At 62.2% G+C, this 57233-nt stretch carries 53 protein-coding genes (1 of these 53 running past the window's edge); 25 read left to right on the forward strand and 28 right to left on the reverse strand.

What is annotated here, in order from left to right; genetic code table 11:
* Positions 1-123: 123 nt before the first annotated feature.
* Positions 124-1896: a DUF4153 domain-containing protein gene (locus EZI54_RS03260; protein ID WP_131478999.1), complete on the reverse strand. Its 1773-nt coding sequence runs from the start codon at positions 1894-1896 to the stop codon at positions 124-126.
* Positions 1897-2473: 577 nt separating this feature from the next.
* Between EZI54_RS03260 and EZI54_RS03265 the strand changes: the two genes are divergently transcribed.
* The 3 genes from EZI54_RS03265 (at position 2474) to EZI54_RS03275 (ending at position 5492) form a co-directional block, all read left to right on the forward strand.
* On the forward strand, positions 2474-3511 hold the full coding sequence (locus EZI54_RS03265) for a TRAP transporter substrate-binding protein (RefSeq protein WP_131479001.1): 1038 nt from the start codon (positions 2474-2476) through the stop codon (positions 3509-3511).
* 98 nt (positions 3512-3609) lie between these two features.
* A complete protein-coding gene (locus EZI54_RS03270) occupies positions 3610-4170 on the forward strand; it encodes a TRAP transporter small permease (protein ID WP_131479003.1) in 561 nt (186 codons plus the stop codon).
* Complete coding sequence (locus EZI54_RS03275; RefSeq protein ID WP_131479005.1) at positions 4167-5492, forward strand: TRAP transporter large permease; 1326 nt, start codon at positions 4167-4169, stop codon at positions 5490-5492. The genes EZI54_RS03270 and EZI54_RS03275 overlap by 4 nt, the downstream gene beginning before the upstream one ends.
* A 389-nt stretch (positions 5493-5881) precedes the next feature.
* Here EZI54_RS03275 and EZI54_RS03280 read toward each other — a convergent pair whose 3' ends face one another.
* From EZI54_RS03280 to EZI54_RS03290, 3 genes are all read right to left on the reverse strand, one after another.
* Complete coding sequence (locus EZI54_RS03280) at positions 5882-7165, reverse strand: porin (protein WP_131479007.1); 1284 nt, start codon at positions 7163-7165, stop codon at positions 5882-5884.
* 315 nt (positions 7166-7480) lie between these two features.
* Complete coding sequence (locus tag EZI54_RS03285) at positions 7481-7912, reverse strand: MarR family winged helix-turn-helix transcriptional regulator (protein WP_131479009.1); 432 nt, start codon at positions 7910-7912, stop codon at positions 7481-7483.
* 454 nt (positions 7913-8366) lie between these two features.
* Positions 8367-8894, reverse strand: coding sequence for a PEP-CTERM sorting domain-containing protein (locus tag EZI54_RS03290; protein ID WP_165495663.1), 528 nt, complete (start codon positions 8892-8894; stop codon positions 8367-8369).
* A 623-nt stretch (positions 8895-9517) separates the two neighbouring features.
* Between EZI54_RS03290 and katG the strand changes: the two genes are divergently transcribed.
* The gene (gene katG, locus EZI54_RS03295) at positions 9518-11692 is read left to right on the forward strand and encodes a catalase/peroxidase HPI (protein ID WP_242674332.1); all 2175 of its coding nucleotides are present in this window, start codon (positions 9518-9520) and stop codon (positions 11690-11692) included.
* A gap of 147 nt (positions 11693-11839) precedes the next feature.
* Positions 11840-12556 (forward strand): hypothetical protein, encoded by a 717-nt coding sequence (locus EZI54_RS03300; protein WP_131479015.1) that lies wholly within the window; start codon positions 11840-11842, stop codon positions 12554-12556.
* A 155-nt stretch (positions 12557-12711) separates the two neighbouring features.
* On the opposite strand, the gene EZI54_RS24350 is transcribed toward EZI54_RS03300, so the two are convergent.
* Complete coding sequence (locus tag EZI54_RS24350; protein ID WP_165495664.1) at positions 12712-12885, reverse strand: RSP_7527 family protein; 174 nt, start codon at positions 12883-12885, stop codon at positions 12712-12714.
* A 126-nt stretch (positions 12886-13011) separates the two neighbouring features.
* Between EZI54_RS24350 and gcvA the strand changes: the two genes are divergently transcribed.
* From gcvA to yghU, 3 genes are all read left to right on the forward strand, one after another.
* On the forward strand, positions 13012-13923 hold the full coding sequence (gene gcvA, locus EZI54_RS03305) for a transcriptional regulator GcvA (protein WP_131479016.1): 912 nt from the start codon (positions 13012-13014) through the stop codon (positions 13921-13923).
* A 433-nt stretch (positions 13924-14356) separates the two neighbouring features.
* Entirely contained in the window at positions 14357-14854 is a 498-nt protein-coding gene (locus EZI54_RS03310; RefSeq protein WP_131479018.1) for a DUF1993 family protein, read from the forward strand.
* 311 nt (positions 14855-15165) lie between these two features.
* Positions 15166-16038 carry a glutathione-dependent disulfide-bond oxidoreductase gene (gene yghU / locus EZI54_RS03315; RefSeq protein ID WP_131479020.1) on the forward strand — a complete coding sequence of 291 codons (873 nt, stop codon included), beginning with the start codon at positions 15166-15168 and terminating at the stop codon, positions 16036-16038.
* A 54-nt stretch (positions 16039-16092) separates the two neighbouring features.
* On the opposite strand, the gene EZI54_RS03320 is transcribed toward yghU, so the two are convergent.
* Together EZI54_RS03320 and EZI54_RS03325 are read right to left on the reverse strand one after the other, a co-directional pair.
* Positions 16093-16947 (reverse strand): hypothetical protein, encoded by an 855-nt coding sequence (locus tag EZI54_RS03320; protein ID WP_131479022.1) that lies wholly within the window; start codon positions 16945-16947, stop codon positions 16093-16095.
* 91 nt (positions 16948-17038) lie between these two features.
* Positions 17039-17866 carry a helix-turn-helix domain-containing protein gene (locus EZI54_RS03325; protein WP_131479024.1) on the reverse strand — a complete coding sequence of 276 codons (828 nt, stop codon included), beginning with the start codon at positions 17864-17866 and terminating at the stop codon, positions 17039-17041.
* Positions 17867-18036: 170 nt separating this feature from the next.
* Here EZI54_RS03325 and EZI54_RS03330 point away from each other — a divergent pair, with 170 nt between their 5' ends.
* The 5 genes from EZI54_RS03330 to EZI54_RS03350 all read left to right on the forward strand — a co-directional run bounded on the left by EZI54_RS03330 (position 18037) and on the right by EZI54_RS03350 (position 23929).
* The gene (locus tag EZI54_RS03330) at positions 18037-19512 is read left to right on the forward strand and encodes an alanine/glycine:cation symporter family protein (RefSeq protein WP_131479026.1); all 1476 of its coding nucleotides are present in this window, start codon (positions 18037-18039) and stop codon (positions 19510-19512) included.
* 71 nt (positions 19513-19583) lie between these two features.
* Positions 19584-20987: an aspartate ammonia-lyase gene (locus tag EZI54_RS03335; protein WP_131479028.1), complete on the forward strand. Its 1404-nt coding sequence runs from the start codon at positions 19584-19586 to the stop codon at positions 20985-20987.
* Complete coding sequence (locus EZI54_RS03340; protein ID WP_131479030.1) at positions 20984-22021, forward strand: asparaginase; 1038 nt, start codon at positions 20984-20986, stop codon at positions 22019-22021. Before EZI54_RS03335 ends, EZI54_RS03340 begins: the two co-directional genes overlap by 4 nt.
* A 261-nt stretch (positions 22022-22282) precedes the next feature.
* Positions 22283-23236 (forward strand): bile acid:sodium symporter family protein, encoded by a 954-nt coding sequence (locus tag EZI54_RS03345; RefSeq protein WP_131479032.1) that lies wholly within the window; start codon positions 22283-22285, stop codon positions 23234-23236.
* 9 nt (positions 23237-23245) lie between these two features.
* On the forward strand, positions 23246-23929 hold the full coding sequence (locus EZI54_RS03350) for a YoaK family protein (protein WP_131479034.1): 684 nt from the start codon (positions 23246-23248) through the stop codon (positions 23927-23929).
* 2 nt (positions 23930-23931) lie between these two features.
* On the opposite strand, the gene EZI54_RS03355 is transcribed toward EZI54_RS03350, so the two are convergent.
* Genes EZI54_RS03355 through EZI54_RS03365 form a run of 3 tightly spaced genes read right to left on the reverse strand, consistent with a single transcriptional unit; the run spans position 23932 to position 26879 of the window.
* Positions 23932-24840: a DMT family transporter gene (locus tag EZI54_RS03355; RefSeq protein ID WP_131479036.1), complete on the reverse strand. Its 909-nt coding sequence runs from the start codon at positions 24838-24840 to the stop codon at positions 23932-23934.
* 19 nt (positions 24841-24859) lie between these two features.
* Positions 24860-25636 carry a 2OG-Fe dioxygenase family protein gene (locus EZI54_RS03360; RefSeq protein ID WP_131479038.1) on the reverse strand — a complete coding sequence of 259 codons (777 nt, stop codon included), beginning with the start codon at positions 25634-25636 and terminating at the stop codon, positions 24860-24862.
* Position 25637: 1 nt separating this feature from the next.
* Positions 25638-26879, reverse strand: a complete 1242-nt coding sequence (locus tag EZI54_RS03365; protein WP_131479040.1) for an argininosuccinate synthase-related protein — start codon at positions 26877-26879, stop codon at positions 25638-25640.
* A 147-nt stretch (positions 26880-27026) separates the two neighbouring features.
* Between EZI54_RS03365 and EZI54_RS03370 the strand changes: the two genes are divergently transcribed.
* The 7 genes from EZI54_RS03370 to EZI54_RS03400 all read left to right on the forward strand — a co-directional run bounded on the left by EZI54_RS03370 (position 27027) and on the right by EZI54_RS03400 (position 33936).
* A complete protein-coding gene (locus EZI54_RS03370) occupies positions 27027-27971 on the forward strand; it encodes a LysR family transcriptional regulator (protein ID WP_131479042.1) in 945 nt (314 codons plus the stop codon).
* A 95-nt stretch (positions 27972-28066) separates the two neighbouring features.
* Positions 28067-29257: an AGE family epimerase/isomerase gene (locus EZI54_RS03375; protein WP_131479044.1), complete on the forward strand. Its 1191-nt coding sequence runs from the start codon at positions 28067-28069 to the stop codon at positions 29255-29257.
* Positions 29258-29329: 72 nt separating this feature from the next.
* Positions 29330-30118: a hypothetical protein gene (locus EZI54_RS03380; protein WP_131479046.1), complete on the forward strand. Its 789-nt coding sequence runs from the start codon at positions 29330-29332 to the stop codon at positions 30116-30118.
* Positions 30119-30210: 92 nt separating this feature from the next.
* A complete protein-coding gene (locus EZI54_RS03385; RefSeq protein WP_207389133.1) occupies positions 30211-30726 on the forward strand; it encodes a c-type cytochrome in 516 nt (171 codons plus the stop codon).
* A 198-nt stretch (positions 30727-30924) separates the two neighbouring features.
* Positions 30925-31902: an HlyD family secretion protein gene (locus EZI54_RS03390; RefSeq protein ID WP_207389134.1), complete on the forward strand. Its 978-nt coding sequence runs from the start codon at positions 30925-30927 to the stop codon at positions 31900-31902.
* On the forward strand, positions 31892-32824 hold the full coding sequence (locus tag EZI54_RS03395) for an ABC transporter ATP-binding protein (protein ID WP_207389135.1): 933 nt from the start codon (positions 31892-31894) through the stop codon (positions 32822-32824). The genes EZI54_RS03390 and EZI54_RS03395 overlap by 11 nt, the downstream gene beginning before the upstream one ends.
* The gene (locus EZI54_RS03400) at positions 32821-33936 is read left to right on the forward strand and encodes an ABC transporter permease (protein ID WP_131479048.1); all 1116 of its coding nucleotides are present in this window, start codon (positions 32821-32823) and stop codon (positions 33934-33936) included. The genes EZI54_RS03395 and EZI54_RS03400 overlap by 4 nt, the downstream gene beginning before the upstream one ends.
* A 7-nt stretch (positions 33937-33943) precedes the next feature.
* Here the strand turns inward: EZI54_RS03400 and choX are convergent, their stop codons facing one another.
* The 4 genes from choX to EZI54_RS03420 all read right to left on the reverse strand — a co-directional run bounded on the left by choX (position 33944) and on the right by EZI54_RS03420 (position 37632).
* On the reverse strand, positions 33944-34846 hold the full coding sequence (choX, locus tag EZI54_RS03405; RefSeq protein ID WP_131479050.1) for a choline ABC transporter substrate-binding protein: 903 nt from the start codon (positions 34844-34846) through the stop codon (positions 33944-33946).
* An 88-nt stretch (positions 34847-34934) separates the two neighbouring features.
* Positions 34935-35936, reverse strand: coding sequence for a Gfo/Idh/MocA family protein (locus EZI54_RS03410; RefSeq protein WP_131479052.1), 1002 nt, complete (start codon positions 35934-35936; stop codon positions 34935-34937).
* 87 nt (positions 35937-36023) lie between these two features.
* Positions 36024-36788, reverse strand: coding sequence for a molybdopterin-binding protein (locus EZI54_RS03415; protein WP_131479054.1), 765 nt, complete (start codon positions 36786-36788; stop codon positions 36024-36026).
* The gene (locus EZI54_RS03420; protein WP_131479056.1) at positions 36778-37632 is read right to left on the reverse strand and encodes a cytochrome b/b6 domain-containing protein; all 855 of its coding nucleotides are present in this window, start codon (positions 37630-37632) and stop codon (positions 36778-36780) included. Before EZI54_RS03420 ends, EZI54_RS03415 begins: the two co-directional genes overlap by 11 nt.
* A 207-nt stretch (positions 37633-37839) precedes the next feature.
* Here EZI54_RS03420 and EZI54_RS03425 point away from each other — a divergent pair, with 207 nt between their 5' ends.
* The 3 genes from EZI54_RS03425 to EZI54_RS03435 are packed head-to-tail and all read left to right on the forward strand — an operon-like array spanning position 37840 to position 41001.
* Complete coding sequence (locus EZI54_RS03425) at positions 37840-40422, forward strand: intermembrane phospholipid transport YdbH family protein (RefSeq protein WP_165495665.1); 2583 nt, start codon at positions 37840-37842, stop codon at positions 40420-40422.
* Positions 40423-40424: 2 nt separating this feature from the next.
* A complete protein-coding gene (locus tag EZI54_RS03430) occupies positions 40425-40628 on the forward strand; it encodes a YnbE family lipoprotein (protein ID WP_131479060.1) in 204 nt (67 codons plus the stop codon).
* 28 nt (positions 40629-40656) lie between these two features.
* Positions 40657-41001 (forward strand): YdbL family probable chaperone protein, encoded by a 345-nt coding sequence (locus EZI54_RS03435; RefSeq protein WP_131479062.1) that lies wholly within the window; start codon positions 40657-40659, stop codon positions 40999-41001.
* A 257-nt stretch (positions 41002-41258) separates the two neighbouring features.
* Here EZI54_RS03435 and EZI54_RS03440 read toward each other — a convergent pair whose 3' ends face one another.
* Genes EZI54_RS03440 through EZI54_RS03450 form a run of 3 tightly spaced genes read right to left on the reverse strand, consistent with a single transcriptional unit; the run spans position 41259 to position 43691 of the window.
* The gene (locus tag EZI54_RS03440) at positions 41259-41924 is read right to left on the reverse strand and encodes an ABC transporter ATP-binding protein (protein WP_131479064.1); all 666 of its coding nucleotides are present in this window, start codon (positions 41922-41924) and stop codon (positions 41259-41261) included.
* A complete protein-coding gene (locus EZI54_RS03445) occupies positions 41917-42711 on the reverse strand; it encodes an ABC transporter permease (RefSeq protein ID WP_131479065.1) in 795 nt (264 codons plus the stop codon). Before EZI54_RS03445 ends, EZI54_RS03440 begins: the two co-directional genes overlap by 8 nt.
* 11 nt (positions 42712-42722) lie before the next feature.
* Entirely contained in the window at positions 42723-43691 is a 969-nt protein-coding gene (locus EZI54_RS03450; protein ID WP_131479067.1) for an ABC transporter substrate-binding protein, read from the reverse strand.
* Between the two features lie 176 nt (positions 43692-43867).
* Between EZI54_RS03450 and EZI54_RS03455 the strand changes: the two genes are divergently transcribed.
* Positions 43868-44449 (forward strand): PQQ-dependent catabolism-associated CXXCW motif protein, encoded by a 582-nt coding sequence (locus EZI54_RS03455; protein ID WP_131479069.1) that lies wholly within the window; start codon positions 43868-43870, stop codon positions 44447-44449.
* 109 nt (positions 44450-44558) lie between these two features.
* On the forward strand, positions 44559-45233 hold the full coding sequence (locus EZI54_RS03460) for a response regulator (RefSeq protein ID WP_131479381.1): 675 nt from the start codon (positions 44559-44561) through the stop codon (positions 45231-45233).
* A 213-nt stretch (positions 45234-45446) separates the two neighbouring features.
* Here the strand turns inward: EZI54_RS03460 and EZI54_RS25030 are convergent, their stop codons facing one another.
* From EZI54_RS25030 to EZI54_RS03510, 11 genes are all read right to left on the reverse strand, one after another.
* Positions 45447-45764, reverse strand: a complete 318-nt coding sequence (locus tag EZI54_RS25030; protein ID WP_242674335.1) for a response regulator transcription factor — start codon at positions 45762-45764, stop codon at positions 45447-45449.
* Positions 45656-46093, reverse strand: a complete 438-nt coding sequence (locus tag EZI54_RS03465; RefSeq protein WP_207389136.1) for a response regulator — start codon at positions 46091-46093, stop codon at positions 45656-45658. The genes EZI54_RS25030 and EZI54_RS03465 overlap by 109 nt, the downstream gene beginning before the upstream one ends.
* A gap of 101 nt (positions 46094-46194) precedes the next feature.
* Positions 46195-46908 (reverse strand): sensor histidine kinase, encoded by a 714-nt coding sequence (locus tag EZI54_RS03470; RefSeq protein ID WP_165495666.1) that lies wholly within the window; start codon positions 46906-46908, stop codon positions 46195-46197.
* 147 nt (positions 46909-47055) lie between these two features.
* Positions 47056-49104, reverse strand: coding sequence for a PAS domain S-box protein (locus EZI54_RS03475; protein WP_131479073.1), 2049 nt, complete (start codon positions 49102-49104; stop codon positions 47056-47058).
* A gap of 247 nt (positions 49105-49351) precedes the next feature.
* Entirely contained in the window at positions 49352-51421 is a 2070-nt protein-coding gene (locus tag EZI54_RS03480) for a hypothetical protein (protein ID WP_131479075.1), read from the reverse strand.
* 29 nt (positions 51422-51450) lie between these two features.
* Complete coding sequence (locus EZI54_RS03485) at positions 51451-52152, reverse strand: PilW family protein (protein WP_131479077.1); 702 nt, start codon at positions 52150-52152, stop codon at positions 51451-51453.
* Positions 52149-52589 carry a type IV pilus modification PilV family protein gene (locus EZI54_RS03490; RefSeq protein WP_131479079.1) on the reverse strand — a complete coding sequence of 147 codons (441 nt, stop codon included), beginning with the start codon at positions 52587-52589 and terminating at the stop codon, positions 52149-52151. Before EZI54_RS03490 ends, EZI54_RS03485 begins: the two co-directional genes overlap by 4 nt.
* Positions 52567-53031 (reverse strand): pilus assembly FimT family protein, encoded by a 465-nt coding sequence (locus EZI54_RS03495; protein ID WP_131479081.1) that lies wholly within the window; start codon positions 53029-53031, stop codon positions 52567-52569. Before EZI54_RS03495 ends, EZI54_RS03490 begins: the two co-directional genes overlap by 23 nt.
* Positions 53025-53549 (reverse strand): type IV pilin protein, encoded by a 525-nt coding sequence (locus tag EZI54_RS03500; RefSeq protein ID WP_131479083.1) that lies wholly within the window; start codon positions 53547-53549, stop codon positions 53025-53027. Before EZI54_RS03500 ends, EZI54_RS03495 begins: the two co-directional genes overlap by 7 nt.
* Positions 53550-54271: 722 nt before the next feature.
* A complete protein-coding gene (locus EZI54_RS03505; protein WP_131479085.1) occupies positions 54272-55933 on the reverse strand; it encodes an RICIN domain-containing protein in 1662 nt (553 codons plus the stop codon).
* Between the two features lie 793 nt (positions 55934-56726).
* On the reverse strand, positions 56727-57233 hold the final stretch of the coding sequence (locus EZI54_RS03510; RefSeq protein WP_131479087.1) for a rhamnogalacturonan lyase B N-terminal domain-containing protein. It continues 1227 nt past the right edge of the window; the window shows 507 of its 1734 coding nt (coding positions 1228-1734); the start codon falls outside the window, past its right edge; its stop codon occupies positions 56727-56729.

The raw sequence follows: 57233 nt of genomic DNA on the forward strand, positions 1-57233 counted from the left end.
TCGCGTTCTTCGTCTGTAATAATCAAAGGGGTGACCGGTCGTCCCATTGCAGTAGCTCCCTCGATGTTTTCTGCAATTATAAACTTTAACCATAAAAATTCGACGAACTTTTGTTAAGGGACACTAGGGTGCGGCCAGCGATCGCAGATAGGCGTCGTCCGCATCGATCCGGTAAAAACACTCGCCATCGCCATAGACGAAGCGACTGCCCGGCACCCGCTTCAGCCGCTCGACATTCCGCAGGCGCACCGCGATGTCACCCGGGCAGGTCCGGCTTGATAACGTGCCCACCTGCAGCCAGTCCTCGCCGTTGGCCTGATACACCACGCCAGCCGGATAGCTGTGTTCCGTAAGGCCCCACCACTGCGGCCCGGGTACCGCATCCACGACGCGAACCAGTCGACAGTGCTGCTTCCGGGAAAGGCAGCGCGGGGCGTCGTCAATGAAGCGTTTCAACAGGCTGTCCGGCACACCGGCACCATCGGGAGTAACCTCAACGACGCTACGGATGGCCGACAGATTATCGGCTTTGATATCCGGCAGGTTCTGCCACCGATTGTCGTGCGTGAGAACCGTCTCGATGCGCAGGTTCACGATCGGGTGATTCTTTGCGAAGTCCGACTGTTTCAGGTCGTGCAGGGCGTCCTGACCGTACTGGCCCAGCTCGAAGCGCAGGTATCGGTAGTCGAATGCATCGGGCGCCACACGACCGCTGATCAGGCGATCCACCTGGCTCTGGGCGGACCAGTCGCGCAGGTCGGCGAGCGGCGTGTGAATCAGGATCAGTACCGCAGCGACCAGCAGGGCCAGCCATTGATTGGCCGTCCGGATGCCCTCGAGTGCCCGGCGGCGGTGCCACGGAATGACGACGGCGTAGGTCAGCGTAAATGCCGCAATCAGCAACTGCAGAACCGCGGCAATCAGACGGTCGACCGTCAGGCCATACTGATCGATCCGCAAACCAAGCGCCCAGGCGGCCAGCAGGGAATTGACGGGCAACAGCATGACTCCGAACAATACGAACCGGCGAAGCCAGGCCGGATAGGCGGGATGGTCCGGGTCATCGCTCAGCACCGCATTGAAGAAAAACAGCACCACCACCGTCAGGAGCATCATCAGGAGCGCGGCACGACCGGTGTCCCAGATCGCATCCAGTCCCGTGAAGGGCAGCGCCGCGAGGAACAGGACCGCGATCAGGACCGCCAGGGGTAACAAGGCCTTGATCAACGCTTCACACACGGCCCGGGTCGTGACAATCAAACGGATGCGCTCACGGGTCAGTACAAGCCCCCAACCACCGACCAGCGCCGTCACCGGGTAAATGAACACCGGTTCGCCAAACAGATCGGCGAAGAAACCGATGCCGATCACCTTGAACAACAACGCCCAGATCAGCAGAAGCAGCCAGAACACCAGGATGAAGAGCCCGACCATCGCCATCGTCAGGGCCTGCTGCCAGGAATACTCCAGCAACTGGCTGTAGCGGAACGTCAGCCGGTCATTGAACGACCAACTGCGAAAGTAGAGCGCCAGGATGAACAGAGCCACGCCAATACTGCCGCAGAAGAAAAAGCCGAACTCAACCGTACCGGAGCTTCGGCTCCCCGAGATCAGCCACCCCAGGTGCCATCCCAGTCCGAACAGAAGGGGTGTCAACAGCGCGGCGGCGATCAGGTTGCGAGTGTCCCGCAGTCTTTCGAGGCCCAGATAGAAGAAGGCCGGCACTCCGATGATCACCGCATACAGCGAGACCAGCCAGGTCACGTCGGTGGCCGGCCAGAATCGCTGGTCAATGGCAAGGTGGAGAAAATACAGCAGCCATCCCTGGGCCACGGCCATCACAATGAGCCCATAGCGGGTAGGCGTATCAATCAGCGTGCGGGTGCGTTCTTCCATGGCAACAGCGTCCTGTTGGAGATGCCCTTGATGCCCGTGGGCGGGGCGTGGTTTGATCCGGCTGATTCTAGCGCAGTTTCCCGCTGTCGGCCGGGCCCAACGGCCGGATTCTGTGACGGGTTTCCTGCGCCAGCTTTTTCACTCGGGCCCTTTCCGGCGCCGGGGTCCTCGAGGCTCGACCGGTCAGCTTTTGACCGCATTTGCCGCAACCTGACAACCCCTGGTCATTTACCGGCCACGATCCGTCAATCCAGCAGCTATCGGGCTCTGGGCCATTCATCCTGAGCTTACCCACGCAGTTATCCACAGATTCTGTGGATGACACTGGACGTCGCATTCCCCCCGCTCGTCCCCCTTTTCGGGCATCTCCGATAGGCACGTTTTCCGGCCACTCCGAACAGCGTGTCCTTTTTCATGGGACGACTTGCGCTCACCTGTCGACCGGTATACATTGCAAATATCAACAAAATTGATACTACATTGATAAACCCAGAGCCCGCAGAAAACCTGCCGGGCGCAAGGGGATGTCAGCGCACGACGATCCGAACGCACTACAAAAACAAGACGAGGTGACCCCATGTTCAAGTTGCTGGCCTCAAGGCTCCTGGTTGTGCTCTTCCTTGCAGGAAGTGCCGTATCCGCGAATGCCGCCGATGTCATCCTGCGCCTGCACCAGATGCTCCCGCCACAAGCGACGATCCCGTCCAAGGTCCTCGAGCCCTGGGCCAAGAAGATCGAAGCGCAGTCCGGGGGACGTATTGAAGTCCAGTTGTATCCCTCCATGCAGTTGGGTGGCCGGCCCGCCGACCTGGTCGACCAGGTGCGGGACGGCGTCGTGGACCTAACCTGGACGCTGTTCGGCTACACCCCGGGCCGCTTCCCCAAGACCGAAGTGTTCGAGCTGCCGTTCATGGCGACCTCCGCCACCGGCTCGTCCATGGCGTTCCAGGCGTACTACGAGAAATACATGAAGGGTGACCTGCCGGGCATCCATGTGCTCGCGGTCCACACCCACGGCCCCGGCCTGCTCCACACCCGGAACCAGGCCATCCGCTCCCTCGAGGACCTGGAAGGCCTGAAAATCCGGGGCACGTCACGTGTGGTCAACGCCATGCTGACCTCCCTGGGCGCCAGCGCCATTGGCATGCCGGTGTCAGCCACCCCCGAGGCCCTCTCCAAGGGTGTCATCGACGGTACCGTGATGCCTTTCGAAGTCACCACCGCCCTCAAGATTGCGGAACTGGCTCCCTATCACACCGAATTCTCCGGCAAGCGCGGCCTGTATACCGCCACCTTCCTGTTCGCCATGAACGAGGACCGCTACCAGAGTCTGCCGGCCGACCTGCAGAAGGTGATCGATGACAATTCGGGAATGGAACTCGCCAAGTGGTTCGGCCAGGCCATGGACGCAGGCGATCGCAATGGCCGGGCGGCGGCGGATAAGGCCGGCAACACGACGGTCACCCTAGACCCTGAAGAAACCGCGCGCTGGCACAAGGCCAGTGAAGCCGTAACGGCCGACTGGATCGAGGAGATGAACGGCAAGGGCCTGCACGGCCAGGAGCTCTACGACACGGCCAGATCCCTGATCGACAAGTATGATGCCGAGATGTGAGGGGCCCCAGGCAAACCACCCTCCCCGTTCCTGCATGACAATGACCCGGCCGGAAACGGTCGGGCCCGGGCCAACGCCGTTTCTGTTCAAGGTTACCCATGACTTCTACCACCGTCGGTCTCTATAGCCGTGTCGAGGCGCTGGTCACCGGAGCCGCCCGGATACTGATCGTATTCAGCGGGCTGCTGCTCATCAGCGCCATCCTCATCACCTGCTCCAGCATCGCCGGGCGCTCATTGACGCCGATCGGGCTGTCCGCCATTCCCGGTGACTATGAATTGGTCGAAATTCTGTGCGGTCTCGCCGTGTTTTCCTTCATGCCTTATTGCCAGTTGTTCCGGGGCCATATCAGCGTGGACCTGTTCATCGAGAGGCTGGGGCCCAGGGCGATGGCCTGGACCCAACTGCTGGGCGATGTGGTGATGTCTGGGCTGGTGACCGTCATGGCCTGGCGCCACTTTGCCGGGACGCTCGACAAGCACGCCTACGGTGAAACGTCATTCATCCTGCAGATTCCCGTCTGGTGGTCCTATGCCGCTGCCATGGTCCTGCTGGTCCTGTTCTGGATCACCAGCCTGTTTACCGTGTGGCGGGACATCGTGGCGCTGCACACGGGCTCGTTTGATGTTCACCCGGCCCCGGAGGACGAGCACGCATGAGCAGTATCGACATCGCCCTGTGGTCCTTCCCGATCCTGATCCTGCTGATCTTCATCCGCATCCCCATTGGTGCGGCCATGCTGCTGACCGGTCTGGTGGGCACCTGGCTGGTAACCGGCAGCTGGACGCCCATCCTGGCCCAGATGAAGAACCTGAGCTGGTCCAACTTTGCCAACTATTCCCTGTCGATCATCCCGCTGTTCCTGCTGATGGGCCAGTTTGCTGCGCACGGCGGAATGTCCCGGTCGCTGTTCAAGGCCGCCGAGGCCTTCCTGGGTCATCGCCGGGGCGGCGTCGCCATGTCCGCCGTGGGCGCCTGCGCCGGGTTCGGGGCCATCTGCGGCTCATCCCTGGCCACCGCCGCCACCATGGCCCAGGTCACCCTGCCGGAACTGCGGCGCTATGGGTATTCGGGCGGGCTGGCCACGGCGGCGCTGGCTGCCGGCGGCACCCTGGGTATCCTGATCCCGCCGTCGGTGGTACTGGTGATCTACGCGATACTGACCGAGCAGAACATCGCGAAGCTGTTCGTCGCTGCGTTCGTGCCTGGCATCCTCGCCGCGGTGTTCTACCTGGTGGCCATTTCGGTGATCGTACGGGTCTCGAAGGACGCCGAAAACACCTGTGATCCCGTTCCCTGGGGCGTGAGGCTATCCGCCGTCATCGAGATCTGGCCGGTCCTGGTGATCTTCTTCCTGGTGGTTGGCGGCATCTACCTGGGCTGGTTCACGCCTACGGAGGCGGCCGCCATTGGTGCGGCAGGCACCGGACTGGTGGCCTGGATCAAGGGCGGCCTGGACCGCAGCCGGTTGATGGACTGCCTGAAGAAGACGGCGGTGTCGTCTGGCATGATCTTCTTCATCGTGCTGGGGGCCGGGGTCTACAACACCTTCCTGGCCTTTTCACAGCTTCCACAGAGCGGCGCAGCCTGGGTGGTCGATCAGGGCTTTTCGCCCTGGCTGATCCTGACGATCATCCTGGCGCTGTACATCATCCTCGGTTGCATCATGGATTCCATGTCCATGATCCTGCTGACCGTTCCCATCTTCTTCCCGATCGTCAGCGCCATGGATTTCGGACTGTCTCCCGAGGAATTCGCCCTCTGGTTCGGCATCCTCATCCTGGTGGTCGCCGAAGTCGGGCTGATCACCCCACCCGTCGGCCTGAACCTGTTCATCATCAACTCGATGGCCCCCGGCGTCCCCATTCGCGACACCTACCGCGGCATCCTGCCGTTCATCACGGCAGACATCCTGCGCACCCTGGTACTGGTGCTGTTTCCGCCGATCAGTCTGTGGCTGGTCCGGATCCTCTATTCCTGAATGCCCGTACTCCGGTTCGAGTGCCTCTCGGTACTCGAATCGGCCCCCCCATGGTCGACCGACCATGGGCTTCATGACGGGCTCGGGTGACATTGAACTGGCCAGCAGATTTGGGTGCCGCGATCCCTAGCCGTACGAAACGGATGTAAGTGCAACGACGCGCCAGATGGCGCTATGGCATGACGCCCGGAACCCTGCCGGGCTCATCGCGGTAACGCCATTTTCCGCTTGGGAACAGGACACCACGCCGCCGCCCATCAATCCTGGATGGAATGACGTCGACGGCTACAGCCAGCGCGATACCGTATCCCGACACTCACCGGAAAGCGGCAGACAAAAAAGGGGCCGACCTTCGTCAGCCCCTTTCCAGTGTCGAAACAACCACAGGGTCAGAACTTGTAACGCAATCCCACCATGTAGCCTTCCTGGCTCTCACCCGCGGCCGGGGCGGTGTTGGGCCCGGCGCCGGATACGGCATAGGCCGCATTGTCACTGTTGGTGATGTAGCCCATCTGGGCATAGGTATCCAGGCCCGTGGCCAGGTTATAGATGCCCCGGATCACAGCCAGCGTGGCGTCGGCGTCCTGATCATCGTTCGTGATGTCGTAGACGCCGCCATCCAGCGTGAATTTCGGCGTGAACCTGTAATTGGCGGTAACGTAGTAGGCGTCGGACTGGATGTTGGTGGCCGCAGTGTCCAGTTCACGCCCCAGCCAACCCACGCCGACTTTGCCATCCCCCAGTTTTACGTAGCCACCGAGGCTGGTCCGGCGATCCGTATCACCGGAGTCGCTCATGTCTACGGGAGGCTGGCCGTTGAAGAAAAACGCCCCCGCGCCATCACCACCGTTGAGCGTGTCGATCGCCGCCGCTACGCCAAACGTGCCGGTATCGTATTTCAGCATCGCCGACCAGGCCTGGCAGGCTGAGGAGTCCCCCACCTGCAGGGATTCACCGCCGCAGGTGCCGGAAGCCGGCACACCGCCGCTGGTGTCACGGCCGAAGGAATAGCTGGCGCCGGCGGAAATCCGGTCGGTGAACCGGTGCATCCAGGACAGGGAATTATCATAGCGGGCATTGGGCAGGTAGGCGTCCAGGGAGCCCAGCGCATAGATGTTGGGCCCGATGAGATCGGATGTCCCCAGGGCAAACAGGAAGACCGAATACTGACGCCCGACGGTCAGGCGGCCATAGGGGGTCTGCACCCCGACGTAGACCTGTCGACCGAAGAGGCGGCCGCCCTGGCCCTGGGTGCCGTCATCGGCATTGAACCCCATCTCCAGCTTGGCAAGCCCCCGGTAACCTTCAGCAAAGTCAATGTGCGCATCAATGCCCAACCGCGACGCCATGGTGCCGGTAATCGCGGGAATACGGGTCAAGCCATCGCTGTCCTCACCGATGTTGGTGATGTGCTCAACGCCGGTATCCAGAACGCCGTAGAGCGAGACATCCGAGCGGTCCGCAAGCGACCCTTGCTCCTGTTCCTGCTTCTGCTTCTCCTGCAGCGCCTCAATCTGTTTGCGCTGGGCGTCCAGTTGTTGTTGCAGGTCCTCCAGGCTCGTCGCCGCAACGGCAGGCAGGGCCGGCAGCGAGAGAGCCGCCATCAGGGCCAGGTTCAGCCCTCTTTTCGCAGGTTGGCTCGTTCGTTGTTGTGTTGTTGTTTTTGTTCTCATTCATCAACCTCCTATCAGGCTATAACGGACGTCGCAGCGCCCGGTCCGGAACGGTTCGATGATCGCCGTGAGTGACGCGTTAGCGGATCGCCGCACACGCAATCAATACCATGTCAACTAACTTGATACAAAATTGATGCTATTCCTATTAGTGAACAAAAGCAAGACAACGCCGATGGCGCTCCGTCAGGGATCTCGACACGGTCGGAGGGTCACGATGATGAGGGGTGTTGGGGGGGGTAACGAGCCGAACAAAATCAGCGCTGGATAGTGCGTCCTGTTCGGGAACCGGTTCGCAGGCAACCGGGGCGGAAACTAGAGTTCCGCCAGCATTCTCACCAGGCTGCGCAACTGGTTTTTCAGCGCCAGGCTGTCGTCGACAGTCAGCTCAGCCAGCATGCGACGCTCAAGGTTTGCAATGACCCTGTCCCCCTGGGCGAGGATATCCTTGCCGGCATCCGTCAGGCTGATCTGGATGATGCGTTTATGGGTGGGATCCGGTTTACGCTCGATCCACGCATTCTTTTCCATGGTCTTGATCAGTTCGTTGGCCGCCTGCGGCGACACCATCGTGCGTTCTGCCAACTGGGCATTGGACTGCTGCCCGCGGGTATTGACAACGGATAAAGCGGTGTACTGCCCTACCGTCAGCCCCAGTGGCGACAGGGCATGCCGTATGTGGCGATTCAGGGAGCGGTCCAGACGACCAATAATGTAGGCCACCCCCAGAGGCTTCTCCGTCGGCATGCGTTCTGAGCCACCGAGTTTATCTTCTGGCTGTGTCTTCCGGGTCGACAAATCTGAATCCTCCATTGTGTCCTTGAACCAACCGATTCATGATCGAAGCCGATTATAGAGTATCAACATCAAATCAATCTACTTAATACAATTTGGCTTCAGTCTGGCAACGGACATTCAGGAGGGTCCCAACACTGCATACCTGGTCACTTAACCGTCATAAACCGCCACTCCCCTGTTCATAAGGCCTTCGGACATTCTTCCTGAGCTTACCCACGCAGTTATCCACAGATTCTGTGGATGATCCCGCCCCGGATCCAACCGCAAGCGGCAATCCCGGACATGGCCCAACCCTTCCAGATCGGAAGAAGCGTGCCCAGTCACTTTTCAGTCGGGCACATCCTCTTTGTAAAACGCGTGATTGACCGGCGATACGATGGGGGGGCGGTTGAACAATACCGGCTCAGCAGCGCTTGCGCCGACTGGCCACCAGCCCCAACAGACCGAGACCGAACAGCGCCGTGCTGGCGGGCTCGGGCACGTCGACCGTGCTGACCTTGTTCAGACCGGCAATGAAGAAGTAGCCGGTATGGGTACTGACCACTTCAACAGACGCGCCTTCAAACGGGGCCGTTTTATCGAGGTTGTGGAAGATATCCTCACCGGCATCGAGGAAGAAAAGATCCAGATACAGGAAGCAGGAGGCATCCCCCACCGTGAAAGGCTCAAATCCATTTTCGTAAAGTTGTCCGACATCCGATACCGGCTGATCGTACATCAGCGGCACAAAGCCCTCCCACTCGAAGTTCACCGGTATGCTGGTAAAAGTGGCCGACACCAGGCCCCGGCGCTGGTCATCAACAGTAAACAGTCCGACCGCATCGTAGGACTCGTGTTGGTTTTCGATCTTGTTGGTATAGGCATAGGTAATCAGTGCGGCATGGGCGGGGGACATAAAGCACAACGCCAGCAGCAGGGGCAGGACTTTCATAGTGATCTCCGGGTTCTTGCTCGGATGACGCAATAACGGGCCTGGGGAAATTGTCATTGTTGAAGTCAGAAGCCGGACATGTGGCAGGCTGGACGGCAGGCCTCAAGGCAGGCGGCCAAAGAGTCTTTCAATCTCACCAAGTCCCTGTCGTCTTCCGACCGGTTACATTGGCGAAAAATACGCGCAATAACCGGGCCAGCTAACGGTATGTCAATCATTTACAGGAACGGCGGAGGGATTGATGTAAAATTTTTTGACACTTTAATGCCCACGAGATCAAGCGCCTTTACGGTGCGGTCCACTTGATGGTCGTCGGTTCAAGTGGGCCCCGATCAGCCGGAGCCTTACCGGCCCGTTTTCCCACCACGCCCTGTGTCGCCGGGACGATGACGCATAACCACAATGAATTGAACCAATTACCGAGCATCAACATCACAGCCAAAAACTATTGCTCCGGTTGAAAAAAGCAAATTTGTGGAATCGCCCCCCGTTGCTACGTTTAGTAAATCGACAGACGCGACATCCGAGGTGTCGTTCAACCTCGATCGCTGTTCCAACAACGCAGGAATAACGGAGAGAGCAAAATGGCCGAGAACACAGGAAAGTCAGGTGGGTGCCCGGTAATGCATGGGGCCCATACCCGGCTGGAAGACAAAGGGACCTACAATCAGGACTGGTGGCCCAACCAGTTGAACCTCAGCATCCTTCGTCAACACACCAGCAAATCCAATCCGCTGGGCGAGGATTTCAACTACGCCGAAGAATTCAAGAAGCTGGACCTGGCCGCGGTCAAGCAGGACCTGACCATGCTGATGACCGACTCCCAGGACTGGTGGCCGGCCGACTTCGGTCACTATGGCGGCCTGATGATCCGCATGGCCTGGCACAGCGCCGGCACCTACCGGATCGGCGACGGCCGCGGCGGCGCCGGTGGTGGTCAACAGCGCTTTGCCCCGCTCAACAGCTGGCCGGACAACGTCAACCTGGACAAAGCCCGTCGCCTGCTCTGGCCGATCAAGAGGAAGTACGGCAACAAGCTGTCCTGGGCAGACCTCTATGTGCTGGCCGGCAACGTGGCCCTGGAATCCATGGGCTTCAAGACCTTCGGTTTTGCCGGTGGCCGTGAAGACACCTGGGAACCGGAGGAGGACGTCTACTGGGGCGCCGAAAAAGAATGGCTCGGCAGCGATGACCGCATCATTGACAAGGAAAAGCGCGAGCTGGAGAACCCGCTGGGGGCAACCCACATGGGGCTTATCTATGTGAACCCGGAGGGTCCCGAAGGCGAACCGGATCCGGTCAAGGCTGCCCACGATATCCGTGAGACCTTCAAGCGCATGGCGATGAACGACGAGGAAACCGTCGCGCTGATCGCCGGCGGCCACACCTTCGGCAAGACCCACGGTGCCGGCAGCGAAGACCAGATGGGACCGGACCCGGAATCCGCCCCGATCGAAATGATGGGTATGGGCTGGAAGAGCAGCTACGGCAAGGGCAAAGGCGAAGACACCATGGGCGGTGGCCCCGAAGTCATCTGGTCCCAGACGCCGACCCAGTGGAGCAATCACTTCTTCGAGAACCTGTTCGGCTATGAGTGGGAGCTGACCACCAGCCCCGCCGGTGCGAAGCAGTTCGTGGCAAAGGGAGCCAAGGGCGACGAGATGCCGGGGCCGGAAAAGAACTCGCCACGTCGGGCACCGACCATGCTGGTCACCGACCTGTCGCTGCGTTACGACCCGGCCTACGAGAAGATTTCCCGCCGGTTCCATCAGGATCCGGAAGCCTTTGCGAACGCGTTCGCCCGCGCCTGGTTCAAGCTGACGCACCGGGACATGGGTCCGAAATCCCGCTACCTCGGCCCGGATGTGCCGGCCGAAGACCTGCTCTGGCAGGATCCGGTACCGCCGGTGGACCACGACCTGGTGAACGTCCAGGATGTGGCCGACCTGAAGAGCAAGTTGCTGGACTCCGGACTGTCGGTTTCGGACCTGGTCGCAACCGCCTGGGCTTCCGCCTCGACCTTCCGCGGTTCCGACATGCGCGGTGGCGCCAACGGTGCCCGTCTACGCCTGGCCCCGCAGAAAGACTGGGCGGTGAACGAGCCGGCCAAACTCGGCAAGATCCTGCAGACGCTTGAGGGTATCCAGACGTCCTTTAACGATGCCCAGTCCGGCAACAAGAGGATCTCTCTCGCCGACCTGATCGTGCTGGGCGGCAGTGCCGGCATCGAGAAGGCCGCGAAGGACGCCGGTCAAAGCATCGAGGTGCCGTTCGCGCCGGGCCGTACCGACGCCAGCCAGGACCAGACGGATGTCGAGGCATTCGAGCCACTGGAGCCGCAGGCGGACGGCTTCCGCAACTACCGTCGCACCAAGTTCGCGGTGCCGGACGAAGACATGCTGATCGATCGCGCCCAACTGTTGCAGCTGACCGCTCCGGAAATGACGGTCCTGGTCGGTGGTCTGCGGGTGCTCGGCGCCAACACGGGCGATTCCAGCCACGGCGTGTTTACGGACAGGGTCGGTGCACTGACCAACGACTTCTTCGTGAACATCACGGACATGGGTCTGGAGTGGAAACCGTCCCCCAGCGACAGTGATGTGTTCGAAGGCCGTGACGTGAAGACCAACAACGTCAAATGGACCGGCACCCGTGTGGACCTGATCTTTGGTTCCAACTCGCAGCTGCGCGCCATCAGCGAGGTCTACGCCCAGGACGACGCGAAGGAGAAATTCGTGAAGGACTTCGTGAAGGCCTGGACCAAGGTGATGAACGCGGACCGTTTCGACCTGGCCTGACCAGGCCTCCAGCAACCCGGGGCGCCACCTGACGTGGCGCCCTCTTTAGTCTCCGGCCGGACAGCGGCGTCGCAGACACGTCCGCCATCCTGCGCTAACCTGTTGCTCCTGAAACCGTCAAGCCGCCCGTCGATAACAGGTTTTCCCTTGCGCACCTACATCAAGCAGTCCTTCTACTTCCTGGCGTCCAACTTTCGCCCGATCTTCAGCCTGTTCCTGGTGTACCTGGTGTTCCTGGCGGCCTCCGACTGGGTCCACAGCCAACTCTACGCGGCCCTGGCGCATAAGCAGGTGCTGAGCTGGGGGTTCATGATCGTCGAGTGCGCGATCACCGCGCTGGCCTTCTCATCCATGCTGCAGCTGTTCGAAGACCTCCGCGGCGATGGCGCGCAACCTGTACTGCGTTACCTGAACCGGGCCCCGCGTTTCTTTGCGCCCCTGTTCACATTGCTGCTGGCGCTGAAACTGGCGGCCCTGCCGCTGCTGTTCTGGCCATCCTGGGTGTTGATGGTGCTGATCTTCCTGGCGGGCGTGAAGCTGTCTTTTGCGGCCTTCGAGGTGGTCCGGATGAAGCGGGATGTGCTCGGCGCCCTCTCAGCCAGTTGGGCCCGCACGCAGGGCTTCATGATCGCGCTGGTCGTGTCGTCACTGCTGGCCGGCATCGGATCGGCACTGTTTACGTGGCTGGTGCAACTGGCCTATGTGAAGGTGGTACTGGCCGGTGGGCAGGCCGCGTCATACGATCCGGGCGTGGCGCTACTGGTGCGCTCTGTCGCATCCCTGTCCCTGTTCTTTTACGTCATTGCCGGCGTCTTTGCCTATCGGCTCTATTGCGCGGCGGTCGATGCACGGCCGGTGGGGTGAGTCAGGTATTCCTTCGGTACGATGTCTGTTGCGACGCTCAGATGTGGATAACCCGTTAAGCGGCCCATGGGCGGAAGCAGGAGGCCCCGGTGCAACCGTGAGGCAGACGGGCCGGCCGCGAGGGCCAGCCAACCTCCATACGAGGAACGCAGCGCTTAGTGGCTGGTGGACAGCTTTGCGGGCTGGGCGCGGAAGAATCCCTTGATCCTGGCTTTCAGTGCAGAACCCAGTTCGGCAACGTATTCGCTGCGCTGTTGATGGGCGATCTGGATGTAGTAGTCAATGTCGATGTTGCCGAGAGTGTCGGTTTTCAGTGTTTGCTTGGCCATGATGTGTGTCCTCGTCTGGCTGGATTCGATCTCTACATGGCTCATGGTAAGGACACCACTACTGTTGAAAAAGCGATCATTTCTAAGCAGAATGCTGAATATATCTCAACATTAGTGATAACCCGTATGCGCCGTCTCCCGCCCCTGAACGCACTCCGCGTTTTTGAGTCATCTGCCCGCAACAGGAGCTTTGCAGCCGCAGCGACGGAGCTTTTTGTCACTGCATCGGCGGTCAGCCATCAGGTGAAGACGCTTGAGGAATATTTGGGTCTTTCACTGTTCAGCCGAAGCAAGCGCAAGGTGGAGCTGACGCCCGCCGGCGAGCAGTACCTGACGTCCGTCAGGCACGCACTGGACGAGATCGAGATGGCCACCCGCCGACTGACGGCCGCGCAGGAAACCAACGTGGTCCGGATCAGCGTGGCGCCCAACTTCCTGACACGCTGGCTGATGCCGCGAATGGCCCGGTTCCAGGCGCTCTACCCGGATGTGGAGTTGCAGATCAATGCATCCATGGGCCTGCTGGACTTCAACCGGACCAGCACCGACATGGCGGTCTATTTCGGCAGCGGCGAGTGGGACGACATCGAGGTGCACTTCCTGCGCAAGGTGATGCTGGTGCCGGTGTGCAGCCCGGAACGGCTGAAGGACCCGTACCCCCTGGAAAAGCCGGAAGACCTGCGCCACCACACGCTGATCTCCGTCAGTAAACGCACGTGGGAGTGGGAAGACTGGATGCAGCAGGCGGGTGTGGAATTCATCACTCCCAAGGGCAGCCTGCAGCTGTCCAGCGGACAGCTCGCCACAGCCGCCGCCCAGGAAAACCTCGGCGTGGCACTGGCAGACAGCACACTCACCTCACGGGAAATCAGGTCCGGTCGCCTGGTGGTACCGTTCGACATCAAGCTCGATACCCACAAGGCGTTCTACCTCGTCTATCGCAAGCATCGTCCGCTGACCACCGGCATGCAGGCCTTCAAGGAATGGTTGATGAATGAGATGCAGAGCCACGATGAGGAAGACTCGGCGGGCACCTGAATTGATCGCCATTCGATCGGTTTGATCACCAGATAAACCACCCGCCCGGGCCCTGGCCAATTGCCCGCCAATCCGCTGAAGGCCCCGTTGCAGCAGGCCTGCGACCACTTCTCCTGCCACTGCTCACAGCGTTATCCACAGATTTTGTGGACAAGGGAACCGGTCCTTCCCGATCCGCCAGCGACATGGAACGAACCGTAAAGAAAGGGCCGGAAATTCATCCATTCACATGACCAGGGGTTAGGCCGTGTCCAGCCTCACCTCGGCCGATCATTTACGCACCAGATGGCTGAAACGCAGGGAATGAACGGCTCCGCGACGGTTCTCCTGACGTTACCCACAACGTTATCCACGGTTTCTGTGGACAATAGGTGTTTGTTTTTCGGACAAAAAACAGGGCATTCTATGACCAACCCCCGACGCTGAAGGCACCATGACAGCAGGACCCAAACACTGGCTGATGCGCCCAGTCGCCCAACTGGACCACATGCTGACCGGCATTCCGGACAAGCTGTTCGGAGAATCGCTGGCACCGGACATGTTCCCACTGGGGATGAACGCAAAGATCGCCGCCAACTTCAGCCTGCGCGGCTATTGCCCTTTGCTGGGGCGGGACGTGGTGTCCTTCGACAATGGAAAAGACGACAAGGCGGCGGTGATACAGCAGGTGCGGCGCACCCTGCACTACCTGGAGCGATTGCCCGATGTCAGCGCCCTCGATCCGGACAGGACGGAATGTGACAGCGCCGGTTTCAATGACGTGCGCCTGCCGCAACCCGCGTTTATCCACCAGTACATCCTGCCCAACCTGTTATTCCACAGCAGCATGGTGTATGCGATAGCCCGTCTGCATGGGGTCGGGCTCGGCAAGGCGGATTTCGACGGTTTCCACAGCTACCCGTCCGACTTCCGTTTTGTGGGCGGGAAATGAGCATTCTGATCGCCGGGTAAGCACTGCCACGGCCCCTGGTCATTTGCCCGCCATATCGCTGGAACGGAGGTACCGTGTCGCTTACAGGGACTTCTCCCGGAGTTGCTCACAGCGTTATCCACGGATTGTGTGGACAAGCCAGTGGCATTGAACGATATTGCCGGCTTCGCCGTACTGTCTTGTCCCCGGTAACTCAATGACTTGTCTCGCCATGGGGGCTGTGTGCACTATGGGGCATCCGAGGATGCCTCCGATGACGTCCCGGCACCCAGCGCCTGGCCAGAGGCCACCAACCGACACAGAGGGCAGTGATGAGCGAATCAACCTATACCCCACCCAAAGTCTGGAAATGGGATAACCAGAGCGGCGGCAAGTTCACCAGCATCAACCGTCCGATCGCGGGCCCGACCCATGACAAGGCGTTGCCGGTCGGCAAACACCCGCTGCAGCTCTACTCCCTGGCCACTCCGAACGGCGTGAAGGTCACGGTCATGCTGGAGGAGCTGCTGGAGCGCGGCATCCGCGATGCCGAATACGACGCCTGGCCCATCCGGATCCTGGAGGGCGACCAGTTCGGCAGCGGCTTCGTCGACGCCAACCCCAATTCCAAGATCCCGGCCATGGTCGATCACAGTATGGACCCGCCGCAGCGGATCTTCGAATCCGGCAGCATCCTGCTGTACCTGGCGGAAAAATTCGGGGCGTTTATCCCGCAGGATGTGGCGGCGCGGACCGAGTGCCTGTCGTGGCTGTTCTGGCAGATGGGCAGCGCGCCACTGCTGGGCGGCGGCTTCGGGCACTTCTACGCCTATGCGCCGGAGAGCTACGAATACCCGATCAACCGCTACACCATGGAAGTCAAACGCCAGCTCGACGTGCTCAATCGTCAGCTCGCCGAACACACCTACGTTGCCGGCGAGGAGTACACCATCGCCGACATGGCGATCTGGCCCTGGTACGGGGCGCTGGTGAAGAACAAGGTGTACGACGCGGCGGAATTCCTGGAAGCCCACACCTACACCCATGTGGTGCGCTGGGCGGAGAAGATTGCCCAGCGGCCCGCGGTGCGCCGGGGCCGGATGGTCAACCGCACCTGGGGCGAGCCCGAGCAGCAGCTGCACGAACGGCATGACGCCAGCGATTTCGAGCTGCGCACCCAGGACAAGCTGGAAACGGCGGAGTAAACCGGTGATCGGCGCCTTGCATACGGGCGCCGGCCATTAACGGACCGGCGGGGCTCAGGATCCCCGGGTGAGGCGGGTCATCTCCTGTTCGACCTGCTTCACCTGTTCGCTCCACGCTTTCTGGTACGCCGCAAAACGGTCCCCAAGCCGGTTGAGTGACAACTGCACCTGGGCCAGTGTCCGGCTGCTGTCGGCAACGGACTGGACCGTCGGATCGTCCAGTTCCTCACGGTTTTCATCGAGGCGAATGACCGCCTGCTGCAGGGTCTGACGATCCTGTGGTGACGCCTGGGGATTGTCCTCCAGGGCGTTGCTGATGGACTCCGACAAGGCCTCCAGGGCCTGGTCGAGCTTCTCGGCGAAGGCGTCCATCTGCCTGGAGAAATCCTCATTCGCAGCGGCCATGCGATCCTGCAGTTGCGCCGACATGCGCTCGATGTCCCTGGCAGCCTGGTCGGACGAATCCGAGAAGCTGCTGCGCATCTGCTCACCGAAATCCTCCAGCTTGCGCATCATCTGGTCGAACAGCGGCCGGTTGGTGAACGCCTCCTTGGTGTGGGCGTAGTCCACCTGCCAATCACCATCTTCCTTGACCAGGTAAGTGGTGGTTTCCAGAGGCTTGTCGCCGTGATCCTTGAGCCCGTCGAGACGGGTTGTGATCCGGGCCGTCGGCCCCTCGATCACGATCCGGCCGATGGTCGCGGTGACGCCCTTCCAATCCTGCTGGCCGAACCCATCAAAACGGCTTACGTCATCCAGCGTCGACAGGTCGGCCACCGCATCGGCATCGCCGTCGATGACCGATTGCCAGAAGGCGGTGGAGACGTCCTGCGGCGTCTCCGGGCCACCACAGGCGGACAGCATCAAGGTACCGAGCAGCACCAGGGAAAAACATTTGATCGCGCGCATAATCCTGAAGTCTTCGATGAACGGAAAAGCGCAGTTTATCGGGCGTCTCTCTCCCGACCAAATACCGATTGTTAAGGATTCAACGCAAGGCTCAGTGCCTGGCCCGGAACAGCACTTCCCCCGGTGCCATGTCATTGCTCACCGCGTCCAGGATGGACTGGTCCACACCGGGATCGTCGGTGCGATACAGGCCGCAGAGCCGGAGCGCCTTGCGCAGCTGCACGCTGGGCCCGAGGTACTCGTAGAGCACCCGGGCGCAGCAGGGCATCCGCTGGCTGTTGTCGGACACACCGATCTTGATACCCGTCAGCCGGGTGACCCGGTTGCGGAAGCTGGGAAACAGGATGGTCTGGGTGATCTCGTGGCGGTTCAGCGTCTCGTAATCGACCAGGAACAGACGGTCCGTCAGCAGATAGGCGATGCCCTGGTAACGATTATGGCAGGGCGGCTCACCCGCCACCGACTCCATCCGTTCGGTGCGCTGGAACACCACCTGGCCGTCGCGCTGCTCCAGGCACACCAGGTTCCGCAGCAGCCGGCCCGGCGCCGACATGGACAGGTAGTACTCGAAGTAATAGCCGAGGTAACGATCCATCGAGCCACCGGCGTGTCGTAACCGGTCCAGGTGGTCGCTGACCGATCCGGCCTGTTCGTCGTCAGCCGGCCGCAGTCGGGGCCGGACCTGCACCAGGCGTTCGAACTCCTGGTACGGCCGCTCGATGTCCTGCACATCCACCCCGAAGAATTCGCACAACCGGCGCAGGGTATTGGCCGACGGACGGTGCTGGCCACTGAGGTAGCGATTGAACTGGGGCCGGTTGATGTTGAGCCGCCGGCAGACTTCGGCGATGGATTTGTAGTAGCTGCACAGCAGCCGGAGGTTCAGCGCCAGGTCTTCGTGAACACCTGCCTCGCTCATGGTCGATTGTCCCCGCTTGGATGGAAGGCACCAGAATGCGCTGGCGCGAATTGATGCGCATTGAGCGTCAAGTCACACCACTGTGCCGCCAATGCGCAAAATTCTATCAGCCGCCGGCGGTTGTTTAAATGAGTTGCCTATGTACAAAAACAACTTCCGGAGAGGCCCTTATGTTGGAATTCCTCAATGATCTGCTTTGGGGCAAGGTACTCATTGCCCTGCTGATCACCGTCGGCGTCGGTTTCACCGTCGCATCCCGCTTTGTCCAGTTCCGCTATTTCGGGCGGATGTTCCGAATCCTCAGTGCCAGCCAGGCCTTCCAGCGCGACCAGCACGGCCACCTGAGCTCCTTCCAGGCGCTGCTGCTGTCCATCGCCGGTCGCGTCGGCGGCGGCAACATCGCCGGTGTGGCGGTCGCCATCACCCTGGGCGGCCCCGGCGCGGTGTTCTGGATGTGGGTGGTCGGCCTGATGGGCATGGCCACCAGCTTCCTGGAGTGCACCCTGGCCCAGACCTACAAGCAATCGGAAGCCGACGGCACCTACCGTGGCGGCCCCGCCTACTACATCGCCCGGGGCCTGGGATCAAAGTGGCGCTGGATGGCGGCCGTCTATTCCCTGCTCCTGCTGGTGACGTTCGGTTTCGGCTTTACCACCCTGCAGTCCTATGCGGTGGCCACGTCGGTGGGTGATGCCTTCGGCGTCCCCGTCCTGTATACCGGTATCGCCCTGGCTGCGATCGTGGCGGCCATCATATTCGGCGGCGTCAAGCGGATTGCCCGGGTCTCGGAAGTGCTGGTGCCGATCATGGCCGCCGGCTACCTGATCATCACCGCGATCGTGCTGGTCATGAACATCGAGCGTATCCCGGACGCCATCACCCTGATCGTGAAGAGCGCCTTCGGCCTGGAACCGATGATCGGCGGCGGCATCGGCGCGGCGATCCTGATGGGCGTCAAGCGCGGCCTGTTCTCCAACGAAGCAGGCCTGGGCAGCGCACCCAACGTGGCTGCGGTGGCCTATGTACCGCACCCGGCCAACCAGGGGGTGGTGCAGGCGTTCTCGGTGTTTATCGACACCATCATCATCTGCTCCTCCACCGCGTTCATCATCCTGCTGAGCGGCATCTACGATCCGTCCAACATGGCCGATGTGGGCGGTGTGGCCCTGACCCAGTCGGCGCTGGCGGACCACGTCGGCGACTGGGGCCGCAGCTTCGTGAGCATCGCGCTGCTGCTGTTCGGCTTCAGCACGATCCTCTACAACTACTACCTGGGTGAGAACAGCGTCGACTTCCTGAGCACGGCGAACCGCCCGCTGGCCCACGCCTTCCGCATCGCCGTGATCGGCCTGGTGTGCTGGGGCGCGACCACCGACCTGGGCACCGTGTTCGGCTTTGCCGACGTCACCATGGGCCTGCTGGCGCTGGTGAACCTGATTGCGCTGATCGGTCTGTTCAAGCCGGGCCTGCGCATCCTGAAGGACTTCGACCGCCAGATCGCCGAAGGCAACGAGCAGCCGATTTTCGAGGCCCGGAAGTTCAAGGATATGAACATCGACCTGAAAGCCTGGGATCTGGAACCGGAGGATGTCGAACGCCTGCGCGCGCGCAACGAGGCCGCCGGCACCCTGCAGAGCCAGACCTGATGCCATCCGGGCGGCACCGTCCCGGTGCCGCCCTCTCTCCAACCCCGAGAACACCAAGGTGCAACGACACCATGAACACCCGCATTGAGCACGATCTCCTGGGCGACCTGGCGGTTCCCGCCGACGCCTGGTACGGCATCCAGACCCAGCGGGCGCTGGATAACTTCGCCATCACCGGCGTACCGATCAGTCACTTCCCCCCGTTTATCCGCGCACTGGCGATGGTCAAGAAAGCCGCCGCCCTGGCCAACCGCGACCTGGGCAGCCTGGCGCCACACAAGGCGGACGCCATCACCGCCGCCTGCGACGACATCATCGCCGGCCAACTGCACGACCAGTTCGTGGTGGACCTGATCCAGGGCGGCGCCGGCACCTCCACCAACATGAACGCCAACGAGGTCATCGCCAACCTGGCGCTGGAGAAACTGGGCCATCCCAAGGGAGCCTACCAGCGCCTGCACCCCAACGACGATGTCAACCGCTCCCAGTCCACCAACGACGCCTACCCCACGGCCGTGTGCCTGGCGGTCCAGTTTTCCGCCGAGCCGCTGGAAACCGCGATCGTGAACCTGAAAGCGTCGCTGGAGGCCAAGGGCCGCGAGTTCGCCCACATCGTCAAGATGGGCCGCACCCAGTTGCAGGACGCCGTGCCCATGACCCTGGGCCAGGAGTTCGAGGCGTTCGCCGTCAACCTGGGCGAGGACATCGACCGGCTGCACGAAGCCAGCCAGTTGCTGTGCGAAGTGAACCTGGGCGGCACCGCCATCGGCACCGGCATCAACACCCACCCGCGCTACCAGGCGCTGGCGGTGAACTATCTCGCAGAGATCAGCGGCAAACCGATCGTCTCCGCCAGCAACCTGGTGGAAGCCTCCTCCGACATGGGCGCGTTCGTGCTGTTCTCCGGCATCCTCAAGCGCTTTGCGGTGAAGCTGGGCAAGATGTGCAACGACCTGCGCCTGCTCTCCAGCGGTCCGCGCACCGGCCTGGGCGAGATCCTGCTGCCGCCGCGCCAGCCCGGCTCCTCGATCATGCCCGGCAAGGTGAACCCGGTGATCCCGGAGGCGGTGAACCAGACCGCCTACCAGGTGATCGCCAGCGACCTGGCGGTGACCCTGGCGGCGGAAGCGGGCCAGCTCCAGCTCAACGCCATGGAACCGATGATCGTCTACAACCTGCTCAACGCCATGAAGATGCTGGGCGCCGCCTGCTCCATGCTGGAGGAGCGCTGCATCCGCGATATCCGCGCCAACGTCGAGCAGTGCGCCCGGCATGTGGACAACAGCATCGGCATCATCACGGCGCTGGTGCCGCACATCGGCTATGCCAACGCCACCCGGATTGCCTCCCAGGCGCTGCACAGCGGCTCGACCGTGCGCGAGCTCGTGCTGGCCGAGGGCCTGCTCGCACCGGCAACCCTGGACCGGCTGCTCAGCCCGCAGGCGATGCTGGCGCCGGCCGCGGTGGACGCATGACGGCTCGGGTGCTGGTGGTCTACACCGGCGGCACCCTGGGCATGGTGCCGTCGGCCCAGGGCTACGTTCCGGCGACCGGTCTGGAAGACCGCATCCGCAGCCAGCTGGCCGGCATCGCGGCCGTGCTGCCGGCGTACGACCTGCTGGAACTGGACCGGCTGATCGACAGTGCCAACCTGCTGCCGGCGGACTGGCAGCAGGTTGGCTGCGTCCTGCAACGGCACTGGGCCGACTACGACGGTTTCGTGGTCCTGCACGGCACCGACACCATGGCGTACACGGCGTCGGCCCTGTCCTACCAGCTGCGTGGCTGCAACAAGCCGGTGATCCTGACCGGCGCCCAGGTTCCCCTGGGCCAGCCGCGCAACGACGCGGTCGATAACCTGACCAGCGCGCTGATCCTCGCCGCCGACCGGCGCATCAGTGAGGTCTGTATCGGCTTCCGTGGACGGCTCCTGCGGGGCAACCGCAGCCGCAAGGTCAACAGCATGGCCTTCGAGGCGTTCGATTCGCCCAACGCACCGCCGCTGGGTCGCATCGGTATCGGCATCGATCTGTACGAGGATCGGCTACTGCCCCCGGGCCAACCGGACTTCTGCACGCCCGACTGCGATCCGGAGGCCGTCGCCCTGATCACGCTGTTCCCGGGCATCCCGGCACGGCTGATCGACGCCGCCCTGGACTCGGAGCAGACCCGGGGCCTGATCCTGCAGAGTTACGGGGTCGGGAATCCACCCAATGCGGATGTGGCGGTGATGGATGCCCTGGGCAACGCGATCGACCGCGGGGTGACCGTGGTCAACATCAGCCAGTGTCATCAGGGACCGGTCTACCAGGGGGCGTATGCGACGGGGGCGGAACTGAACAGCCTGGGGGTGGTACCCGGCCACGACCTGACACCGGAGGCAGCCTTTACCAAGCTGCATGTCCTGCTGGGACTGGATTGCCCGGTGGATGTCATCCGCGAAACCATGAGCCACCCGCTGGCCGGGGACTGCACCCCGATCCAGGCACCCGGCGCCCAATCCTCGTAGATCACCTTGCAGGTCATGCCGTTGGCCCCGGATCAAGCCACGGGACCATGCGGCAGGAATGAGGCCATTCCGACGATGGCGGCATGGACCGCCCGTCGGCGCCTGGGCGTCGCGCCATAAACCGGTATCGCCCCGGCAGGGCGCAACATGAGACGGGCGATGGCGTTGACGGGACGGCGCCGCACACATATTGTACGCTTGCGAACTATTATCCGAACCCGCCTCCGGGACCCGTCTTCCAGCCAACCTGCAGGATTCGTCATGTCGGCATTCGAACGCATCAATCGACTGTTTCCCGTCTGGGCCATCCTTTTCGCCGCCATCGCCGCGTGGCAGCCGGCCTGGTTCACCGATTTCGCCTTCCTCATCAAGTTGCTGCTGGGCGTTATCATGTTCGCCATGGGCCTGACCCTGTCCCGGCACGATTTCATGGGTGTGGTCCGGGCGCCGCTGCCGGTCGGAGTCGGTGTGCTGCTGCAGTTCACCGTGATGCCGCTGGCCGCCCTGTTCGTGTCCTGGTTCCTGCAACTGTCACCGGAGCTGACCATCGGCATGGTGCTGGTCGGCGCGACGGCCGGCGGCACCGCATCCAACGTCATCACCTGGCTGGCCAACGGCCATGTGGCCCTGTCCGTGTCCATGACGCTGACCAGTACGATCATTTCGGTGGTGGCGACGCCGCTGTTGACGGCACTACTGGTCGGCCAGACCGTGGATGTGCCGGTGGCCAGCATGTTCCTGAGCATTGCCCAACTGGTCATCGGCCCGATTGCCGCCGGGGTGATCATCCACCACGTCCTGGGGCGCCGGATCAAGCAGGTGGAACCGGCCCTGGCGACGCTGGCCATGGCCGCCATCGTGTTCATCATTGCCATCGTGGTGGCGCTCAATGCCGGCAGGCTGTCCACGTTGGGACCGCTGGTCATCGTGGCGGTGGTGCTGCACAACATGATCGGGCTGGCCGGCGGTTACGCCGCGGGCCGGGCACTGGGGTTCAGCCAGCGGGTCGCGCGGACCATGGCAATCGAGGTCGGCATGCAGAACTCGGGGCTTGCCGTGGCGCTGGCCAACCAGTTCTTCACGGCCACCGCGGCACTGCCGGGTGCCCTGTTCTCGATCTGGCACAACGTCTCGGGTTCGCTGCTGGCCGGTTACTGGAAGCGCCGCCCGACGGAAGATGCGGGTCGATCCATAGCGGCCGATACCTCGGCCTGAGGCGGTCACATGGTCTCGCGATTACCCCGATGGGTGGAATACGGCGCGTTCGTGCTGGCCCTGACCGCCGGGTGCATCAACGCCATCGGGCTGCTCGGCGTGTCCCATCAGGCGCTGTCCCACCTGTCGGGGACGGCGACGTCCGTCGGTACCTCGCTGGCTGCCTTTGACCTGACCGGCGCCCTGCTCCTGGTGGGCGTTCTGGTGAGCTTCCTGCTGGGGGCGGCCCTTTCCGGATTCATGCTCTCGGGCCAGTCCCTGGAGCTGGGACGCCACTACGATTCGCTGCTGGTGATTGAAGGCCTCCTGCTCATGGCCGCGATCTACCTGCTTGAGAACGGCCACTTCCTCGGCGCCTGCCTGGCCTCCGCCGCTTGCGGCACCCAGAACGCGCTGGTCACCACCTACAGCGGTGCGGTCGTGCGCACCACACACGTCACGGGCATTTTCACGGACCTGGGGCTGATGCTGGGCAGCGCCCTGCGTGGCGAGGGTTTCGACCGCCGCAAGGCGATCCTGTTCCTGCTGATCATTTCCGGCTTTATCGTCGGTGGCGGCGCCGGTGCGCGGCTGTACCAGTCACTGCATTTCTTCGCCCTCGCCGCGCCGGCGGCCACGTGCCTGGTGCTGGCGGTCAGCTACCGCATCTACAGCCGCCGCACTCGCACACAGGCCCGCAATCACAGTACCTGAGATCAGTTCAGGCTGGTGGCCACGACACCCCGGTGCGTACGCGGCACCATGGAATACAACGCCGCGAAGATGATCAGGCAACCACCGACCCAGCCGGACAGCGCGATCTGCTCGCCCAGCCACCAGACCGCGAACAGGGCGCCAAATGCCGGCTCGGTGCCCATCAACAGCGACACCCGGGTCGGCGCGATGTTGCGGGCGCCGAAATTCTGCGCGAAAAAGGCGAACACGGTGCAGAACAGCACCAGATACACCACGATCAGCCAGAAACCCGGATCCGTCGGCAGCTGACCCAGGGCGGCGGGGTCCGACAGCGCCAGCACCGCCAGCGCCCCCACCCCGACCACGCCGGACTGGATCCCGGTCAGGCTGAGGGTGGAGATCCGCTTCCCGGTCGTCACCTTGCGGGTGACGGTCACCATCAGGGCCCGCAGGACCGCGGCGCACAGGATCAGCAGATCGCCGATGTTCAGCGTGACCTCGCTGCCCGACGTCAGCAACCCGACGCCGACAAACGACACACCGGCCAGCAGGAAATTCTCGAACGAGGGCCGCTGGTGCAGGAGCAGCCACTCCGTGAACGGGGTGAACAGCACACACAGGCTGATCAGGAAAGCGGCATTGGCCGCCGTGGTGTGCAGCACCCCGAACGTCTCGCAGATGAAGACCGACAGCAGGATCAGCCCGGTCGGCAGCCCGACCCGCCAGTCCCGCGCGCCGCCGGCCCGGTACTCGCGTACCAGCACCGGCAGCAGCGTGAAGAAGGTGGCCAGGAAGCGGATGGCGATGAACCCCATCACCGGATAGAACACCAGCGCCTGTTTCGACAGGCCATAGCTGGTCCCCCAGAAGGCCGCAACCAGCAACAGCAGGCACTCGGCCACCGGGAAACCGCGTCGTGTGTATGTCATGGCAGAATCCTTTCTTGTGCTACATGAGCGCTTCCATACGCTCAAAGGCGATCACCAGGACATCCCGGTATGCGGGACCCTGGGGATCCAGGGAATGGATCTCCGAGACTTCATGCATGGTGGTTTCATCATCGGACAGGAGCAGATCCATCGGCTCGGCAAGGGTGACTGACGACAGGTTGCCACCCTCGTTATCGGTGACGCGCGTCACGCCACCGGTCAGGTTATGACGGTTCACCAGCATCGACGCGATGTAGGTGACGCCGTCCCGGTGCAGGCCCTCCGGCGTGGGACGTCCCGGCGCCGCCGGCATCGCCAGTATCCGGTAGGGATGCAGGCGAATCCGCCAGTTCGAGGGATAGCCATCGGCGGCGGTATAGATCCGGGCCATGGTCCGCAACAGGCGATGCAGCACGGGGCTGGCGATGAAGACATCCTCCAGCGGATCGAAATAACGCTGGATTCCGCCGTTGAGCGGATTCACCGACAGCGGCTGGGAATAGGGCTGATGGGGCAGCAACCGCAGCGAATCCCGATCCATGCGGTATTCGAAGCGACCGTATCGACGGTAGCGATAGCGCCCCTGGTCGCCCATGTAGTTGTCCCGGGTCAACCGGTTCCAGCAGTGGGCAAACGCCCGCCATTCGAGGTCCGTGGCGCCCGGCTCCAGGTCCAGCATGCCGGCCAGGGTCTCGCCCGGGATGAAGGAGAAGTCCTGGATGATCAGGTCGGCTGCGGCCGCCTCCGCTGCCGGCGCCAGCGTCTGGCGGGGCAGCGGTACTTCCTGCGCACTCATATCAAGCTCCCATCGCAAGGCGGGTTGCCAACGGCAGAATGTCCTCTTCGGGCTCCATGTCCGCGAGCGTACGCGCGCTGGCCGTGACGGCCGTGCGGGATTCCCACTCGTCGCGGTTGCGCAGGTAACGTGGGCAGACGCCCTGGATGGACTCCAGGCACAGGGCACCGGCCGACAGGTCGTAAGTGATCTTGCCGGAAACATCCTGCGACGCCCGCAGCAGGAACTCATCGATTGCGGCCCGCAGGGTGCCGTACCAGCGGCCTTCGACGGCTTCCCGGACCCAGAGTTGCTCCAGCGCCTGCTTCTCCCGCAGCAGCTCGTAGTCCTGCACCGCGGTTTCCAGGTGGCGGTAGGCGTCCATCAGCGCCAGCGCCGCGGGCGCTTCGCGCACTTCCAGGACCTTCTCGCCGCCGACCAGGTGCTCCAGTCCGGCAAAACGGCCGATGCCGTAGGCGCCCACCACATCGTTGAGGTAGTTGATCAGCGGCAGCGGTTCCATGGCACCGTCGTTGACGGCCACCGGCTCGCCCGCCCGGAAAGTGATGGACAGCTTGTGGCCCGTCGACTCCGACTGGCGGGCGGCGTCCACCCGGGTCCAGGCATAGAGGTTTTCGGGCACGCTGAACCCCTCCGGATTATCCAGCACGCCGGATTCGAATTCCCGGCACCAGAGATTGCTGTCACCACTGACGATGCGCTGCTCGAACGACATCAGCCCGATCGATTTGAGCGCGCGGATCTTGTCGCTGCGACTGATCGAGGTGTATTCATAGGGTGAGCCGTAATAGCCGTTGAAGCCGAGCTGCTCGATCGCGCCGTTGAGTCGGCGCAGGCTGTTCTGCGACTGGGTCGCGGTGTGAAAAATGGCGCTACAACCCAGCGACTCGGCAATATCCACCGCCGCCCGTGCTATAAAGGGACGTGACAGCGAGGAGCTGATGGGAAAGGTATTGAGGTAGCGGGCCTGGGCGCGGATCGCCGGCAGGGCCGCTTCCCGTGTGAACAGTTGCTTGAGGTCGACGATGCGCAGTCGCGCACCGAATCTCGCAGCGACATGGTGCAATGTCGCAACATCCGGATCGTCGCCAAGGTCCACCGCTACGGCGGTCACGGCCACGTTTCGGTCGTAGAGTAATTTCAGGAGGTAAGTGCTGTCGAGACCGCCACTGAATAGGGCCACCACGTGGTCAACCCGATCACACACAAAATCCAGATCCGTCACACTGCGCAGCTTTTTCATCGTCACGCCTTCCCGTTCGAATTTCATGGTGTTATTGGATGGGAGAACCGCAGAAAGCCGGGGGAGGTTTCCTGATAGGTCCACTGGTATGCTAACTAACTGACCCGAATCGGATTAGCCCGGGTTACGGAAAAGGAGTTGTGCACAGTGAGTGCAAATCGCGTGATGTCGATCATGCAGGACGTGGCAGTGTTCGTGACGGTGGTGGAAACCGGCTCGTTCACCTCAGCGGCCCAGAAGCTGGGCTCCACGCCGTCTGCGGTCAGTCGCCAGGTCTCCCGGCTGGAGGACGCCCTCAAGGTGCGCCTGCTGGAGCGGTCCACCCGCAGCCTGCGCCTGAATGCCACCGGGGAAAAGGTCTTTGCCCACTGCAAGTCGGTGCTGGATTCGGCCCAGGATGTGCTGGATATCGCCGACGAGGCCCATGGCGAACCCCACGGCCGGCTCAAGATCGGGGTACCCAAGGCCTATTGCGCGCAGGTGTTGCGCCATGCGGTTCCCCCCTTCCTGAACCGCTATCCGGACGTGGAGGTGCAACTGGTGGTGACGGACCGGACCCTCGATCCTCACTACGACGACGTCGATGCGGTGGTCACCATCACCGACACCCCGATCGAGGGCCTGGTGGCGGCGAAGCTGGGCGTGGTCAAGGCGGTGCTGTGTGCCTCGCCGACCTACATCGCCCGCAACGGCAAGCCGCGGCATCCCAGCGAGCTGGCCCACTTCGACTGCCTGTCCCTGGGCGAGACCGTCACCGACAACATCTGGACCTTCCACCGCGGCGACGAGACCGTCACCGTGGAAACCAACGGCCGCTACATCGTCAACCACACGGAGATCCGCATGGATGCCGTGTGCAACCACTTCGGCATCGGCATCTTTCCCGACTTCACCGTGAACACCCAGTTGCGCAAGGGCACGGTGGTGACGGTCCTCGACGACTGGGCGATCGAGGGCCGCTACCAAGGGCGCGTCAATCTCCAGTATCCCCGGTCGCGGCATGTCTCGCCGAAGTTGCGGGCCTTCGTGGACTTTGCCAGCAATTTCCTGGATGGCGATCTCCAGGGCTCCGGTTATGGCTACGGCGGTTGATGGCCCCCGGTCATCCCAACGGCGAACAGACGCCGGGTGTCCGCTAGGATAGGGTGACGCAGACAACAACAATCCACCCAGCAACGGACGGCCCCATGAACGAGTCCCCGAACTTCCGCGATCCCGCGTTCCTGAGCGATCACATCCGCCGCATCCGGGCGTTCTACGAGGAGCGCTGCAGGGACCCTGACGGCGGTTTTTTCCAGTACTTCCGCAACGACGGCAGCGTCTACAACACGCACCACCGCCACCTGGTCAGCTCCACGCGGTTCATCTTCAACTACGCCAGGGCCGGCCACTTCTTCCAGCGGCCGGACTACCTGGAGCTGGCCCGCCACGGGCTGGCCTACCTCGAGCAGGTGCATTGGGAGCCGGCACAGCGGGGTTATGCCTGGACCCTCGACCATCACCGGCCCGAAGACAGCACCCGCCACTGCTACGGCATGGCGTTTGTCCTGCTGGCCTACGCCACCGCCTATGAATGCGGCGTCGGCGAAGCCCGTAACGGTATCGGGCAGGCCTTCGACCTGATGGAGGAACATTTCTGGCTGCCGGAGGCCGGACTCTACGCCGACGAGGCCAGCGCCGACTGGTCGGTGCTGTCGCCCTATCGCGGCCAGAACGCCAACATGCACAGCTGCGAAGCCCTGCTGGCCGCTTTCGAGGCGACCGGCGAAACCCGCTACCTGGACCGCGCCCACACCCTGGCCCGCAACATCTGCGAACGCCAGGCCGCCCAGGGCGATGGCCTGATCTGGGAGCACTACGACGCCAACTGGCGGATCGACTGGGACTACAACCGTGACGATCCACGCCACCTGTTCCGCCCCTGGGGCTTCCAGCCCGGCCACCAGACCGAGTGGACCAAACTGCTGCTGATCCTGCATCGCCACCGCCCCGAGCCCTGGATGATCGAGCGCGCCCGGGACCTGTTCGACCGCGCCCTGGCCACCGCCTGGGACGACGTCCACGGCGGCATCTACTACGGTTTTGCGCCGGACGGCTCGATCTGCGACGACGACAAGTATTTCTGGGTCCAGGCCGAGACCTTTGCCGCCGCGGCGCTGCTGGCCGAGGCCACCGGCGATGCCCGGTACTGGGACTGGTACGACCGCATCTGGGCCTACGCCTGGGCGCATTTCATCGACCACGAGTACGGTGCCTGGTACCGCATCCTGACCCGGGACAACCGCCAGTACTCGGACGAGAAGAGCCCCGCCGGCAAGACCGACTACCACACCATGGGTGCCTGCTATGAGGTGATCCGGACGCTCAGGAGAAGTTAACCGCCGCTTGCCGGGCATCCCCGGGTCCCACCTGCTACGCTTAAAGGCAGGAAGGGCCACCCCGGAGATGCCATGGCGTTACCGTCGACAGGCGCACAGCACTACACCCTCCTCCTGCTCCCCGGTCTCCTCAGCGAGATCGAGCGGCTGGGCCTGCGCCAAGTCATTGCCCGCTCCAGCCTCACCGCCTCCGACATCAGCGGCCTCTACTTCGAAGCCAAGACCATCACCCGGCTGCTGCCGGACGATCTCGAGTCGATCGATCCGGAACTGTGGCCGGACCTGGTGGAGTGCGTCCGCATCCTGGCCATGCTGGTACGGGAGGTGACCCGGGAGGACCTGGCCCGGACCAAGCGCCAGGCCATCAACCAGTTCCTGCCGCGGGCCCGGCATCAGGTACGCGATGAAGTCCGCCGCCAGCTCGGCGAGGGCAACGTGGATTTCCGGCTCGCCGGCATGACGCGCCCCCGGGCCGGCGGCGAACAGGCCGAGGAAACCTGTATCGAAGCCATCCGCCTGGAGCGGCAACGGCGTTACCGGACCATGATGACCCTCGATCCCGACCTGCTGGGCCATCACCAGGCGGCCATCGTGGAAGAGGCCCGAACCTACGTGGCCCATCAGATGGGCAACCCGCCCGAAGACTTCGGCGCCCTGGACCTGCTGATCCATCTCGGCGATGTCCTCCGGGTCCTGCTGACAGCGGAACAAGACGGCATCACCGACGAAGACACGGCCCCGCCCGGCCATATCTCCGTCAGCAACGTGGTGATGGGCATCGGCAACCTGCTCTATGCCGACGAGTTGGGCCTGCGCGGGGCAACCGCCCCGGCGGATCCGGGCCGGGAAGCCTGCCCCTGAGCAGGCCCTTCGAAGGCGATTGACACCACCGGCAAAGGGGCTAATTTAGAGTGTGCGGTCAAACGTGATCGCGTCCCGTGTCGGAGGCCAATATGGTCACGCGCACTGTTCCCACATCAACGAGGTTCCACCGTTTCCCCTTCCTCCTGGCACTGACCATTGGGCTGTTGTCCGCCACCAGCGGCGGCGTCGCTGCCGATGACCAGGCCGAACTGATTCGCCACGGCCGTTACCTGACCCAGATTGCCGGCTGTAACGATTGCCATACCCCGGGTTATGCCATGTCCGGCGGCAATGTCCCGGACAGCGCCTGGCTGACGGGCGACAGCCTTGGCTGGCGCGGTCCCTGGGGCACCACCTACCCCAGCAACCTGCGGCTGACCATGCAGTCACTGACTGAAGAACAATGGCTCACCCTGGCCCGCACCACGCAGTTCCGTCCACCCATGCCCTGGTTTTCCCTGCGGGACATGTCGGACCAGGACCTGCGGGCGATCTATCAGTTCATTCGCCACCAGGGGCCCGCCGGCCAGCCGGCTCCTGCCTATGTCCCGCCGGACCAGGAGCCCCGGGGCCCGTACGTCCAGTTCCCGGCTCCGACGCAATAACCCCGCGGGCCGGAGATTCATGGGGTCCCGCAATGGGGCCCCGTGAACGCCTTCGATCTTGATCCAGCGCAGTGCGCTGTTCCGGGCAGGCACTACACTGGCCCCGGATGCCCTGACCTGGCGTGCGTCTATACTCACCAGTAAGTCACGGAAGAGTCGCGGTTTTCCTCCAACCTGCAGAAGGACGCTGATGCCGCTATGGCTGCACTGAAATCTCTCCTGGTTGCCGGCCTTGCCCTGGGACTGCTCAGCAGTTGCGACACCGGGCCGGAACCGTTGCTGGGTACGGTGGAATGGGATCGCATCGTCGTTCTGGCGGAAGCGTCGGAACCCATCACCGAGATCGCGGTGGCCGAGGGACAGTCGGTCGTCAAGGGCGACCTGATCCTGCGTCAGGATGCCCGTCGTCTCCAGGCACAACTGGACGAAGCCCGCGCCACCCTGCAACAGCAGACCGCCCGGCTGGAGGAACTGCGCCATGGCGCCCGGCCGGAAACCATCGCCGCGGCCCGGGCGGACCTGGCCGGCGCCATCAGCCAGGCCCGCAACGCGGAGTTGGCCCTGCAACGAACCCAAACGCTCTACCAGCGCGGTACGGTGCCCAAGGCACAACTCGATGATCGTGAAAGCGCCCTGGACAGCGCCAACGCCGCCGTGGAATCCCGCCAGGCCCAGCTCAATGAACTGCTGCAGGGCACCCGGACCGAACAGCTGGACCAGGCCCGGGCGGCCATGCAGAGTGCGGATGCGAAAGTCCGTCAACTGACCGTCAGCCGCGAGCGACTGGACGTGCATGCACCCCGGAGCGGCCGTGTGGACAGCCTGCCCCATAAACTGGGCGACCAGCCCCGGGCGAGGGATCCGCTGGTGACGCTGCTCAGTGGCGACGCCCCTTATGTGCGGATCTTCGTCCCGGAAGCCCGCCGGACCGGCATCCAGGCCGGCGACCGTTTCCGGGTCAGGGTGGACGGCGTCGGCGAGGCGTTCGACGCCGTGGTCCGCAGTATCCGCAGCGATCCGGCCTTCACGCCCTACTATGCCCTGAGTGGTGATGACGCCAGCCGCCTGGTCTACCGGGCGGAACTGGTCCTGCAGGGAGAGCGGGCACAGTCGCTACCGGCCGGTGTGCCCGCCCAGGCCTGGCCCGCGTCAACGGAGCCACACAATGGCGACTGAACCAGCCGCCATCGTCACCCACGGACTGACCCGCCGCTTCGGCAGCCTGACCGCCGTGGACCATCTCGACCTGGAGGTTCCCCGCAGCCGCGTCTATGGTTTCCTCGGCCCCAATGGCTGTGGCAAGTCCACCACCATCCGCATGCTGTGCGGCCTGCTGCTGCCCACGGAAGGCGACATCCGGGTGCTGGACCTGGAGATTCCCAGGCAGGCGGAAACCCTCAAACGCCGCATCGGCTACATGACCCAGAGCTTTTCCCTGTACCGGGACCTCAGCGTGACCGAGAACCTGCAGTTCGTCGCCAACCTGTTCGGACTCGACCGCGCCCGGACCCGCCGGCGCCTGGACGAGCTGGTCCAGACCTATCGCCTGGAATCCCTGACAGCGCAGTTGGCCGGCACTCTCAGCGGCGGCCAGAAGCAGCGGCTGGCGCTGGCCGCCGCGGTGCTCAACGAGCCGGAGCTGCTGTTCCTGGACGAACCCACCAGTGCGGTCGACCCGCAATCACGGCGGGATTTCTGGGCGGAGCTGTTCAGGCTGACCGAGGCGGGCACCACCCTGCTCGTCTCCACCCACTACATGGACGAGGCCGAACGCTGCCACCAACTGGCCATCCTGCAGGAGGGACGGCTGATGCGGGAAGGCTCACCGGAGCAGCTCAAGGCGGATCTGGGTGCTCTGCCCCTGTTGGTGGAAACGGACCGCCCCCATGCAGCCGAACTGGCACTGGCCGATCTGCCCGGGGTCCTGTCCAGCGCCCAGATCGGCGCGACGCTGCGGGTGTTGGTTGACGCTGAAGATACGCGGGAGCCGGTGACCGATCGCCTGCGGACCCAGGGGATCGAGGCGCGCGTATCCACCACCGATCCCAACCTGGAGGATGTCTTCGTGGCCGCCACTCAGGGGGGCCACAGGACATGAACGGCTTCAGCCTGCGCCGCCTGCTGGCGGTGATCCGCAAGGAACTGCGCCAGTTGCGCCGGGACCGGCTGACCTACGCCATGATTGTCGGCATTCCACTGATGCAACTGCTGCTGTTCGGCTACGCCATCAACATGGACGTGCGCCACCTGCCCGCCGCCGTGGTGGACCAGGCCCGCTCCAGCGCCAGCCGGGAGCTGGCGGAGCAACTGCTGCAATCCCGGGTGTTCGAGTTTGACGAGGTGCTGGCGTCGCCGGCCGCCGCCGACCGGTTGCTGCAGCAGGGCACGATCAAGGCCGCCGCGATCATTCCGCCGGACCTGGAGGAACGGCTTCCGGACCCGGATCGCAAGGTGTTCCAACTGGTGGTGGACGGCTCGGACCAGGTGGTCCAGCAGGCCGCACGGCAAATTGGCCAGTTCCCGGTGCGCAGCCTGATGCGGGGCGATGCGTCGGCCAGCTCCGACGACGCTTCGGCGGTGGAGATCGTCAGCTACTACAACCCCCAGCGGGAAGCGCCGCTGAACACGGTACCGGGGCTGATCGGGGTGATCCTGACCATGACCATGGTGATGTTCACGGCCATCGCGCTGGTGCGGGAACGGGAACAGGGCAACCTGGAATTCCTGATCACCACGCCGCTGTCGTCGGCGGAACTGACCATTGGCAAGGTGCTGCCCTTTATCGGCATCGGGCTGGTGCAGACCACGCTGGTACTGATCCTCGGCGCCTGGGTGTTCCAGGTGCCGGTGCGCGGCAGCCTGCTTGAGCTCTATGCCGCCGCCCTGGTCTTCATCATCGCCAGCCTGGCCCTGGGCATCTTTATCTCGACGCTGGTCACTACCCAGTTCCAGGCCATGCAGGCGGCGATTTTCACCTTCCTGCCGCAGATACTGCTGTCCGGGTTTATCTTCCCGTTCGAAGGCATGCCCACGCCGGCGCAGTGGCTGGCCGAGGTCCTGCCGCTGACCCATTTCGTCCGCCTAGTGCGGGGCATCATGTTGCGCGGTGCCGGCCTGGTCGACCTGTGGCCGGAGCTCCTCGCGCTGGTGGTGTTCGCCACGCTGGCGATGCTGGTCGCCACCCTGCGGGTGCACAAGCGGTTGGACTGAGCGCCGTCTACAGCCCGAGATTCGACTTCACGGCCGCCAGTCCGGGTTGACCATCGACGGTGGTGACGCCGTCCAGCCAGCCGGCAAACACCTCAGGATGGGCTTTCAGGTAGGCACGCGCCGCGGTGTTGGCCTCTTCGCCGTCGTTGAGGATGGATCCCATGATCTGGCTTTCCATATCCAGCTTGAACTGCAGGTTGTCCAACAGGGTGCCGACGTTGCGGCACTCGTCGCTGTAGCCGTTGCGGGTCAGCGTGTAGATGGTGGCGCCGCCGTAGTTGGGACCGAAATAGTCGTCGCCGCCGGACAGGTACGCCAGGTCATGCTGCAGGTTCATCGGGTGCGGCTCCCAGGCCAGGAACACCACGAACCGGTCGCGCCGTTCGGCGCGGCTGACCTGGCTGAGCATGCCCTGTTCGCTGGATTCCACCAGGGTCCAGTCGCCCAGGCCGAAGTCGTCGTTGTCGATCATCTTCTGGATCAGGTTGTTGGCCGGCGCACCCGGTTCGATGCCGTAGATCTTGTGATCGAACTGGTCGGCGTGTTTGTCGAGATCGGCAAAGCTCGTCACACCCGCCTTTTCCTTGACGAACTCCGGCACCGCCAGGGTGAACTTGGCGCCTTTCAGGTTGGCCCGCAGGCGCTCGTAGCCGCCCTCGTACTGGTCGGCGAACTTCTGCTGGGCCGGCATCCAGTTGCCCAGGAACACGTCAATGTCGTTGTTCTGCATCGACTTGAAGCCGATCGGCACCGACAGCAGGTCGATGTGGGTGTCGTAGCCCAACCCTTCCAGTACCGTCGTGGTCAGGCGGATGTGGATATCGCCCTGAACTTCGGCGACGGCTACAGCACGGCGGCGCCCACCCGGCGGCTGTTCGGGGGAATCGGTGGTACCGGTCTGCAGCCACAGCCTGCCGGCCTGCTACGGCGACCTTACCCGGCATCGCCGAACCGCCGCTGCTGCAACTGGAAGCGGAGCGCCATCCTGACGCCACTCGCTAGAGAAAGGGATAGATCACGCCGGCATCCGACAGGATATGATCGATGACCCTGGCCGTCGTCAGCGTGTCCGCCCAGGGGATGCGGGCGTTTTGCAGGCGCCCGGCGCGGATGTCGGCCATGGCGGCTGCGATCTGGTACTCGAAACCATTGACCCGGCGGGGGCGGTCCGCGACTTCGGGCTCGCCGTCGTGGCGCGTCAGGGTGGCCCGGTCCGAGCCCCAGAAAGGCCCATCGATCACGATGCGGCCGGCGTCGCCCTCGATACTCATGATGTTGTCGCGCCGGGCGACAAAGCTGCTGGTGAAAACGCTCACGGCGTTGCCATAGCTCAGGAGGGCGGCGGTACGGATATCGACGCCGGTCTCCCCCTTCAGCACGGACGCCTGGACCTGATCCGGACCCCGACCGAAAAGATAGTTGGACAGGGAGATCGCATAAATCCCCATATCCAGGGTTACGCCGCCCGCCTGGTGGATATCCCAGTGCCTGCCGTTGGGTTTGAACGGCAGCCGGAAGCAGAAGTCGGATTGCACCGTATGGACCTCGCCCACAGCGTCCTGCCCGACCCAATCGAGCACCTGGTCCCAGACGGGCAGGAAACGCGACCACACCGCCTCCATCAGGAAAACGCCCCGACGCTCCGCCAGCTCGAACAGGGACGCCGCTCCGGCAGCGCTGACCGTCAGCGGCTTTTCACAGAGCACCGGCTTGCCCGCCTCCAGGCAGCGTCGTACGCAGTCGGCATGGAACCGGTGGGGATTGGCGATGTAGACGCCGTCGATGTCCGGTTCGGCGATCAGGCTGTCGTAGTCGGGGCAGACCCGGACCGAGTGCGCGTCCGTTGAATAGGTGCGTGCGAACGCGGCGCCCCGCACAGGATCGCGGCTGGCCACGGCGGTCAGCACGGCATCGTCGACACCGGTCAGGGCTTCGGCAAAGGTGCGGGCAATGCGGCCGGGCGCGATGATGCCCCAGCGGAAGCTCTCGGTTGCGGGCATGACGCTCCCCGGGATAAAAACCTGCGAATGGACGCGTTCCAGCTTGGCCCATGTTTCCGGCAGCGACAAGTCGTCGCCCGATCCAGATCAAATTCCCGCGTACCAGGCGTAGCCCCGGTCTTCCCAGAAGCCACCCTTGCCACCGGCGATGTGATCAAAGCTCTCGACCACCTCAATCGCCATCACGTACTTGGCCATCTTGTAGCCCAACTGGCGTTCCACCCGAAGCCGCAGTGGTGCGCCATTGGCAATCGGCAGCGGCTCGCCGTTGAGTTCGTAGGCCAGCAGCGTCTGCGGGTGATGGGCGTCTTCCATATCGATGCTTTCGTAATAGGGGCTGTGGCTGCGGCCGTAACGGTCGGCGCAGTGGAACACCAGGTAGCGCGCGTCCGGATGGGGGCGGGCCTGCTCCACCAGGGTGCTGAGCCGGGCGCCGGTCCACTGGCCGATGGCGCTCCAGCCTTCGACGCAGTCGTGGCGGGTGATCTGCGTACGTGACGGCAGCGCGCGGATGGCGGCCAGGTCGAGGGTCATGGGATTCTCCACCATTCCGCCCACCTTGAGCCGGTAATCGCGGAAGCCGTTGGCAGCCAGCATGCGGTATTCGACCGCATCGGGATCGGTGGTGCCGTTGGCGCGGAAGCTGGGCGAGATGTCCGCCGGCGTGTATTCCCGGGCCATGGCCTTGCGTGGCGTCACCGCGTGCTGGACGACGTCGCTGAGGGTTTCTCCCTGGGCCAGGGTGTCGCGGAACCAGGTTTTCTCCGACAGGTAGTCGCAACCGGTCAGGGTGGCCAGGCCGCCCCCGGCCAGCAGGGTCTTGAGGAAGCGGCGGCGCGTGTTATCCGTCATGGCGGGTCTCCCGGGTGGTTGCCGAATCGGTGGCTGGTTCGTCGCGGTAGCGGAAAAAGCCGGTGATCATCGAGCGCAACTGGTTGACCGGGCCGCTGACGATCACTTCGAACAGGTGGATGGCGACGAACAGGACGAGGCCGCCGGCCGCCAGGAAATGGATGCTGCGCGCTGACTGGCGCCCGCCGAAGAATTCCAGGACTGGTTCCAGCACCGTGTCCATCCGCGGAGACATGCACAGACCGGTCAGTACGATCAGTCCGCCCAGCCCGAAGATCACCGTCAGGTAAGCCAGTTTCTGCAGGATGTTGTAGCGGGTGGCAGCCTCGCCGGTGGGGTGGCGCAGTCGCAGGTGATCGAGCACGGACTGGCCGAAGCCGCGCCAGTCTTCGAGGGTGGGTATCAGGCGCCGCAGGTGACCGGCGAACAGCGCCCAGATCAGGAACAGGCTGGCGTTGATCACCAGGATCCAGGCGAAGAAGAAATGCCAACTGCGCCCCATGGCCAGCCAGCGGGAGCCGGGAATGGTCAGCCAGGACGGAAACGCCCGTCCTTCCAGTTCGCCGTTACGCCCGGGCGATGCACCCAGCACACCGGTGGTGTCCGCCTGCCAGCCGTAGACTTGCGTCCGGCCGGAATAACCATCGTCCCGGGACCAGTGGTAGTCGATCGACAGCCAGGGCGCCTCAAAGTTGGAGGCACTGCCCCAGTACAGGTGCGGATGGGCGTTGAAGATCTGCAGACCGCTGAGGAGCAGGATAAACAGGCACAGTGCATTGACCCAGTGCCCGATGCGAACGGGTAAGGGATGGCGATAGACGGTTCTCAGCCGGGCTCGGGCCATGGCGGGGCACTCCGTTATGGTTGGCCTCCAGCGTAGGCTGGCCGCAGCCTGATTGCATGACAGCGCCATCACCAATTCATCACCAAAGTATCACGCGCTCCCTGCTGCCCACTGAAGACCTGTATAGTCGTGCCAGGACATCATTGATCGATGGCCGGCCGGAAGCGGCTTCCGACAGGCCATGAGCAAAGGGAGTCAGGAGACGTCATGACCCGGCGAGGTATCGTATTCGGGCTGGTGATTGCCATCATTGTCCTGCTGTTGGCTGGCGGCCTCTGGATCCGCCAGTGGTGGCAGGCGACCCGCGAGGCGCAGGGCATCGAGCAGTTGGACTGGCGGGGACTGGATGTCGGCCTGTCCCACCTCGGTGCGACAGGGTTCCGGTTGCAACTCGACCGGTCCGGCCGTCGGTGGACGATCAGCGGCGATGACCTGACGCTGGACTGGCGCTGGGACGGTCTCATCCCGCGCCCGGTGACGCTCCACCTCGGGGACCTGCAGGTTTCGCTGGTGGCCTCTGGCTCTGGGCCGGCAAGAAGCTATGACGACGGCTCACCTCCCTCCCAGCTACCGTCGTGGCTGCCCCATCGCGTCCGCATCGACCATTTCGACGCCTCCCTGCCCTGCCGGACGGGGCAGTGTGCACTGAATGGTTCCGCCACGCTGGACCGCAGTGACACCGGATACCCGGTCGCGCTGGACCTGCAACTGACACAGGCCTCGCATCGCATTGACCTCAAGGCAACGCTGGACGGCCAGCCGTCGCAACGGCTTATCGCCAGTGCCCAACTGGCCATTGACGATCAACCTACCCTGACGGCGGAAACCGACTACCGTGCCGACCCAACCCGCCACTGGACCGGCACCGCCCGGATACCGGACTGGCCACAGGCCCCCTGGCTCGTGGACTGGTTGCAGCAATGGACGCCGGTCCCTGACGACACCCTGCCCAGCCAGCCGGCAGCTGCACAGCTCGACGCCCGCTGGACCCTGGACTGGCCCGGCGGCAAGCCGCTGCTGGAGTCGGCGTCCGGCTCGGTCGCCCTGCAGGGTGAACTGCCCCAACCCTGGCCGGTGCCGGGTATCGGTACGGTGTCCGGTGAGCTGGCGGTCGACCTGACGGCCTCGCACGGGCAATGGCAGGCGCGCGCACTGCAGTCCAACCTGACCCTGACCGAGCCGGCGGCCTGGGCCGACGCCCTTCCCGCACTCATCCGGCCGGACACCGTGACCCTGAAAACGCAGCCGCCTGAACACGGCGACAAGATTCCGCCAGGCACCCTGCCCATGGCCGTTACCCTGACCGGCAAGGGACGCAGCCAGTGGACCCTGGACGGCTCGGTCACCCTGGCGCTGTCGCCGCCCTGGTCGATGGATTTCAAGCAGACCCATGTGACCGGCCGCCTGCCGACAACCCAACTGGGCGGCTGGCGGCTGGCGTCGCCACGGCTGGACCTGACGCTGTCCGGCCATGCGGACGCCACCGCCCTTTCTCTGAAAACCGGCCCGTCTGCGTTCGTCACCCTGGCCGGGCTGACCGCTCCGGAGGACCTCAATCTCGGTCTGGATACCGTCCGTGGCGACCTTCCGTCGATGACGCTGGACGCACACTACCGCACGGACAAACCGGCACTCGACAGCCTGCAGCTCAAGGGGCCGGTGTGGCTGTCCGCCGGGCAGATCACGCACCCGCAATTAAAACCCCAGTCCTGGCGTTTCAAGGGGTCGCTGACGAGTACGCTGAAACAGCTCAGCCTGGACGGCCAGCTCACCGCCCATTCCGGAGCCGATGCGCAGGTGGGGTTGAAGGTGCCGTTCGGTGGCGAACTCGACGCCCACATCACCAGCCACCTGCAGGCGCCGGAGGACAGCAAAGCCTGGGCCGCCACCTGGACGGGTTGGCCAAAGCTGCTGGATGTGACGGCCGGAACCGTGGACATCGATACCCAACTAAGCCGACCCGCGTCCGGCCCCCTGCAACTGGACGGCCACGCCGATCTCCGGAACCTGGATGGTACCTTCAACCGGACTGGCTGGACCGGGATGACGGGTGGCCTTTCGGTGGCCATCAAGAACGGGCAGCTCACCGCCCAGATGCCGGACCTGTCGATCCAGACGGTCAATCCCGGCGTGCCCATCGGGCCCGTCCAGCTCGCGGCCAACTACGCCACCGCCCAGGACCAGCCCCTGGGCGGCCAGTTGACCCTGCAGAAGGCCCGGGCCGACCTGGTGGGCGGCCAGGTCCACGTCGAACCGCAACAATGGAACCTGTCCCGACTGCCGATCCGGGTACCGTTGATCGTCGAGAAACTGGACCTGAAACGGATCATGGAACTCTACCCCAGCGAGGACCTGGCCGGCACCGGTCAGCTTAGCGGCACCCTACCGGTTCGCATCGGTCGGGACGGCATTGCGGTGGAAGACGGGGACCTGCAGGCGCTCTCGCCCGGCGGTCGCCTGGAGCTGCCGGGCAGCCGGCTCCAGGCTCTGGCAGGTGACAATATGGCAATGGGCATTGTCGCCGAGGCTATGAAAAACTTTCACTATTCGGTGCTCGACAGCACCATAGACTATGCTCGTGACGGCACCCTGAAGTTGGGCCTGCATATCGAGGGCCGGAATCCGGATGTGCACAACGGCCAGCCAGTGGTCCTTAACGTGAACCTGGAAGAGGACATCCCGGCGCTGCTCACCAGCCTGCAGTTGAGCGGCCGGGTGAACGAAACGGTGACCGAGCGGGTCAAAAAGCTGATCGAGCAACGCCAGAACGACAACACGAAGGAGCAGTAACCATGACGATAACCGGAACCCGGGGCCGGGCGGCGCTATCCGCGGTGGTACTGGGGCTGATGGCGGCGGCCTGCACGCCGACGGTGAAGATGGAGGCCCCCAAGGAGCCCATCACCGTCAACCTGAACGTGAAGATCCAGCACGAGATCTACGTCAAGGTGGACAAGGACGTGGAAGCACTGTTTGAAGACGAAGGCCTGTTCTGATCGTCATCGCACTGGAGGAGAACCTGACATGACCGTATCCGCACGCATCGGCGCCCTGTTGATCGCGCTCTGCCTCAGCCTGCCGGCCCTGGCGATGGACCTGGACACTGCCAAGGGCAAGCTGGAAGCCGCCAAGACCCAGGGTCTGGTGGGCGAAACCCCAACCGGCTACCTGGAAGTGGTGAAACCCCAGGGCGACGCCGCCGCCATCGTCGAGGCCATCAACGCCGCCCGCCGCGACGAGTACACCCGCATCGCCGAGAAGCACGGCATCGCCGTCACCAAGGTGGAATCCGTCGCCGGCCAGAAAGCCATCGAGAAGACACCGTCCGGGCAGTACATCAAGCAGGATGGGAAGTGGGTCAAGAAGTAGGCCAAGAAGATGGGGGCAGCCCTGCTGGGCTATTCCGGAACAATGACGAGCGTAACGTGTTTAAAGCCTCTCTCCCCGGGAGGGAGAGAGGGGGACGAGGCGCAAGCCTCGCTGAGAGTCATAGCCGACATGGAATGACGCCCCCTCTCCCCGGCCCTCTCCCTCGAGGGGAGAGGGAGTGTACGACGCAACTTTTGGAATACTGGGGCTTTTGCAACACCCTCTTTAGCTTCCGAGGCGCCAACAGGCGCCCGCCTTCAGGCCAACACCACCCCTCTCAGGCGATCCAACAGTATTCCTACCTCATCCACTCCATTGATCCGCTCATCCCACCGCAACGTCGCCGGCGCCCCATCCAGATACCACAATCGATTGGCCAAGGCCGCCGCATCCGCCGGATCGTGCGTCACGCAGATCATCGCCCTGTCCGGCCGGCTCGCCAGCAGCGCGCGGATCAGTTCCCGCAGTTCCCCCGCACGGTCCGCATCCAGCGAGGCAAACGGCTCGTCCATCAGCAACAGGTCCGGCTCGATCGCCAGGCACCGGGCCAGCGCCGCCCGTCGGGCCATGCCCAGGGACAGCTGATCCGGCAGCGACTCGGCATGATCCGCCAGCCCCACATCCGCCAGCAAACGGTCGACAGTCTCGTCCGAAGCGCCCACCAGCCGGATATTCTGCCTCACCGTCCGCCACGGCAGCAGGCGATGCTCCTGGAACAGGTAGGCCAGCCGGATCCGGTCCCGACCGATAACAGCACCTGCCGGAAGCCACGGTACCAGACCGGCGATGGCATTGAGCAGCGTGGTCTTGCCAATCCCCGAGGGCCCCAGCAGGCAGATGTGATCGCCTGGCGCCACCGATGCGCCAATGCCTTCCACCACCGTCCGGTCATAGGCCAGACGCTCGATCCGCAGTTCAAGCATGCGCACCTCCAGTATGGCGCCAGGCCGAGGCACGACGCTCCAGGGGCTGTAACAGGACGATCTCAACCAGCTGGACCACCGCAATGAAAACCAGGCTGTAGGCCAGTATCGTCGCCACATCGAACACCTGAAACGCCATATGCAGCTTGAAGCCAATGCCATCGGAGCGGCCCAGCAGCTCCACCACCAGCACGATCTTCCAGATCAGCGCCAGGCCACCACGGGTCGCGGCCATCAGGTAGGGGAACAGTTGCGGCAGCCAGATGTGCCGCGCCCGCTGGCTGAAGGTAAAGCCATACACATTGGCCATCTGCTCCAGTCGGCCATCCAGGCTGCGGGCGCCTTCGCGAAGGGTCACCGTGACGTTGGGTACCTTGTTGATCACCACCGCCAGGACGGCGGCGGTCTCCACCAGCCCGAACCAGACGTACAGCAGGATAATAGTGACCAGCGCCGGCAGGTTGAGGAAGAACACCAATAACGGGTCGAGCATCGCGTTGGCGGTGCTATGCCGCCCCATGAATACCCCCAGGGCAGTGCCCAGTGCCATGGCCAGCACGAAGCTGATCGCCACCCGCCGCAGGGTCACGCCCAGGTGATGAACCAGTTCGCCGGAGGCGGCTTCCCGCCAGGCTGCCTGCCCCACATCCACCGGAGTGGGCAGCAGGGGCGTCGCCAGACCGTGGGCCAGCAGCGCCCAGACCGCCAGCAGCACCGGCAGCGCGATCCAGCGGGCCCAGGACCGGACCGGTGGGGAGGAAGCCGGGGTGGCGATACTGCGGGACATGGTCAACTCGCTCAGGAGGGCGGTGCGTAGAACAGGCGGGCCGGCATCAGCGCCGCCTCCCCCGTCCCCAGCAGCGTCAGCAACCGCCGCAGGTCATTCACCCGGGCGCCGGTCAAGGGCGCGGGCGTCCCATTCAGGAAGCCGTCCCGTAACAGGGCGAAGGTGGCGTCATCATCCACCCGCATCATGGGGCGCAGGGGCTGCCAGACGTCCGGTCCAGCCGCCAGGTGGCGCTGGGTCTGCTCCAGGGCCTTCGCGAACCCCGCCAGGCGGTCGGGATGGGCCTGCGCCCAGTCGTCACGGAAGACGTAGCCCAGTACCGGCAGGTCGGCATCCAGGTCCAGGGCGGTCAGCAGGTCGCGCATGGCGAAGGCACTGCGGAACCGGCCATCGGCCCGCAGGCGCGCCGCAAAATGCCAGTAGGTCACCACGGCGTCCAGTTGACCCCGGCGCAGGGCTTCGCTCAACAGGGGCGGCGCCGCGTACTGGATTCGCGCGGAGCCGGCCAGGTCCAGCCCCTGCCGCTCAGCGACGGCATTGAGCAGCATCCAGCCCTTGCTGTCGGGCCCGCCGGCGACACCCAGGCGCAACCCGGCCAGGTCGGCGACCGACTGCACTGAGGAATTCGCCGGTACCACGATGTCGCCGATGGATGAGGAGAACGGGAGGTAGCGATAGTCCAACCCGCGTTCGTGCTGGGCCTGCACCCAGACCAGGTCCGCCACCGCCGAGTCGGCGGAGCCGCTGGAGACGGCCAGGTGCGAGCCGGCCAGGTTGGCGACGGGCTGGACCTGCAACTCAAAGCCGTTGGCCCGGTCCAGCCCCGCCTCCCGCATGGCCGCCAGCTCCCAGTGCGCCGTACCGAACTGCAGCACGCTGACCCGCAACGTGGGCTGTGCCGCCGCAGCGGTTGAAAGCAGCCAGCCGGTCATCAGCAGGGCCAGTTGCAGCAGGGGTCTGGAATGAGGTCTCGGGTTCATGCTTCCACGATACGAACCCCGCCACGGCGCCAGAATAGTACTTTAGTGCCCGTTTTTTGGTGCGATGGTCTTATTCAAGCGACCCGCCTTATGGCGTGTAATGGGACCAAACAATAGAGGACAGCTGGCCCGGCGATCGGGCATCAGCGCGTCATGAATAAACAAGAGGTCTGGCCATGTTCAGAATACTGCTGAACCTGGCGTTGCTGGTCTGCCTGGCCGCTCCGGCCCGGGCTGAATCCATACCAGATACCGCCAGCGAGGCTCTCGCCGACAACCCGGCGCTGTTTTCGGGCGACGGCTTTCGCCAGGATCGATACCGCAGCCCCACGCCCGCCAAGGCACCCGGCGCAACCACCATCGATACGTCCCGATTGCAGGCCATGCTGGCCGAGCAGCCGGATCTGGTCCTGATCGACGTCATCAACGCCGAATACCGGCACGAGCGCTTCCTGCAGGACGAACCCCATCACACCATTCCCCAGGCCCACTGGCTGCCGAACACCGGCATGGGCCGGATTGACCCCGCCTGGGAACGTTACCTGCTGGACAACCTGGCGCGACTGACTGGCGATCGTCCGGACCAGCCCGTCGTCGTGTTCTGCAAATCCGACTGCTGGCTGTCCTGGAATGCGGTCAAGCGCATCACCGAAGCGGGCTACCGTCACGTCTACTGGTACAAGGATGGTATCGACAGCTGGATGGGCGCCGGACTGCCAACCCGGGTCGCCGATCCGGTCAACCCCACGCATTCTTGAGGACAGGGCTATGACTTCTCCACTTGCCTTCGACGATACCCTGGACGATAACTTGGGCTATGCTATGCCTGACAAACCCGAGACTGACGAGAACCGAGCACCCGACTGCATGGAACCTGCCTACAAGATTCTGATCGCCGACGACCATCCGTTGTTTCGCGAAGCCATCACCAGCGTGATCGAAGCCGGGTTTGGCGGCAGCGAAGTGGTGGAGACAGACGACCTGGATACCGCCCTGGAACTCACCCGGGAGCAGGACGATTTCGACCTGATCCTGCTGGACCTCAACATGCCGGGGATGAACGGCCTCAACGGGCTGATTGCCCTGCGCAACGAGGCACCGACGATTCCGGTGGTGATCGTCTCCGCCGAGGAGGACAAGCAGGTGGTGCTGCAGGCGATCACGTACGGCGCGGTGGGTTTCATCACCAAATCCTCGCCCCGAGCACAGATGACCCAGGCCATCGAACAGATCCTCGCCGGCAATGTATACCTGCCTTCGGACATCATCCGCACCGGCAAGGAAAGCACCCGGCGCCATCGCCACGACGAGAACAACATCTCACCGGAGCTGCTCAACTCCCTGACCCGCCGCCAGCTGCTGGTGCTGGAGCGGATGTCCAAGGGCGAGTCGAACAAGCAGATTGCCTACAACCTCAACATCGCCGAAACCACGGTGAAGGCCCACGTGTCCGCCATCCTGCGCAAGCTGGGGGTGCATAACCGGGTGCAGGCGATCCTGTCGGCGAGTGATATTGATTTCAATCAGTACCTGAAGCGTTGACAGTTTCTCCACCGCGTCCGCTCCAGCACTTGGTGGATGTAGACCGATAGCTCCGACTGACTGGTTTTGGCGGTTTCGACCAATGAAGAGCAGTTGGTGTCAGCCTTTGCGCCTTGTCATAGAGCACGAAGCTGTTGTCCTCCCACATCAGGCCGTTGATCTTGTTCCGCTGCCGATTGGAGCGGACTAATCCTCGTCTTCATCATCCGGTTGTCAAGTCTGGGGCTCATATTCGATCACGCGGTGCCTCATGGCATAGGCAATCAGCTCAGCGTTATTGTTGATGCCGGATTTTCTCATTAGACGGGCTTTATGGGTGCTGACGGTCTTGTTGCTGATCGCCAACTGATCGGCGATCTCATTCAGGGTCTGGCCCTTTGCCAGCAGATGAAGAATTTGGCGTTCCCGATGTGTCAGGTTATTCAGCGAAGCGCTGTCTCCCGTGGTCTCAAGATCGAAGGCGATGCGTTCGGCAATCTCCGGGCTGATGGCACGCCCCCGGCTGCCAGTTTTCGGATGGAGGCCAATAATATGTGGGGCTCGCAATCCTTGGTCAGGTAACCGCTTGCCCCGGCTTTCAATTTGCGCTTTGCGATTTGCGTCTCGTTGAACATGGTCAGGATCAGGATGGGCAGGTCAGGATATCGATCGCGTATTCGGGCCACCAAGCCTTCCCCGCTCAAACCGGGCATGGAAATGTCGAGCATAGCCACATCGAAGGTTTCCCGTCTCAGTACCTCGAGAACCTCCCCGCCGTTCGATGCCTCGGCCTTCACCCGGATGTCATCGGTACCTTCGAGCAGTCGCTTCAAACATTCACGTACCAGGGTATGGTCGTCTGCGATCAACCCTTCGATCATCAAGCTGTCCTTTGCTGGTGGACCGGTATGGTAATTTCAAGTGTCGTACCACGGCCGGGCGCACTGTCCATCTTCATCTGGCCGTTGAGTGACAGCACCCTCTATTGCATGCCGATCAATCCAAATGACTGGTGGTTGTTAATGGCTTCCGGGTCGAAGCCGCTGCCATTGTCCCGAATGGTAAGATGATAGTAACCGGTTACATGGTGGCACAAACGAATCCAGACCTGATCCGCTCCGGAATGCCGCCCGACATTGGACAGGGATTCCTGGACCAGCCGGAACACCACGGTGGCCCGTTCTTCATCCAATTGAATGCCTTCCTGCAGGGTCAACTTGCAACGGATACCGCTATGACGGGTGAACTCCTGGGTGAGCCATTCCAGGGCGGATGCGATGCCGGCATTGAGCACGGCCGGTCTCAGGGAAGTTGCAATATTGCGAACTGTTTGGATGGTCCTGTCCACCAAGCGGGTCATGTCGTTCAGCTTCTCCCGTAGCGGGCTATCTTCCCCTGGCAGTTGAGAGCAAGTCAGGCTCAGGTTCAGGCGCAACGTGGTCAGTAGCTGTCCCAGTTCCTCGTGGATTTCATGGGCGATATGTTTACGCTCCGCTTCCAGTTCGGCTTCCCGTCGGGCGCCCAATTCCCGCAGCAGGCTTCGTGACTCACGCAGTTCATGGTCGATCTGCTTTTGGCGGGTAATGTCCTGCCCTAGCGACAGGACGCTCGTCAAATCGCCCTGCTCGTTCTTCTCCGGTACGAACATAATACGGTGCCACTCCTGGGGATTCGAGAAATAAATTTCGAGTTCCACCAGACATCCAAGGTCCACCGACTTCTCGAGTGCGGCCCGTAGCTGCGTGTGCTCAGCGTCTGTGATCCAGGGCGAGGCCGGGGTATTGATGTCGACGCCGTCGTTGAACCCGGGCCCCATCCAGGCCCGAAGCGCGGGGTTGATGTACTACAGGCGACCAGAGGCGTCGACTCGCCAGATGTAGTTGGGGGAATTTTCCACCAGGGAGCGTAGTTGAAACTCGGTTTCTTTCAGGGGCGTGATGTCCCGCATTACCGCCAGCACCGACTTGACGTTACCTTCGGTCGTGAATTCGGGAACGAGGCGAACATCGTGATATTGAACATGCCGTTTACCCGACACCTCCAATCGAATGACCAGATGGGCCTCTATGCCACTATTCCGCACGGTCCGGCGGGCCTCCCGATAGGCGGACCGGTCAGTGGGCACGATTCGCTGCTCAAGGACCGAGGAAGTGGCTTCGTCACCTCCACCTATTAACTCGCGCAACACTGGATTGATATAGAAAGCGTTTCCACTCGAATCATATCGAATGACGCCGTCGGGCGAATGCTCTACCAATGCCCGGAATTCCTGTTCACGGGTATGCAGTAGTTTTTCCGCTTGCCAGCGTTCCGTGATGTCCCGGGCGATCAGTACAATGCGATGATAGCTACCGTTCGGGCAGCGTACGGGAATCATCGTGGAGTGTAAGATTCGCTTGCCGATGGGAAGGTCAAACCGGGCCTCACCCTCAACCACCTCCCCACGGGTAAGGCACTGGTGATAGTGAGCATTAATATTGGCGGCCAGTTCCGGGGTAAGTGAGGTGATCTCTTCCGTCGTTTTCCCCACCATCTGCTCCCGTGGGATGCCTACGGTCCTTTCCATGACCGGGTTGGCTTCCAGGAAAAGAAGGCGCTGATCCCCAGCGAGTTCCAGCAATGCCATGGCGTCAAGGGCATTGTCAAAAATGTCGCGATAGCGTTGTTGGCTTTCCCGAACCTGCCGTTCCGCCCGATGTCGCTCCAGGGCAATAGCGGCGAAATGACTGGCCCGCCGGGCAATCTGCTTGACGCCGGTCTCCGATGGCTGGCCGGTGGTCTTCAGGTAAATGCAAAAGGTGCCCAGTACTTCGCCGACGCCGCTGAGGATGGGGGTCGACCAGCAGGACAACAGGCCGGCATCAAGGATCACGCTCCGGCAGGCATGGAAATAGGGATGGCTGGCCGTGTCCTCGACCTGGATCGCCCGCTTCAGGGCTGCTGCCGTGCCGCACGCGCCCTGGCCCTCGCCGATTGGAACGGCACGGATGGCATCCAGGTATCGGGACGGCAACCGGTTGGATGGGCCCGGTTCCAGGTGGGTGCCGGCATCGTTGACCAGCATGATGGAGGCCACGGTCTCGGGGCAGATCTCCTCGACACAGTTCACGATCAGTTGGAGGCTCTCCGTCGGGGGAGCTCCCCTGGCCAGACCCTCCAGAATGCCATACCTCAATGCCTCCAACTGTTGCTTTTTCGAAACGTCGAGGACAAGGGCCATCATGCAGTTCGCCCCCTCGTGCTGGACCGGGACCAAACGGATATGGACCGGAAAGCGCTCGCCATTGCGCCGGAGATGATAGGTATCCAGAACCGGTGCACTTCGATGGGTGGTCCCGGCGGCACCCAGGTCACAGGCCCCGCTGTCGAAATTCGGGTCGATATCGGTAACGGACAGCTTAAGGAGTTCTTCCCACCCATACCCCAGGGTGTCGCAGGCTACCCGGTTGGCGCCCAGAATCCTGCCGTCGGCATCAATCAGGTAGGCAGCTTCCTGGATGTGATCGATGGCCAGGCTGGCGAAGGCCGGACTCGACCTGGAAGCCGGCGGGTCCAAGGCCGCCTCCCGCTCGGGAAAACCCGTCACTTGCAGGATGGCGCCCGTGGGTTCCGCCCCATCACCGAGTGGGGCGGTAACGCACGACAGCTCGACAGTCCGCCCGTCCTTGTGTCTAAAACGAAAGCGGCGGCCGGCCACTTCCCGGTCATGGCGATCATGGATTGCAACGGGCTCCGCCGCATCCTCCATCACGAAAAGGCGTGAACAGTCCCGCAGCTCGTCGCGCCGATAACCGAGCAGATGGGCGAATGCGTCATTGCAGTGGCTCAAATAATGCCCGTGCGCCAGGATGGCGCATGGCACGGGATATTGGTCGAAAATCGCTTCAAACATCGGACTGCATCGGCTCAAAGGATTAGGGAATCCATATACAGATGTGCCTGAAAGCCTTTCCCAAGACCATAATTATTGCACAGAAACTGTCCATACTGCGGCTGCTCATTTCTGCTATCGTCAGGATCGGGGCAAGTCGTTCCCTATATTCCAGGTTTTGGAGGGCATGAATCTCTCACCGGGAGAATGGGTACCCGTTTTATGAAGGTTATTTCCGATGGAGTTGGCGTCCTTGCCAAAGGACAGGTCAAAGGGCGCGTACCCGGTAGTCGGCCAATACCCGCTCCGGTGTTCCACCGCCACCGCCGACGCCCGTGAATGTCCGCAGTTGATCCTTAGCGAGCTTGCTGATGTCAACGATAAGTCCGCCCGCCGAAACCTGAGCATCGCCCTGATCGCCACTGTTCCGGTCGGCATTGAGCCCCACCGTCAAAGCGCCTGTAATGGTGGTCGTGCCGGAGCCGGTGTCGATGTCGATGTCGTCGCCGACGATGACGTGCCCCGCGATTGTCCAGGTGTTGGTACTGAAATCCTGGTTGGTCATGACGGCGTTGTTGGCCAGGGGAAATTTGGGCACGGCATTGCCGTCGCTATCCTCGGTCGTTACAAACTTACTGTTATTCTTATCGCTTTTGTCGCACAGCTGCCGCGGGTAGAAATCGTGGTCGCAGACAGCCGAGGGGGTCGCGAAATTGGGTGCAGTGAGGGCTCTGAGGCTCCGGCCGGCGGTGGTCAGGGTCAGGTCGCCGGTGCTGAGCAGGGTGTTGTACAGCGGGATATCGTACAGGGCCGAGGAACTGGAATCAGATATGCCGTTCAAGGTGAACTGGGTGGCCGCCAGGTTTTTCTTGTCGGGGTCGCCCGTTCCGCCGAACAGGATGATACCCTGCGGGAGAGCAAAGAGACCGGTAAAGGTCCAGCCGTCCTTCGCATTGGCCCCTTGCGTACACCGACTTCCGCCTGACCACCAATTGCATTGCAGGAAGGCATGGCCGTCCAGGGTCCGCACATCCGTTTCCCTGAGATTGATGGTCTGGTCGATAGGGGTGCCGCCCCCCTTGCTGTCGCTGACGTTGACATTCTGGATCTTGAGCATGGGATCGCCCGAAGTCTCGTCGAAATAGAAAATGTAGTTCGCCTGGTCGATCAGGTTATTGACGTCGAAGGCAGTGACATCGACATGGCATTCGGGAAACCCCGCCAGTCCAGGGCTGACGTGCGGCTGCTTAACGCTTAGATTATCAATGGGGTCTTTAACAACGGAGCCGTGGCTCTCGCCGACCCGCACATGGCCGGCGATGGTGCTGGGCTGGTCAAATATGGGTAAGTGGTGAATGCTGCTGACAACAAAATCGCCGCCCCCGGTCAGTGTACCGAACTGCCGGTGGGACGGACCGCCATTACCCAGGTAGAAATCGTTGTTGACCTTGACTTCGGTGAACCTGCCACCGGGATTGACGTCGATGTTGTTCGCATGCATGAAATCCACGGTATCAATACCGGCGCCACTGATGGAAATATTCCCATTAGCCTTGATGGCCTGATAGCTGCCCCCACCACCATTAATGCTGATGTTTTTCCCCCATATGGAAATATCGTTCACATCCTGGCCCTCGACGGTGATATCCCCGCCGGAAGAGTACAGGTGGCCGTGATCGGTAATACCGCCGCCACTAATGATGACATCCCCCGTCGCGCAGCCGGAAATGTCCGAGGTGGCCGCGGACTGCATGATGATGTCGCCGTTGACGGCGATATTACGGTAGTCGCTGTTACCGGCGACGCTCAGGCCACCACCACCGATGTTCAGGTCGCCATTAAAAACCAGGGGGGTTTTGATGACTTGCGGGGTAGGCGGATTGTTCTGGGTAATCCGGTAAACCACCTGCAGGGGGGTGTTGCTGTCGGCGCTACTCCCCGTGACGTCGAAGCAGGCAACCGTGTTGTTGCCGCTGGTACTGGAACAACCGCTCTGGTAATTCGCCACCGCGATATTCGTGCTGCTGCCGACCTTACTGAACTTCAGGTTGCCGAGGCCGTTCAGGAACGCGTCCAGGCTGGTATCCGGATCCTTGTTCAGGTTGTTGTTCAGGTAGGTGGTCAACGCCTGAACACCGGCCCAGGCATAGATCTCGGACTGGGTCTGGGCGTGCACCGTCATCTGGCTCTTTTGGGAGCCACGCACATAGGACATGGTCCCCATGGCAACCACCGTGGCCGACAGGCCAGTCAGCAGCACCAGCAGCAGGGCGGCAATGCCACGTTGGCGGTGAAGGCCATGCCCTGGAATAACGACGGTTCTTTTCCACTTGGCCATAGAATTCTCCGGGTATGACATTGCTCGAGTTAGAAGTTGATCAGGCAGGTGGTGGATACCTGGGCCGCTCCAGCGGCGTATCCGTTTGCAGCCAGGGTGACGGTGAATCTGCCAGTATTGACGGGCGCGGTGGCCAGGCCCGGCGGCTGGCAGTCGCTGCGGGCCACTGTAACCCCGACCCGCCCACTATTCGCCAGATTGGCTGAATCGACCTGTGGCGGGGCAATCAGTGTCGTGCCGATTTGCCAGTTATTGTTGCTGCCGGTCAGCGGCGTTGCGCTGCCGGTGGAGGTCAGGGTGAACAACCCGCCCGTAGCCGGCGCGTACAACCCTTCCAGGGTGCCGTCGCTGCGCCACAGCAGGGCCCAGCCGGTTCCCGCTTCCACGGCTGCTCCCAGGCTGGCACCGGCAACAGGTTTACCGCCAAGAGCGCCGCCTTTCTTGTCCAGGGCGGCCTTCAAGATCAGACGCAGGTCCGGGCCATAGCCGGGACTGGAGGCATTGGCGGCGGCGGAAAAGCCGGCGCCCTGGAGCAGTTTGTGCGCTGTCAATAGGCCGAGTTGAACATCCCCATCCAGGCTGGCTCCCACCTTGACTTCAACACTGTTCCGGGTAATGCCCTGAAACAGGGACAGGATGGAAATGATAGCCACCAGAGAAATCAACAGGGTGACCATCAGTTCCACCAGGGAGAACCCTTGTTGCTGGGCGGTGCGCGCGCTCACTCTCATGGTTTCATCACTACCTGTCCGCCGAAGAGATCCCGGCTGGTGTCGTCGTTGTTTGTGGCTATTTGGGGGATAGGAACATTGACATTGTCAGCTGCGAATCCCTCGGCGTCCGATGTGATCTGGATCGCCGTATCCTGGCTGTTGCATTGGGCGGACACCGTGATCCCGGTATCCGTGCCGACCGGCAGCCTGGAATTGACGGTACCGGCGCCATTGCACCGCCCGCTCATGATCTGGTTGCGCATTTGGCCGACCGTTAAGCCGAGGACATTCATGTCTTTCTGCGCCACCGCCGATCGGCCCATGAGATAGGCCATACCCAACCCGATGATGGCGGTGAGCAGCAAAGTCACCAACGCCTCGATCAGGCCTATACCCTGTTGCCGTTGGGGAGCGTACGCCATCCAGGAGTGCTTATTGCAAGGTGCCACTTTCACTGGGGCCTCCTTTAATGGTTAGCGTGTAGTTCAGACATCCGAGATCCGTCGGCAGGCCGTTGGCGGTCAGGTCCACGGTGTTGGGAACCGCACAACTTGCCGCGTCACCCAGGGTGACCGTGGTATCCGCTTCCACCTGGCCGGACCACAGGGTGACAACCTTGGTGCCGTCATCCGGGTCCGGATGGCCGACCGATAGGCTGGTGCCATTTACTCTCAGGGTGGCGGCGACCGCCTTACCGCTGACGTTGGCCGTATTCCGCAGGGCCAGGACGCGCGCCGTGGCATAGCCTTCCATGAGCACATCGTGGGCATGATTCAGGTGAGTGTTCCTTACCCAGCCCCCTCCCAGGGGAACCGTAAGCAACGCGAGGATCATGAGGATGGTCATCACGACCATCAGTTCGATCAGCGACAACCCCCGCTCACGGCGCCTTACCATGATGTCAGACCGCCACAACCGGAACCGTTATTGGACGTACGCACATTGGCATTGCTCAAGGTGAGCACGCAGTCCTTGTTGACGGTGCCTCCCCGGCCGGTTACGGTGAGCTTGTAGATTCGCCCCTTATCCTTGCCGGTTTTCAGTACGCTCAACGTATAGGTGAAATTGTCCGCTTCGGCGGGTTGCCACAAGGAGTTGGCTGGCAGGTCCGATTTGCTGTCCACACCGTTCACATAGCGAATGGTGTCGCTTGTCGATGTTGTGGGGAGGTTCACACCGTCAGGTAACCCGGTAGCGTCGTCGTAGGGGTAGCGAAGCTGGCGCTGGTAGATGTTTTCCATAACCAGGCCCAGCGCCACCAAATCACCGGCGGCGGCTTTGGCATGACTGCTCTTGACGTAATTCTGATAGCTCGGAATGGCGATGCTCGCGAGAATCGCGACAATCACCACAACGATCATAAGCTCTATAAGGGTAAAGCCCCGCGCAGCTCGTCGGCTGTGCAGGGAAAACATAGTCGGCACATCAGGCTCCTTTCGATCACCTAGCTCGACGTTGGTTTTGGCAGCCGGAATCGGCAAAAACCATAAAGCGGCATGGTGTGTGAGAAGCCATCACCTGGATAGTCGGGAATTTCTTTTTTTATACAGGATTTGAATGACGCGTCGTCAGAAAATACTGACCCGCCAATCTGAAACTTTGTGGCCGAACATGATTTTTCGGGTTGCCAAGTGCCACCAACTATCTGCAGATAGCTGGTATTCAGTCCGCACCGCAAGAGGGTCGCTGTCAGGTAACCGGCATATCGTCGGATTCCGTTGATCCGTCCGACGATGCCAGGCTCGCGGGGAACCAGCCAATACAAGCCGGAAATGCCGCCCATGCCCATAGGTCCAAAGAGGCCCGGCGAGTTTACCAGGACTCTTCTCCGGTCCAGGCTGACACCACACAGAACCGAGCGAATCCTGTCACCCCGGAACCCTTTGAGGTGTTTGCGGGCGAGACATCGAGACTTCCCGACCCGGCACTGCGATGGTTCGGCCCGCACGCCCTCCATTCGGAAGGCCGCTGCACCCGGGCATTATACTTAACCGAAAGCTACGCCGCTGCAGGACCTGCCAAGGGACGAAGAAGGCAAGACCTTGAGGGATCAGGGGTTAATCTGATTGAGGACGATAACGTTTAGGTACCGGGCACCCTCTCCTTGGTTGCCCGGCACTACTCACAGGTTTTTCAATTACTGGGGGCCGGTACCTTCCAGCACTATATCAAACGCTGCGTCTTTTGCCTTTTGCAGTTTATAAATATAAGGCACGCTCCAGTTCAGTGGCCCAGTATCATCCCGGGCACTAATGCGGTTGTTTTCAGGAACCGGATTGCCATTGAAATCATCGACATAGATGTTGGTGGCTTTGCCTGAGTCTATACGAGTGGTGCTGTCCTTCGTTACCAGCCAATGAGGGTTGTGGGTATCCGCAAAGTAATTGCCTTCACTCTTTACCTGGGAACCGTGGACCACGGCAATGGCATGACCCGTGATTCCTTTCCACAGGTTGTTGAAGATATGCGCGCGGGAATTTTCGCTTATTTTGGGGTTGCGTCCGTTGCTATAGCGCCAGTAATTGTGGTGAAAGGTAACCTCGGAATTTTGAGCGAAGCCGACATAGGGGTCCCTGCCTCCGCAGTAATGAGGATTTAGTCCTTCGAAACGGTTCCAGCTCAAGGTTACATTCTTGCTGTTGTATATGTCCGTATGGCCATCACTGATCATGCTGGTTTCGACGTGATCAACCCAGACGTTTTTGGTGTCTATCATCGAAATGGCATCATAGCCCTCGATCACGTGGGGGTTGACATTCTCAATGGCCAGGTTGCGGATAATAACGTTTTCTATATGTCTCAGGTCGAGGGTGACCCCTTCCAGTTTGGAATTGGCCCCCAGACCCACCAGCGTTTTATTTGACCCGACTCTGATTATTCGATTATCAAGTGTTGTTTTTTGCTTGTCCTTGAACATCCGAGCTTTCGGGTTGTTTCTCGAGTGGCCGGCAAAAAGCGAGGCACAGGTATTGCTGCCCGGAATCCAGAGAATCTCTTTATCAGGATTTGTTTCCCCATTTGCGTTACCGCAGGTAAATCGGCATGCATATACCGTTCGCGGCGGGGCGTGACAGTCAAGGGTTTTATCCGGCACCTGAATAACCTTCGGGCCCTTGGAGCTCAAGGCAGTTGCCAACTTGTCGCAAGTGTCTGCCAGTTCTGGAGAGGCGTTACCTCCTCCCGTAGTGCCCTCGGCAAAGCCTATGGGGCCACTCTCGCCGCCCTTGTCGCCGCCGCAACTGCCGTTAACGGGATTGAAATACCAGCTTTGGAGGGAGGCCTTGCCGTCTGGCAGAGCACCTCGCTGGTACACTTTTGCTCCATTGACGTCCTGGGCCACGGTAACCAGCTTTCCGGACCGACGTGACTGGATCTTGATGCTGCCGTTGTCGGCCTGGATGAATTTCCACTGCTGGTTGTCGCCTCCCCAGTAGTCCCATTGCAGGATCCGCGCACCATCATCGGTTGACCGCCCAGCCACATCCAGGGACTTCCTAGCGTCGCCGTTAGTAGGGTGGATGACCCAGTAACCGTTGCCAATGCTGGAAACCTTGAACTGCTGGTTTGTCCTGCCATTTTTTTGCCATAGATTAATAATGGCCCCGTTTTCCCTGGAGTCGTTCGCAACATCCATATATCGACCGGTAGACTCGTTGACAATGTTATAGACATTATCGTTGGTCGGCATTTCGGTACAGTTGTTCGCCTGGGCCAGGCCCGAGAGGAGCAAGCCTGCCGCGGTGGCAAGTAATCGTGCGCGATGGGCAAGACTGGTTTTCCTTGCGGCTGTTATTCTCATTTTATTGAGCCTCTTTTTTGATAGTTTCCGAGTTGTCTGTTCGTTATCTGTCCTGTTTCCAGCCGCACCAGCCTAGCATCGAAGAAGTCGGCGCTTGACCAGTGCCCCGTCTGGTTAATTCACTGACCTACTGCGTACCGCTGACGTCTCTGGTCAAGGCGCCAGCCCGCCGGTGTGGTGGTTCCACATCAAGGGTTGGCAACGCAGGTCCAGAGGCGTCAGCGGTGCGCCCTTCGGGAGCGCCTGAACACTTTGATAGCGGTGTTGCGGCAGCTCGATTTGGAACCACCAAACCTTCGCTACCGCGCCTTGCTCTCAAAGCGTTCAGGCGCTCAGTAGATCATCGAATTAACCAGACGGGACACTAGACCATAGGCTGTCAGAAAGAGTGCACTAGGCTGTCGGGAAATTCCCAATTCAACGCTAAAAGTATGTAGTCGGCTCTGCAAAAGCGACGCTATTAAGTAACTGGCATGCCGCCGGATTCTGTTGAGCCGTCCGGCAATGCCAGGACTGACCGGAAACCAGCCAATACAAGCCGGAAATACCGCCCATTTTCATAGGACCAAATTAGCTTTACTTGGTTAAGCCCAGTAATTGCACTGGACTTTGTCGTTATAAGACGGTGATCTGCCACACCCCAGGCAGCCACCCAACGTTACTATGTTCATAACGGTTATCTGGGTACGCTGCAGGAGAAGAGGGTACAAATCAGGAAACTGCCTGGAAGATGAGCCAGGCCCCGTTTGGGAAGCATGCGACTCATCTTCCTGGTTTATAGATGGTTTTCTGATCAGCGGAGCAAATCAATACTGTCGACACTGAACCCAGCGGACAAATACCCTGAGCCTCCTGACCCACTGATAACGCTGATGGTCATCTTGTTCCAGTCCCCGGGATCCTGGCGCCAGGCATCGGCAGGTATATCGAACTGGTGGGTATGGTTGTTGCCACGGTATGTCCCAATCGTCAACGTTCGCGTGTTGGGTTGCTTCGAAGGTTTCTCATAGAAGCTTGACTGCCACTTCCCATTGAGCCGCACCAGGGGCCGCGCCTTGGCAAAAGCACAGGTTATACCGATCCGCAGTGTGTGGGCTTTGGCCAGTTCAGCTTCGCTGAGTTTGAAGTAGATCACATGGTCGTTGTTGATGTCCTTCCACAGGTAGGCAGGAAACTTCGAGGCCTGGTCCCGGCCGACAATGTAATTTCCAGGGTCCCAGGTCGGGATACGGCTGTCCGAAGGGTGCATGGTGGTCAGGACGTCCCCGTTGAGCATCTCCAGGGGCGTGCCGTCCCATTC

Origin of the sequence: Marinobacter halodurans, from assembly GCF_004327985.1 — a bacterium.
Lineage (GTDB): Bacteria > Pseudomonadota > Gammaproteobacteria > Pseudomonadales > Oleiphilaceae > Marinobacter_A > Marinobacter_A halodurans.

Excerpts from the sequence above, each read along its gene's own strand:
- EZI54_RS03415 (WP_131479054.1), bottom strand. The coding sequence starts at position 36,788 with ATGACGGATAACACGCGCCGCCGCTTCCTCAAGACCCTGCTGGCCGGG.
- EZI54_RS03280 (WP_131479007.1), bottom strand. The coding sequence starts at position 7,165 with ATGAGAACAAAAACAACAACACAACAACGAACGAGCCAACCTGCGAAA.
- EZI54_RS03475 (WP_131479073.1), bottom strand. The coding sequence starts at position 49,104 with ATGTTTGAAGCGATTTTCGACCAATATCCCGTGCCATGCGCCATCCTG.
- EZI54_RS03275 (WP_131479005.1), top strand. The coding sequence starts at position 4,167 with ATGAGCAGTATCGACATCGCCCTGTGGTCCTTCCCGATCCTGATCCTG.
- EZI54_RS03310 (WP_131479018.1), top strand. The coding sequence starts at position 14,357 with ATGACAGCAGGACCCAAACACTGGCTGATGCGCCCAGTCGCCCAACTG.
- EZI54_RS03260 (WP_131478999.1), bottom strand. The coding sequence starts at position 1,896 with ATGGAAGAACGCACCCGCACGCTGATTGATACGCCTACCCGCTATGGG.
- EZI54_RS03435 (WP_131479062.1), top strand. The coding sequence starts at position 40,657 with ATGACCGTATCCGCACGCATCGGCGCCCTGTTGATCGCGCTCTGCCTC.
- katG (WP_242674332.1), top strand. The coding sequence starts at position 9,518 with ATGCATGGGGCCCATACCCGGCTGGAAGACAAAGGGACCTACAATCAG.
- EZI54_RS03285 (WP_131479009.1), bottom strand. The coding sequence starts at position 7,912 with ATGCCGACGGAGAAGCCTCTGGGGGTGGCCTACATTATTGGTCGTCTG.
- EZI54_RS03505 (WP_131479085.1), bottom strand. The coding sequence starts at position 55,933 with ATGAGAATAACAGCCGCAAGGAAAACCAGTCTTGCCCATCGCGCACGA.
- EZI54_RS03445 (WP_131479065.1), bottom strand. The coding sequence starts at position 42,711 with ATGTCCCGCAGTATCGCCACCCCGGCTTCCTCCCCACCGGTCCGGTCC.
- EZI54_RS03500 (WP_131479083.1), bottom strand. The coding sequence starts at position 53,549 with ATGTTTTCCCTGCACAGCCGACGAGCTGCGCGGGGCTTTACCCTTATA.
- EZI54_RS03430 (WP_131479060.1), top strand. The coding sequence starts at position 40,425 with ATGACGATAACCGGAACCCGGGGCCGGGCGGCGCTATCCGCGGTGGTA.
- EZI54_RS03265 (WP_131479001.1), top strand. The coding sequence starts at position 2,474 with ATGTTCAAGTTGCTGGCCTCAAGGCTCCTGGTTGTGCTCTTCCTTGCA.
- EZI54_RS03450 (WP_131479067.1), bottom strand. The coding sequence starts at position 43,691 with ATGAACCCGAGACCTCATTCCAGACCCCTGCTGCAACTGGCCCTGCTG.
- EZI54_RS03355 (WP_131479036.1), bottom strand. The coding sequence starts at position 24,840 with ATGACATACACACGACGCGGTTTCCCGGTGGCCGAGTGCCTGCTGTTG.
- EZI54_RS03395 (WP_207389135.1), top strand. The coding sequence starts at position 31,892 with ATGGCGACTGAACCAGCCGCCATCGTCACCCACGGACTGACCCGCCGC.
- EZI54_RS03380 (WP_131479046.1), top strand. The coding sequence starts at position 29,330 with ATGGCGTTACCGTCGACAGGCGCACAGCACTACACCCTCCTCCTGCTC.
- EZI54_RS03390 (WP_207389134.1), top strand. The coding sequence starts at position 30,925 with ATGGCTGCACTGAAATCTCTCCTGGTTGCCGGCCTTGCCCTGGGACTG.
- EZI54_RS03495 (WP_131479081.1), bottom strand. The coding sequence starts at position 53,031 with ATGGTAAGGCGCCGTGAGCGGGGGTTGTCGCTGATCGAACTGATGGTC.
- EZI54_RS03350 (WP_131479034.1), top strand. The coding sequence starts at position 23,246 with ATGGTCTCGCGATTACCCCGATGGGTGGAATACGGCGCGTTCGTGCTG.
- EZI54_RS03320 (WP_131479022.1), bottom strand. The coding sequence starts at position 16,947 with ATGCGCGCGATCAAATGTTTTTCCCTGGTGCTGCTCGGTACCTTGATG.
- EZI54_RS03375 (WP_131479044.1), top strand. The coding sequence starts at position 28,067 with ATGAACGAGTCCCCGAACTTCCGCGATCCCGCGTTCCTGAGCGATCAC.
- EZI54_RS03400 (WP_131479048.1), top strand. The coding sequence starts at position 32,821 with ATGAACGGCTTCAGCCTGCGCCGCCTGCTGGCGGTGATCCGCAAGGAA.
- EZI54_RS03330 (WP_131479026.1), top strand. The coding sequence starts at position 18,037 with ATGTTGGAATTCCTCAATGATCTGCTTTGGGGCAAGGTACTCATTGCC.
- EZI54_RS03485 (WP_131479077.1), bottom strand. The coding sequence starts at position 52,152 with ATGAGAGTGAGCGCGCGCACCGCCCAGCAACAAGGGTTCTCCCTGGTG.
- EZI54_RS03440 (WP_131479064.1), bottom strand. The coding sequence starts at position 41,924 with ATGCTTGAACTGCGGATCGAGCGTCTGGCCTATGACCGGACGGTGGTG.
- EZI54_RS24350 (WP_165495664.1), bottom strand. The coding sequence starts at position 12,885 with ATGGCCAAGCAAACACTGAAAACCGACACTCTCGGCAACATCGACATT.
- EZI54_RS03270 (WP_131479003.1), top strand. The coding sequence starts at position 3,610 with ATGACTTCTACCACCGTCGGTCTCTATAGCCGTGTCGAGGCGCTGGTC.
- EZI54_RS03325 (WP_131479024.1), bottom strand. The coding sequence starts at position 17,866 with ATGAGCGAGGCAGGTGTTCACGAAGACCTGGCGCTGAACCTCCGGCTG.
- EZI54_RS03425 (WP_165495665.1), top strand. The coding sequence starts at position 37,840 with ATGACCCGGCGAGGTATCGTATTCGGGCTGGTGATTGCCATCATTGTC.
- gcvA (WP_131479016.1), top strand. The coding sequence starts at position 13,012 with ATGCGCCGTCTCCCGCCCCTGAACGCACTCCGCGTTTTTGAGTCATCT.
- EZI54_RS03335 (WP_131479028.1), top strand. The coding sequence starts at position 19,584 with ATGAACACCCGCATTGAGCACGATCTCCTGGGCGACCTGGCGGTTCCC.
- EZI54_RS03465 (WP_207389136.1), bottom strand. The coding sequence starts at position 46,093 with ATGATCGAAGGGTTGATCGCAGACGACCATACCCTGGTACGTGAATGT.
- EZI54_RS03360 (WP_131479038.1), bottom strand. The coding sequence starts at position 25,636 with ATGAGTGCGCAGGAAGTACCGCTGCCCCGCCAGACGCTGGCGCCGGCA.
- EZI54_RS03420 (WP_131479056.1), bottom strand. The coding sequence starts at position 37,632 with ATGGCCCGAGCCCGGCTGAGAACCGTCTATCGCCATCCCTTACCCGTT.
- EZI54_RS03290 (WP_165495663.1), bottom strand. The coding sequence starts at position 8,894 with ATGAAAGTCCTGCCCCTGCTGCTGGCGTTGTGCTTTATGTCCCCCGCC.
- EZI54_RS03345 (WP_131479032.1), top strand. The coding sequence starts at position 22,283 with ATGTCGGCATTCGAACGCATCAATCGACTGTTTCCCGTCTGGGCCATC.
- EZI54_RS03410 (WP_131479052.1), bottom strand. The coding sequence starts at position 35,936 with ATGCCCGCAACCGAGAGCTTCCGCTGGGGCATCATCGCGCCCGGCCGC.
- EZI54_RS03365 (WP_131479040.1), bottom strand. The coding sequence starts at position 26,879 with ATGAAAAAGCTGCGCAGTGTGACGGATCTGGATTTTGTGTGTGATCGG.
- EZI54_RS03340 (WP_131479030.1), top strand. The coding sequence starts at position 20,984 with ATGACGGCTCGGGTGCTGGTGGTCTACACCGGCGGCACCCTGGGCATG.
- yghU (WP_131479020.1), top strand. The coding sequence starts at position 15,166 with ATGAGCGAATCAACCTATACCCCACCCAAAGTCTGGAAATGGGATAAC.
- EZI54_RS03385 (WP_207389133.1), top strand. The coding sequence starts at position 30,211 with ATGGTCACGCGCACTGTTCCCACATCAACGAGGTTCCACCGTTTCCCC.
- EZI54_RS03460 (WP_131479381.1), top strand. The coding sequence starts at position 44,559 with ATGGAACCTGCCTACAAGATTCTGATCGCCGACGACCATCCGTTGTTT.
- EZI54_RS03455 (WP_131479069.1), top strand. The coding sequence starts at position 43,868 with ATGTTCAGAATACTGCTGAACCTGGCGTTGCTGGTCTGCCTGGCCGCT.
- EZI54_RS03480 (WP_131479075.1), bottom strand. The coding sequence starts at position 51,421 with ATGGCCAAGTGGAAAAGAACCGTCGTTATTCCAGGGCATGGCCTTCAC.